The sequence below is a fragment of the Nonomuraea sp. NPDC004186 genome, assembly GCF_053603495.1.
The window spans coordinates 1-57,431 of sequence record NZ_JBSGFQ010000051.1 but is presented as its reverse complement, the minus strand read 5'-3'; the positions used below and the strand labels follow the sequence as shown (position 1 = coordinate 57,431).

The window sequence follows — 57,431 nt, the reverse complement described above, 5'->3', positions numbered from 1 at the left end:
CAACCGGGCCCACATGGGCGGCGTGGCCCCCTCTGGGTCGCCGGCCGTACAGGCCCGCTGGTTGGCGCTGTCGACGGTGGGCAGCCACACGACCTGCGCGCCGCCGCGGGCGGCGATCTCGACGGCGACGGGGTTCATGCCGCCCACGGACGCGTTCAGGGTGATCGCGCCGACCGCGCCGAACCCGGGCACCGCCGCCCGCACCACCGCGGCCCGCTCCGTCGTGGGGACGTAGTGCGACTTGAGCACGAACCCGGCCAGCCCCACCTCCGCGAAGCGCCCCGCCAGGGTGAGGTCGTCTATCCGCCTGCGCATCACATCGGGTGCCACGTGGATGTGGATGTCGTAGGCGCCCGCGACAAGCTCACGGGCTCGGGCGGAAGGCTTGGGATGGTCCGCCATACGTGGTCCCCCAATGTCGTTGGTCATCTTGGGAAACAGATTGTTTACAATATCGGCGACAACCGTCAAGGGGTTGCCACACGACACCTTGATCACATAAACCTGCTTGGATTGTCAACAATTTTGTGGCGAGAACCGCGCGACTGCACCGCGCTCGACGTCCCGCTATGACGCGGCCGCCACTTCTTGCCGACCGCAGGCCCGGATCTTGTATCCGCCAGGTAGACGCGCTGCGTATCGGATCTGTTACACCCTGTGATGGAGCTGTCCTGGAAGCCCTCCAGGCTGCACCGACACGAGGAGAAACCGTAATGAAGTCGAGCACACGCGGCATGCGCATCGCATCGATTACCGGCACCGTCGCCCTCGCCATCCTGGCTTGCGCCGCCCCCGCCACGGCGGCGGCCCCACCCGTCTCCGGCTCGGCCCGGGCCGGAGACATCTGCCTGTACAGCGGGCGGGACTACACCGGCTCGTCGTGGTGCTGGAACCCGGGGAACGGCTACGTGGACGTCCCTCCGGCCCTGCACGACAACGTGGGCTCCTTCATGGCACACGCCGACGGATGTTTCATCAACTGGATCCACGTCCCCGACCGCAAGGAGACACGCGTCGTCCGGGACGGCGACTACCGCAGGGTTTACAAGGACGACTTCGGCGGCAAGATCGACGCCGTGGCGCCCCGCTGCTGAGCCCCTGAGCCGAGCCGGACACGCGGGCCCCGGGCGCACGCGGCGCGAAGGGGCCCGCGCGCGCCGGGAATCTAAATGAGCAAAACGAAACCTCTTCCAGGTCCTTACGCGTCTCTCAGATAACCAGCCTCATCGGCTGCACAGAGGGAGGCCGTAATGGACCTTGTCCTGCTGATTCTCTCGGTGGCCCTGGCGGCGATCACCGTCACCATCGCCTTCGCGATCAAACGCGAGCACGCCGCCACCCGGGCGGCCGCGGCCGGATCCCGCGCGCGCGACCTCGATCATTACGAACTCGCCTATCTGGCGGGCGGATCCGGGAAAGTGGTCGACACGGCCATCACGCTCCTGGCCGAAAACGGGGAGCTGCGCGTGTCACGGGGGCCGCGCTTCTACACCGTCTCCAAGAGATCCGCCACGGACGAGCCTGTCGAGCGGGAGACTCTGGCCGCCGTCACGGCGAACGACGGCCCGTCAAGGTTCCTGGTGAGCCGGGCCGTGGGCGGTGGCCCGGCCATGAGAGAGCTGGAGCACCGTGTCGCCGAGCTGGGCCTGATCGTGACCGATGCCCGTCTCGCACGGCTCACGCGGCTGGCCCGCGGGCTGCGGGTGATCTCCGTCCTGGCGGTCGCCGGGGTCGTCGCAGGGGCGGTCGTGCTCGCCGCAGGCCCGACGCCGTTACCGCTGGTCACCGTACTCGTCCTGCTGGCCACCGGGATCGGCGCGGTGGGCGTGCTCGCCGGCGACAGGAAGTTCAGGCGGGGCAGGCTCACGGCCGACGGCGCGGCGGAGCTGGGCCGGGTACGCCAGGCGCACCCCGCGGGCTCGGGAAACGGACCGGTGTACGTCGCGCTGTACGGTCACTGGGCACTGCGCGACACGGACCTGAGCAGGGCGCTGGACACCTACATCCCCCGGGCCGCATCTCGACGCAGGCCGCGGTCGACGTCCGGCAGCAGCAGCGGCACCCATTCCGGTGGTTGCGGCGGATCGACCTACAGCGGGTCGAGCTGCGGCAGCGGCTCCTCGTCCTCGGGCTGCGGCAGCGGCTCCTCAGGCTGCGGTGGCGGGTCCGGCTGCGGTGGCGGCGGTTGCGGGGGCGGCGGCAGCTGACCTGCCCGACCTACTCAAGGCGTTCACCTGCCCGCCCCAACGCGACGCCACTCCCCCAGGACGACCATCCGGGCACGGTGTGGGCTCTGGCCCATCCCTCACCTGGCCCGAACCTACGACGGCAGGCCCGAAGCGAGCGATCGGGACTGGCCGCATCACCACGCATCCGGGCCCGATCACGAGGTTGACCTGCGCAACGGCCAGTCAGGCGACGCGATGCCGGACCGTGCGCAGCGCGACACCTCCGCGTTGACAGGCAAGTGACGACTTGCCTATCATCGCCGCATGGGCGACATCTTCAAGGCCCTGGCCGACCCCACCCGGCGGACCATCCTCGACGAACTGACCGAACACGACGGCCAGACCCTGTTCGAGATCTGTGTCCGCCTGACGAGCCGACATCAGCTGAGCCTGACCAGGCAGGCCGTGTCCCAGCATCTGGCGGTGCTGGAGGAGGCCGGGCTGATCACCACGCGCAAGCAGGGGCGGTACAAATTCCACCACCTCGACACCACTCCCCTGGCCGCCATCTTCGAACGGTGGCCGATCACCAGGAAAGGACAGACACCGTGAAGATCTACATCACCAGCGTGTTCGTGGACGACCAGCAGAAGGCCCTCGCCTTCTACACCGACGTGCTCGGCTTCATCAAGAAGCACGACATCCCGCTGGGCGGGGCCCGGTGGCTGACGGTCGTCTCGCCGGAGAACCCCGAGGGCACGGAGCTGCTGCTGGAACCGGACGGGCACCCCGCAGTCGGGCCGTACAAGAAGGCGCTGGTCGCCGACGGCATTCCGGCCGCCTCGTTCCAGGTCCCGGACGTGCAGGCGGAGTACGAGCGGCTGCGCGGGCTGGGGGTGACGTTCACGCAGGAGCCGCTGGCGGCGGGGCCGGTGACCATGGCGGTCTTCGACGACACCTGCGGGAACCTGATCCAGATCGTGACTCCGGCCTAGTGCTGCTTTGCCATGCCGAGCCGGCAGGGGGCGAGACGCGGATCAGGGGGTTCTGAACGCGCCGGCGTTGCGCGCGCACCAGGCGGCGAAGGTGCGGGGCTTGCGCCGAAGCAGGCGTTCCACGGTGTCGGTGCGGAAGCCGGCGGTGTCGGCGCGCATGAGGTGGAACCCCTCGATGATGGCCTCGGCCAGCGCCGGAGGGGCCCCGTTGGGGAATCGGGAGGCGACGGCCTCCTCCGCCGTGGTCACCGCCCGGATCGCGATCTCCCGGCCGGCCGCCGCCGCGAGGATCTTGACCTGCTCGGTGATGGTGAACAGCTCCTCACCGGTGAGGACGTACTCCTGGCCTTGGTGGCCGTCACCGGTCAGGGCCAGGGCCGCGACGGCGGCGATGTCGGCGGGGTCGATCGGCGCGTACCGGCCGGGGCCGACCGGATCGAGGACATAGCCCGCCTCACGGACGGTGGGCAGCCAGTCGAAGGCGTTGGTCATGAAGCCGCCGGGCCGCAGGAAGGTGGCCGGGATGCCGGACGCCCGGATGGCCTGCTCGCGTTCGTGGTGCCAGCGGCCCATGGCGGGCATGGGGTCGCCGAGCACGTTGAACGAGGACAGGTGCACGATGTGGCGCACCCCGGCGGACCGGGCGGCGGCGACGGCGTGCCGGGTGTGGTCGAGGCCGATGCCCGGGGTGAGCAGGAACAGCCGGTCCGCTCCGGCGAAGGCGGGCGGCAGCGTCGCCGGGTCGTTCAGGTCCGCCACGACCCGTTCGACCCGTTCGGGCAAGGTGGCGGCGCGGGCCGGGTCGCGGACCAGGACGCGGAACGGCACGCCGGTCCCGTCCAGCTCGCGGACGAGCTCGCGGCCGACGTTTCCGGTGGCACCGGTGACCAGTATCATGAGAACTCCTAAATCGTGTACCGGTTAATGATCGAGGGGAACGTTAACCGGTACACGATCTGCTGTCAATCGCCCCATGCCGCACTCGCGACATCACCGGAGGTCCTCGACGTGCCTGAATTCCTGGACGTGCACAGCAAGACGTCGAAGGCGCTGCGGGCGGCGGCCGAGGCGGCCGTGCGACGCCACGGGCTGCACCTGGGGCAAGATCACCTCCTCGCGGTGCTGTGGCAACAGGACGGCCGCACCCCGGGCGAGGTCGCCGCCGCGCTGAACGTCACCACCCCCAACGTGGTCAAGGCGGCCACCCGGATGACCGCGGCGGGCCTGCTCACCCGACGCCGCGACGACCGGGACAACCGCCTGGTCCGGCTGTGGCTCACCGACGCCGGACGCGCCCTTCAGGCACCCATCGAGAAGGAACGGCGGTTGCTCGAGGAAAAGGTCACCGCCGACCTCACCGAGTCCGAACGCGAACATCTCCTCAGCGCACTCAGGAAGATCCACCGATCGGCGAGCGCCCTGCTGGAGGCCCCCATCGACCACCGCGACCCGACCACCACCTGACCCTGGGCCGGCGAGGCGACGCACCGGCCGAACCGCTTACGCCTCGGCCGTAAATGCCAAAGTGGTCACCCTGAGTGGCGGCGCCTGCACATTCGGGAGAACATCGAGGGGTACCTGGAACCCCCCGTCCCGGCGAAGGAGCCTCGCATGCTGGCGAAAGTGGCCGATGGGATCGCTGACCGGTATCAAAGCCTCCAGAGGTGGGCGAGCGAGCGGTTCGCCGACAACCCCCGCGAGGCGGAGATCGCAAAGTACGCGGTCATCGTGGTGTGCGTCTCGATCGTGGCCCTCATCTCGGTCACGCTGTTGTGGCTGGTCGTCATGGTGCTGGCCGGCCTGGTCAACGGCGTGGCCCATGGCCTTGCCACCGGCCTGACGTGGGCGCTGGAACGGGTGGCCGACTGGCACCTCACCGAGGTCATCACCAAGCCGGTCCATGACTACATCACCGCCCACGCCGCCGGCCTGCCCTCCGGAGCCGAAGCGATCTGGTCGGCGTGGGCGCTGACCGGGCCGGGCCTGTGGCTGCTCTGCTGGCTGCTGCGGTCCTGGGGAGCCCGCCTGGCCTGGGTCCTGTACGGCGCCGGCACGGTCGCGATGGTCTACAGCGCCAGCCCGGCCGATGGGCAGTTGCTCGCCGCGGGCATCGCCGTCCTGTACTGGGGCGTGCTGTCGGTGTTCGCCTTCCGCGGCGTCGGCCGCCGCCGCCCGACGGTGCAGGTCCACCCGGCCCCCGACGTCAGCACCACGCTGGTGCAGCTGCGCGAGTACCTGAACGAACAGTTCGAGGACGTTCAGGCTCGCATGACCAGCATCGAGGCGGCGGCCAAGGACGAGCTCGCCGCCCGGCGGGCAGACTCATGAACCGTCGACGTGCCGACCCGAATCTAGCGTCGATCGCTCCACGAGCCGCGGTGCACGACCTCCTCCAGCGGCCTCCTGCCGCGCTTCAGCGAGGGCGAGCGCTTGTCCTGCGCCCGGTATCCCATGCTGATCACCCCGATCGGCGTGTACGCCTCCGGCACCCCGAAGGCCTCCTTGAACGCCTTCGTCCGCTCGCCCGGCGGGATCCCGAAGAAGCAGGCGCCCAGCCCCTCGTCGACGGCGGTCAGCAGCATCAGCAGCGAGGCGAACCCGGTGTCGATGTCCCAGTACGGCACCGGCCAGCGGGCCTCGTCCCTGTCCTCCCAGCCCTTGTCGCCCTCGGCGTACCGGTCGAGGTATGCCTGCTTGTGCGACAGGGCGACGATCAGCAGCGGCGCCCGCCGCAGCCCCATCCCCCACTCGGAGTCGTCGGTGGACGCCTCCCAGAACCGCTCGCGGTCGGCCGGATCCTCCAGCACCAGGAACGCCCAGCCCTGGCTGAACCCGGCGGAGGGCGCGTGCAGCGCGTTGCCGAGGATCCGGTCGACCACGGCGGCGGGCACCGCACGGTCCGGGTCGTAGTTCCGGACCATGCGGCGCCGCCGTACCACCTCTTGAAACTCCATAGGAGTCAGTATCGCTCGGCGATCCCCGTGTTGATCTCGACGAGGGCCACCATCGCGTCCGTGACGCCGATGAGGTCGGGATCGGCGAGGGTCTGCTGCGCGTGCTTGGCGGCCTCGCCGACCGTGTGCAGGTGCAGCCGCTCGATCGTGATCGTGCGGACGGCCGTCGCCGCGTTGATCCGCCTGCTGCCCACGTTGAAGTACGTGGTCAGCAGCTCGGCGCGGAGGTTGCGCGGCGGCAGCAGCGGCAGCGTGAACGCGGCCGCCACCTCGTGCTGGGACAGCTGGCCGTCGGGCGTCGAGCCGTCGATCCCGTCGAAGCGGGTGTCGGTGGCCTGGACCCTGGCCAGCAGCTCCGATGTCCGCATCGAGGGGAAGGCCAGCCAGATGCCCTGCGGGCGCGGGTCCCTGCTCGGCGCGGTCTCGGTCACGGTGCTGGTGGAGGTCGCCGTGGCCGGGGTGTAGGAGCAGCCCTTGGCGTTGCCGTAGGAGACCTGCGACTGCCCGGTCAGGACGGTCCCGCCCACCACGAGCAGGCTGGAACGGCTGCTGAAGGCCACGGTCGTGGTCGAACCGGCCGCCAGCGTGCCCAGGTTCCAGGTCAGCGTGCCGCCGTCGACCGCGTCAGGCTTGGGGCCCGCGCCCTTGTCGAGGGCCGTGCTGTAGTACACCTCGGGCGGCAGCTTGTAGGTGAGCTTGGCTCCGGTGGCGCTCGCGCCTCCGGTGTTCTTCACCGTCAGCGTGGTCGTCACGGCCTCGGCCGCGCCGGCGGTGGGCGTCGCGCTCGCCGTCAGGGTGAGCTTCGGCGCCTTGACCGTGGTCGAGGCCTTGCCGGTGTTGTCGGAAGTGTCCTCCTCCGCGCCTCCTGCCACGTTCTTGCCCACGACGGTGGCGGAGTTGGTGACCGTGGCGGCGTCGTCGGTCGCGCACGGGATCGCATAGGTGACGGTCTCGCTGCGGCTCGCCCCGGCGGCCAGGTCGGGCAGGTCGCGGGCGACGGCGGTGCCGTCGGGCAGCGTGTCGGTGAGTTTGACGGACTCCGCCCCGCCCTTGCCGACGTTGTCCACCTTGACCGTGTAGGTGAGGGTGTCGCCGGGCTCGGCCGACTCCTTGTCGACGGTCTTGGTGGTGGCCAGGTCGGGCGTGTAGAAGTCCTGGAAGCCGGCCTCGATCTTGGCCGCGGTCACGAAGTCGATCTCACGGCCGGACTCCACGCCGGCGCCGGGCTTGGAGACGTCGAGCTTCAGGTGTCCCCAGTCGTCGTAGTCGGTGAGGATCGGGTCGCGGCCCCTGTCGTCGCTGCCCGCCAGCGGCGTCGACTGGCACGTGTTGTCGGACCCCTGGATGATCGCGTCGCTGAACTGGACGTCGTCGCCCATCCTGGCGGAGTCGATCGTGTTGTTGGTGCCCGCCAGGACGCACACGTCGTCCTCGGAGTTGATGTCGGCCGCGATCGTGGGCGGGTCCTCCGTCCCGTTCACGTTCCAGTCCAGCCAGTCGACGGCCGGGTCGACCGGGCCGTACTGCTCCGGCTTGCTGGGGATCTTCCAGCGGGCGTAGTCGTCGCCGGGGCCGATGGCCTTGCTCTCGTCGAGGTGATCACGGTCGAGCCGGGGCATCCTGCCCTGGCTGTAGTCCAGGCGGCGGGGCGCCGGGTCCAGGCCCGTCGGGATTCCGGCCGGCTCGTAGGCGTAGTTCATGATGCTGAGGTAGTTGGGCTTGTAGTTGGTCCGGGTGTCGCCGCCGTGGGCGAGCCCGAGCGCGTGTCCCAGCTCGTGCATCAGCGTGCCGGCCTGGTCGCGGGCCGTACCGGAGAAGACGACGTCCGGACCGCTGCCTGGCTTCATCAGCTGGATGTCGTCGGAACCCTTCTTGACCTTGCTGTTGCAGACGTGGTCGGGGCCGACGCCGATCTGGCTGCCCTTGAGGAAGTCGTCTCCCACCACGGTGGAGTCCAGCTTGCCGTTCGGGCCCCCGTCGACGCACCACGTGCGCCACTCGCCGAGCGTGACGATGAAGTCGCGGTTGCCGCGCCTGGGGTCGCAGCACCGGCCGGAGACCATGCTGCCGGCGGTGAGGTCGTGGGCGAAGATCGTGTAGTGCGCGTACGGCGCCAGCTGCCCTGGCAGGTCGGCCGTCCTGGCGTTGGCGAAGGCGGTGTCCTTCTCCGTCATCACGGCCTGTTCCGGAATGCCCGTGCCGACGATGGGGATGAAGTCCACCCCGTCGTCCAGCGGGACGCCGCCGTAGGGGCAGGGCTGGGTGGCCGTGGCCGGGCCGTCCTCGAAGGCGCGCCTGAGCTCCTGGAGCGCGGCGTCCTTGGGCCGGTGGGAGTGCTGGGAGTCGCCGGTCATCCAGTCGATCCACACGATGACCGTCTTGCGGCAGGGGTTGGCGCCCAGCTGCTTCAGGTCGAACCTCATCGAGTCGTCGGGGTTGCGGATGCCGAAGCGCTCGATGACGTCGGGGATGCCGTCGCCGTCGATGTCGGGCAGCGGGCCGCTGGTCCGCTCGATCCTGAAGCCGATCCCCGCCCGCTTGCCGTCGTGCGCGTTGGGGAAGTTGGGGTCGCCGTCGCCCTCCACGTAGGTCTGGCCCGGCGTGAGCAGGTCGCCGGGGTCGGTCCAGGTGTCGGTGCCGATGTCGTACTGGAGCTCGAGGTCGTCGTCCTGGTTCTGCGGGCTGATGTCCAGTTTGTCGTCGCCGCCGTTGAGGCCGCCGTCCTCGTCCCAGAGGCGGATGAGGATCGGCACCTTGGTGGTGTCGTCCGGGACCTGTACGTCCTGGGTGAAGATCCACGGCGGGTCGAACGCGCTGGGATCGAAGTCGTCGTCCTCCACCGCGCTCCTGCGCTGCAGGTCGCCGTTCCCGATGCGGATCTCGGGGAAGTAGTTGCCCGTGCCGTTGTCGGGACTCTCGATCTGGTGGATCTTGTTGATCGTGAGCCGGAGCGTGACGCCCGTACTGGCCTGGGCGGCGGGTGTGCCGACCACCACCAGGCTGAGCGCGATCAGGGATAACACTGTGAGTAAGCGCATGCTGCCAGGATGAAGTGACCTCGCGGGACGCACATGAGTAAGGTCTACTCAGAACCTTGGGCGCTTCGCGGTCGTCATACCAACCATGATGAAGCTCATGATCACCGTGGCCGCCACCCTGACGCTCGCCGCCACCCCCGCCCTCGCCCAGACCAAGCCGGTTGTCGGTCCGAACGGTTTCGGCGGGCTGAAGCTCGGCATGTCGCTCAAGCAGGCCAAAGCGGCCGGGATCACCAAGAAGATCGACGGCGGCACCGACGGCTGCTCGGGCTGGGACCTGAAGAAGTATCCGACCGGCAAGGACAACGTCGGCCTGTACATCTCGCCGAAGCTGGGTGTGGCCGCCTTCTTCGCGCCCAAGGCCGCCAAGACTCCCGAAGGCGTGGCGGCCGGGACGGCCAAGTCGCAGCTGAAGAAGGTCTACCCGCACCTCAAGCAGGACACGCACGGCTTCTGGGTGACCACGGTGCCGGGCAACACGAAGGCCTACTACTCCTTCACCGTCCTGCACGGCAAGGTCACGGAGTTCGGCATGGCCCTGAAGAAGCAGGACTGCTTCAACTGAGCGGCTCTTCCGCAGGGTCACCGCACACAGCGCCGAGATCGGACACCCGGCAGGGCTGCGGTGCGGTCGTGGACGACCCAGGCGGGGGCGGCGTCGGCGGCCTACCGTGAAGGCGTGGCCGGGTCGTTGGCGGCTGGGGTGGCGTGGCAGGGGATCGAATGGTCTCCCGGGTGGGCCTCGGTGGGATGGCTGGCGGGGGTGGCCCTGTTCGGGCAGGTGCTGGGCTGGTTGCTGGTGGCGATCTGCTCGCCGCGGCTGCCCAGCTACCTGGGGGCGATCCTGCTGCTGCTCACCCCGGTGGGCGCTGTGGCGCTGGGCGCGGCGGTGCTGGGTGAGAGGCCGACCATGCCGCAATTGGCTGGTTGTGTGCTGATCCTGGCGGGTGCGTGCGTGGTCGGCATCCGTGCACCGGCGACGAACCAGACGGATGACGCGGACTCGAGCAGGGACGCGGGCCGGCGGACATGACCTGTCAATCGACATCTACGAGAAGGCCTTGGCGCGGACATCGGAGGAGCGCGAAGGCGCAGCGACAAGCTGGTCAGCGAGGCGGCGCGCGGCCATCGGCTCCTCAACGAGCAGTGCTCGATCGAGTCGAACCCGGCGTCCAGGACATGCGCGATCCCCTCCGCGCAGTGAACGTGCCCGGTGATCGGCAGGCCGTGCGCGTGGGCCTCGTCGGCCGCCGCCCTCAGCTCGGCGAGGCCGTACTGGAGCAGGTGAGAGTGCGTGCCTGGCGTCATCTCGCCGCCCGTCACCATCATCTTGATCACGTGGACGCCGCGCGCCGCCCGTTCCCGTACGGCCTCGCGCACCCCGTGCTCCCCCGCCGCCTCACCGCCCAGGAACCAGCAGTGCCCCCTGGGAGTGGTGATCGGCGGCCCGGCGGAGAGGATCTCCGGCCCGTCGAGCCCGAGGTCCAGCCCGAGCGCCAGGTAGTCCCGGTCCCCCAGGTCGCGTACGGTCGTCACCCCGGCCGCGAGGTGCTGCCGCGCGGCCTGCCGCATCCGGTCGGCGAGCCCCGGCGGTTCCAACATCGCCACGACGTCGCGGCTCGCGTCGAAGGCCAGGTGGACGTGGCAGTCGATGAGTCCGGGCAGCAGCGTGGCATCACCCAGGTCGACCGTGGCCGGCACCTCGGTGGTGATGCCGGTGATGCGGCCATCCTCGACGATCACCACCTGGTCGTGGCGCATTTCCTGGCCGTCGAAGAGACGGCGGGCGCGTAGGGCGAGCATGGCTCCACCGTCGCGCCCTCGCGCCGCGATCGCCTGAGTATGCCCTACTCAACTTCACCCGCGCCCCCAGCCCCGATGTCGACCACCCCGGATCGCGAGCGCCACCACCGCGATCCCCACGGCCGCCCTCGGCGCCGCGCCGAACGCCGCATGGTGTCATGGAGGGCCGAAGCGGAACCGTGCGACGGTCGCGCTCCGGGCCTCCACGTGAGCTAGGTGTCCGGCCCGCTCAGAAAATCTTGTTCCATGTGTTCTTGACCTTCGACCAGCCTGACTTCACTTTGTCGTACGTCTTGATCACGGTGTCGGCGGCGAGCCCGCCGATCAGGCCGCCGACATAGCCACCCGCCGCGCCGCAGGCCACCGCGATCGCCGCGCCGGGCAGGCACAATCCGACCCCCGCGCTCGCTCCGAGGGCCGCGCTGGTCGCCACAGTTCCGCCGCGGAGGGTGGCGCGGCCCAGCCGCTCCCCCTTGGTGAGGTCGGAACCCCCGTCTTCCTCGTACTGTTCGTAAGCCGTGACGCCGAATTCGAGCCCGTAGCCGACTACGCCCAGAAATTTGCCGGCCTTGCTGAGACGCCTTCCCCACTTGATCCCGCGGGCCAGGGCGCGGTTGGCATCGCCGTTGTACCAGAGGCGCGCACCGCGGTTGAGCCAGCGGTTCCGGTTGCCCAGTATCAACGCCGAACCCGTCTTCCTGATCCTGTCGTAATTGCGGAGCCCGATGATCGCCGACCGCCCTGCCCGGGAGTCGAAGCCGTCCGCCGCGGCGCCCAGGCCGAGCAGGAGCCAGCTCAGCCCGTCGAACTTGCGGGGGTCGACGCCCTCCACGGCGTTCTGGCAGAAGTTCTGGAGGGGCATGCTGAGCCCGCAGGCAGCGCCCACGGACGCCTTGGCCACGAAGTACACGCCGCGGGCCGGATTGGAGCGATGACCGCTACCGCCCTGACCGCCGTTGCCGTTACCCCCCTGATGGCCCTTACTGCTACCGCCGTGGACGCGGTCGATCCAGTCTCCGACGCTGCCCCCGCCGGGCGGGAATGGCGGGTGGAACGGCCCGTGGAAGATCTTCCCGTCCGGGTCGGTGAAGGTGACGGGGCTGTTGCCGGCGTAGGCGTAGCCGTTCATCTGCTGCGGGTCCTGCGAGTCGATGATCGGGTCGACGCTGATGAACCTGCCGGTCGCCGGGTCGTACTCGCGGGCGCCGAGATGGGTGAGGCCGGTCGGGTCGTCGGTGCCGCCGACGAAGCCGCGCTCTCCCGGCCAGGTGCCGATCGAGGTCCCGCGCCGATGGCCGAAGGGGGTGAAGCGGCGTTGCGACAGCTGCTGCGTGGCGGCGTCGATCGCGAGTTCGCCGGTGCCGTTCTGGTCGGCTGCCAGGAAGGTGACACCCTTCGGGGTGCGGACCGCGACGGCGACCGTGTCGTGGACGTAGTAGCGGGTGGCCTCGACCTTGGCCGTGACGTTGTCCAGGCGCAGCTCCATCCCCGGCAGGTACAGGGTGGCCCCGGCTGGGTCGCGGCGGATGAGCCGGTTGCCGTCGGCGTCGTAGACGTAGGAGGTGGCCTTCCCGCCCTCGGTGGTCTTGCTGAGCCGTCCTTCGACGTCCCACTCCAGGCTCTGGTCGTGGCGGCTCAGCGTGTTGCCGATGTCGTCGTAGGTGTAGGTGTCGGACCGCGCCCCGGCGCCGCCGGTCTGGGTGAGCGAGGAGAGAGCGTGCGGCCGGGGCGCCCCCGGCGCGGGGTAGGTGTAGGAGCGGACGGTGTCGGCGGCACCGCCGACACCGTGCTGGACCTCCTTCGTACGGTTGCCGGTCGGGTCGTAGGTGAACGACTGCCAGTACGGCGCCACGCCCCCGACCACGCCGGCCGCCGGCGTCCCGGCGCACGACGGCGTGCCCTGGGTCCAGGCCTCGGTCATCCGGCGCAGGTAGTCGTGGGCGAAGCACTGGGTGTCGGTGCCGTCGCGCGAGACGTCCGAGATCATGGTGATGTTCCCGGCCGGGTCGTATCCGTACGTGGCCGCGCGGTCCACCCCCGCGACCTCCTCACGGTCGGTCCTGGAGGAGTGCAGTCGCTGGGTGCCGAACTCGTAGGAGTAGGTGAGCCACGCCTTCTTGCCGCCGGTGGACAGCTCGTACTGCTCCGGTTTGCCGGTCAGGCTGTGCGTGGACCTGGTCACGTACGGGGTGAGGCCCGAGGTGGTCGTCGGCCTGCGCAGCTCGTCGTAGCCGTAGACGACGGTTTCGGCCGCGAGGCCGCCGGAGTCGGGGAAGCTCGTCGACTGCGTCGTGCCGTCCAGTTTGTAGCGGTTGTCGAACTGGTAGCTCCCGGCCAGCTTGCCCTCGGACGCGGGGATCGTCACGGTGGTGCGGATCACCCGGTCGAGGCTGTCGTAGGCGTTGACCGCGGTCGTGTACGCCTGCCCGTCGGTGTAGCGGGTGGCGCTGGACAGCTGGCCCTTGCGGACCGTGTCGTAGACCCAGGCCGTGATGACGGGCCCGTCCGCCGCGCCCTCCCGGACCTCGGTCTTCCGGCTCAGCGCGTCGTAGGTGGTGAAGACCTTCCGGTGCCGGGCGTCCTCGATCGAGGTGACCCGGTCGAGGTCGTCGTAGGTGTACTTGGTGGTTCCCTTGTCCGGGTCGTCGGTCTGGATCTCCCGCCGCCGCAGGTCGTAGTGGTGCGTCCAGGTGTTGCCGACGCCGTCCTTCACGGTCGCCCGGTCGCCCATCGGGGTGTAGGTGTAGACGGTCGCGTCATAGGCGCCCGCCGGGGTGCCGCCGCGGTACTGGCGCAGCTCGACGAGCCGGCCGCGGGCGTCGAAGACGGAGGTCGACGCCGTCGCACCCGCCGGCGGGGTCACCGAGGTCCGGTCGCCCGCATAGGCCGTCGTGGTGCGCCACTTCTCCCGGGTCTCCCCGTTCCCCACCAGGAAGCGCCGGACCGTCTCCCGGTTGCGGCCGTCGTAGTCGTGAGCCGTCTGCGACTCGACGTTGCCCTCGTAGGGGCCGAACAGGGTCGTCGAAGGAGCGCCGGTCGAGTAGTACTGGCCGTACTCGCGGGCGAGGTTGCCGCGGGAGTCGTAGAGGGTGTCGGCGATCAGCCGCCCGCCCCCGGGACCCGGGTCCTGAACCTGGCGCAGTCGCAGCCACCCGTCGTACAGCTCGTACGTCGGCGCGGTCTGGTCGCCCTCGGCGGTCAGCCGACGGGTGCCGATCGCGATGATCTGGCCGTCGGCGATCCGGTAGCTGAACTCCAGGTTGGGCGTCTGCTTGGCCTGCTTGGACCGGTCGGGCAGCCACACCGCACCGAGGCGGCCCAGGGCGTCGTACTGGAGGTCGGTGCGCTTGTCGTCGGCGTCCACCTTGGCGGTCGGCAGGCCGAAGGCCGGGTCGCGCTCCTCGCGGATGACGTGCGCCGTGGTCTCGTCACCGGGTTTCGCCGGCGGCCCGGTCACCCGCACTTCGGTGGTCAGCCCGGCGGTGTCGGTGAAGACGGTGGTGGTGACGTTGCCCGCCGCGTCCTTGGAGGTGAGGTCGCGCCCGTAGGAGTCGTACGTGGAGGTCTCCGCCGCCACGTACGTCGCCTTCGTGCCGTCGTGGGCGGCGATCTCCTCGCTCTTGGTGAGCAGGCCCTTGACCGGGGCCGCGCCGACGGCTCCGCCGTCGTAGGAGGAGCGCTCGGCCTCCAGCAGTTGCTTCGAACGGTCGGGAGTGACCGAGCAGCTCACCGAGACGGTCTCCGACCCGGAGGGGAAGTTCAGCATCCACCGCTTGTCGTCCTGGGCGTAGCTGACGCGGACGCACCGGTCGTCGGCGTTCGTGGACACGTCGCCTTCGTCGTCGGTCTGCGTGACGAGTCCGGCAGTCGGCTCATAGGTGACCGAGCTCTCCGTCTCGCGCCACTTGCCGCCGTCGAGCGCCGTCCACGTGTGGGTCTTGGCGACGTTGACGAGGTTGGAGGTGACCGTCCCCCAGCTGCGGGTACGGCTCGCCGTCTGCCGCCGCCACGGGGTGTTGACGGTCTTGACCTCCACCGCGCCGCCTGGTCCGGCGAACTCCGTCCTCTTCAGCTCGAAGCCCGCCAGGGCGTCATGGTCGACGTGCTCGCCGCCTTCGCCGTCGGAGATCTTGACGCTCTTGGCACCGCCGTCGGCGTTCAGGCGGTCGCCGTCCATGCCGCGGAGATACAGGTGCTCGGTGAGGGAGCGGGGGTCGTTCCACCCGCCTGTCGTGACCTGGACGCGCCCGTAACCTCGCCACTGCGACCAGGTCTTGTACTTCTCCTTGGTGATGCCGTCGTCGTCGTCGAAGTGCCAGGCCGCTCCCTCGGGATAGTCGTACGACGTCAGCATGTCGGGCCCGCCGCCGGTCCGGTCCGACCGGACGACCCGGGTGACGACGTACTTGTGGAACCAGTCCTGGATCGGGTCCTCGTAACCGGGGGGCGTCCACTTCACGGGGAAGCAGCGGCGGGTGTTGGTCTCCGGTTTCGGCAGCGAGCCGAGTGTGCAGTCCTTGTCGGAGTAGTTGACGTCTATCTGGCCGCCGGACTCGTCGTAGATCGCGCCGAGCCGGTACTTGACGAACGGCGCGATGTCGTCGCCCTGCTTGTCGACGCGGTTGGCCAGCTGGACGTGGTTGAACGTCACCAGCGGCAGCGTGATGGCCGTGCCGGAGGCGAGGCCGGTGTGCTTGATCGACTTCAGCAGCAGCGCGCGGTCGACGTCCGCGTCGCCCCAGTCGTGGTCGAGCGTCCACGACTCGACGTCGCGGTAGGTGCCGTCGGCCTTCTGCACCTGGGTCTTGACCTCGATGAGCCGCTTGCGCGACCAGAACGTGGGGGTGAGCGCGCCGTGGGTGCCCTTGCATTCCGTACCGGCCGCGCAGTCGAGGTCCCAGGGGACGTCGGGCCAGTTCAGCGGAGTGTTGTCGATCTTGTCCGGGGCGCACGCGGGGGCGTCGCCGAGGCAGCGCTCGGACACGCGGAAGACGACCAGTGCCGGGGCGTTGCCGGTGAGGAGGGAGTCCGCGCGGCGGCCGTACTCGATGCGGTCGAGCCAGCCTCCCCTGACGTACGGGGTGTCGTCGGCCGGCTCGAGGTTGCGGCCGTAGCGGTTGTCCTCCTGCTTGTAGAAGTAGGTGATGGCGTTGCCGCGCGGGTCCACGACGTAGTCGAGGTTCCACCGGTAGGCCTGCTGGCACCAGGACTTGGCGAACGTGTCGCCGTGGCAGGGCTCGCCGGCGTCGTCGCCGAAGACGGGCTGGGTCCAGGCCGAACCGGTCTCGGGCTTGCCGGAGCTCCAGCCGGGCAGCCGGTTGAGGCCGAAGAAGTACTGCACGCCGTCCGGGGTGGTCAGCTTCCAGTACTCGCCGTCGCCGTCGCCGTTGGCGGTGCCGGTGTCCTTCAGCCGCTCGACGCGGGTGCCGTCGTCGTTCTTCAACCGCCAAGTGCCGTCACCGGCCTGGACGAGCTCTCCGCCGTTGCCGTTCCAGCTGATGGCGGCGTTGTCGTACGCCCAGCACTGGTCGCCCGGCGGGGTGCCCCATTCGTCCTTGGGCGCGCCGTCGTCGGCGCAGGGCTTGTACCCGCGCTGGATGTAGCCGGGCCAGTAGTCGAAGCCCTCGCCCACCCAGGACGGCTGGTTGTTGGTGTTGGAGGTGCGGCCGTCCATGGCGCCGGAGGAGTAGGAGATCCCGACCTTCGGGGTCAGCTCGCCGGGCACGGGCGGCACCCGTATCGGGTAGGACCAGGAGAAGTCGCCGGACTGCTCCGACACCGACCACGTCGCCGAGGAGGAGAGCTTGGTGGCCGAGTAGTCGCCCTTGTCGCCGGAGTCGCCCGCGACCGCGGCGAGCACCGTCTGACCGCCCGCGCTCGCCGCTGCCGATGGCGAGGCCGGCGGCGAGGCGACGTCGGTGGAGAGTCTCTTGCGCTCCGTGTCGTTGTGCGAGGCCACCGGGGTCGTGGTCCGGCACTCGGGGTTCGACGGCGTGGTCAGTGCACACGAGGGCAGGCGCACCAGCCGGAGCCGGCTGCCGTAGGAGCCGCCGTACGCGCCCGCGAAGCCCGAGTAGTCGAGCTCCACCCCGACCGAGCCGTCCGCCGTCACGCCGAACACGACTCCGTCCACGCCGGCGCGCTCGCCGGCGGCGCGATCCATGACCTGGACCTTGACCTTGCTCGCGGCGGGCGCGACGCTCCTGTCCGTGCCGCGCGGCGCGCGCACCCACACCGGGAGGTCACCCGCGCGCTTCTCCTGCGCCGCGGCCGGCACCTCGGACTCGGCGGCGCCGGGCCGAGGCCATTGCGCCGCCGGCGTGGTCGCTCCGCCAGCCGCGGGATCGGGCTTGCGGGCGACGGCTTTCAGTGGCCGCCCGGCGACCACCCGCTCCGTTTTCCCGACGCCGGGCGGCTCCTTCCTGGGAGCCGCCGACGCCTGTTCGGGTACCGCTACGAGCGTGCCGGCGGCGAGCACCACCGCCGACAACGCGGCGAGGTGACGTGTGAGCCTGCCGGGGCTCTTGGACCTGCCCATCTGCATCCTCCGGACTGCTGATCACCGCGCGGCATGCTCGCCGCAGCGGCGGAGAAGAGTTCGTGAAGTGGTCGCGCCCGGGGGGCGCGTGCCGTGGTCCGGCCCGCTCAGGGGCCGGTGTCGGTGGGGAGTTCCGTGCCGCCTGCCAGCATCTGGATCTGTTCGTCGGTCGCGATCCCCTGGAAGGCCCACACGTCGTCGATCACACCCGGCCAGTACTCGCCGTACGCGCCGTCCGTCTTGGTCCGGCCGAGCTGCAGCCCCTTGCCCGCGTTGAACCCGAGCACGTTGTACCGCCACGACACGTGGTCCTCGGTCTGCTCCGGCTCGCCGTTGACGTAGAGCCTCATCTGGTCCTGGAAGGCGTCGTAGACGATCGCCACGTGGTCCCATTCCAGGCCTGACTGGAAGGCGGAGTGCTGGGCGGTGGGACGATTCGGACCGGTCACGTCCTTGTCGGGCATCTCGATCTCGTAGCCGCCCGCATTGGCCGGGTCCGTCGAGTCGGGCCGGTAGCGCAGGGTGAAGGCGCTGTTCACGGAGCCCTCCTGGCTGAAGATCGCCGAAGCCCGGCTCGGCCGACCGGCCGTGGTCACCCAGCCGACGACGGTGAAGCTGTCATCGGTGCGCACGACGGGGCCGGCGGAGGCCGCGTAATCGCCGTTGCCGTCCAGGACGAGGGCGCCGGGCGGGGTGCCCACCCAGCCCGCGGCCTGGTCGATCCGGGCATTGCCGTACAGGGTGACGTGCCGTCCCGCGCCGGCGTCGTCCGCCGCGATCGTCAGCGGTGAGCCGGAGGCCATGGCGGCGATCTCCGAGTCGCTGATGACCTGGTCGAACATCCGAACCTCGTCGATGTCCCCTGGGAAGAACGACGAGGGCGAGCCGCTGTAGGAGCCGGCGCCCATCTGCACCGGTCCGGCGGCCTTCCACGGCGTGGTGTACGCCGTCGTGGACGCGAGCTTGCCGTTGACGTACAGCTTGATCTGCTTGGCGGCGGCGTCGTAGACCCCCGCCAGGTGCGTCCACACGCCACCCTGCGGGACCGTCGTGGACTGCGCCCGGACGGTCGTGGCGCTCGCGTCGTTCCCGGTGTTCCGGTTGAAGATCCACCGGTCGTAGGAGGACGAGTAGTAGAGCTCGAACGACGGTTTCACCGAGTCGGTCTGCGTGGCGATGATCCCGGCGTGCGCCGGTTTGGTGGCCGCCAGCTTCGCCCAGGCCGTGACCGAGAAGCTCTTGCCCGTGTCCAGCACGGGCCCGGCGGTCTTGAGATAGCCGGTCGTGCCGTCGGCGCGCGCCGCGTTGCCGTACTTGCCCGCGGTGCCGAAGGTGACGCCGCCGACCTTGCCCGCCGGATGGGTTCCGGTGACCTCCTCGGCGCGGCCGGCGCCCGCCGCCTCGTCCAGCTTCCAGTACGCGGTGCTCGGGCGGACCGCCGAGGCCGAGTCGTTCAGCTTCCAGCGGGCGTTCACGATGGGGTGCTGGGTGAACAGGTCACCGATCTCCTCAGGGGTGAGGATGCGGTCGAAGATCCGCACGTCGTCGATCTCGCCGGGGAAGAAGGATGCCAGCGCCCCGTTGGAGGACCCGGCGCCGATCCGCACCGGTCCGGCGGCCTTCCACGGCGTGGTGAACGCCGTCGTGGACGCGAGCTTGCCGTTGACGTACAGCTTGATCTGCTTGGCGACCGAGTCGTACACGCCGACGAGGTGCGCCCACTCCCCTCCCTGCGGAGCGGTGGCGGACTGCGCCCGGACGGTCGTGGCGCTCGCGTCGTTCCCGGTGTTCCGGTTGAAGATCCACCGGTCGTAGGAGGACGAGTAGTAGAGCTCGAACGACGTCCGTACGGAGTCGTTCTGACTGGCGATCATGCCCGCGTGATCGGGTTTGTCCTCCGGAAGCCGTGCCCACGCCGACACCGCGAAGCTGGTGGCGGTGTCGGCCACCGGCCCGGCGGTCACCGCGTTGCCGGTGGTGCCGTTGAGCTGCATCGCCGTCTTGGAGACGCCCTGCACCCCCAGCGTCACGCCTCCCTCGACCGTGGCCGGGAACCTGCCCGTGGCATCGGCGACCTGCGTGGAGTCGACGGGGTCGTCCAGTGCCCACTCCGCCCGGGCCGAAGCTCCCGCCTTGGCCCGGTACGCGTAGTAAGCCCGCTCGCTGGCGTTGCCCGCCGCGTCGAACGCCTGAACGGTGACGAAGTTGATGCCGGCGTGGTCGGGGGCGACCTGGATCGTCACCGGCCCGCCGGGCGTGGCCGGCTTGAGCTCGATGGCCTGGGTGGCGTTCTCGTTGATCCCGAACCAGTACTTCGTCACGTCGGCGTCCGGGGCGTCCGCGGTGAAGGTCGCGTAGCGGCCGACGCCGTCGTACCAGGGGTCGTCGTCGTTATCCGGGTCGGACTCCGGATAAACGGTGGAGGTCACCGTCGGGGACGCCGGCCAGCCCTTGTCGTAGGTGAAATAGCAGGAGGTCGCGTCGCCCGCGTAGCTCCACGGACTGTACTGGTAGCCGTCCCAGGTCCGTACGGCCCAGTCGATCGTCTTCTTCTCGGGGATGGACGCGGGCAACGTGACCTGGAAGGTCGACCCGCTGGTCTTCGGCCCGATCTTGGCGGAGGTCCACCGGCGCGCGCCGTCCCAGCCGGCGGCGAACTCCGCGTACACCTTCTTGGCGTCCCCGGAGTCCGGGTCGCGCAGCACCGCCAGCAGGGTCGGGGGCACGCGCACGGCCGGAGCGGGGCTGCGGACGCACTTGCCGCCCGGTTTCATCGCCAGGTCGCTCATCTTCGGCTGGGGCGGCGGGGTGTTGTAGTTGACGCGCAGGTAGGCGTCGTCGGCGAACCTCTTCCAGCCGTACGGGTCGCTCTCGTAGCCGGCCCGCAGCCCGAACGTCGTCGTGGACCACCTGAAGGCGGCGGCGTCCTTCACGGCCTTGGTGGCGTCGAACTCCACGTCGCCGCCCGGGCAGTCGGAGGACCACCCCTTGGCCACGTCGCGGGTGTCCAGATGGTCGATCCAGTTGTCGTCGGTGGAGTTCCAGGTCGACCCGTCGACGAACGCCTTGGTGCGCCACAGTTGCACCGTGCGGCCGTCACAGGAGTAGGACCAGGTCTCCTTGGCCACGAAGTCGGCCGAGATGATGTGCTTGCCCGCGTACGCGCTGGTCGACATGCGGTAGAAGAGGCGCTTGACGTCGGACGGCGCGCACTTGGCGTCGCCCGCGCAGTGGCCGAGTCCGGCGTCCGGCTTGCCGCCGAACTTGTAGAACGAGGTGCTCGGGTAACTGCGTGACACGTACGCCCAGGCGGATGCCTTGACGGTCTTCCACACGGGGTCGATGTAGACGGGGAACGTCGTGTCGGGGGCGTTCAGCAGCCGCGCGTCCGGGGTGAGCGTGAAGCCCTGCCCGTCCACCGCCGTCCCGAGGTCGGCCACCTTCGACGTGGGCGACGGACCGTCCGCCAGGTCGTCCCCGGCGCGGGACGCCCGATCCGGCGCCGCCCCCGCGGGCTCGGTGGAGTCCCACATGATCGCCCCGGGCGCCTCGAAGACCGGGCCGCCCGCGGCCTGGTCGACGGCGCGCAGCCGTCCGTCCGCCTCCTTCCGGACGGTGAGCCCCGCACCCGCGATGCCCAGGCGCAGCGTGGCGAGCGCGCCACCGGACAGCGCCTCGCGGGTCTTGACCACCAGGGTGTGGGCGAAGCCGTCGGTGTCGGCACGCACGACCAGGTCGACGTCCTTCGACACGTCGTGGTAGACCGCCGAGTCTCCCCGCAGCTCAGGCTCGGGAAGTCCGCCCGGCCACGTCAGCTCCATGGACCGGCCGGCGCGGGACATCCGCACGAGCGGCGCGTCGCCGCCGCCGGACACCGCCAGCTCGACGGTGGACGCGCGTGGCCCGATCGATCCGTCGGCCCTGCGGACCATGGTGGTGTCGGGATCCACCCAGTGATCACCCTGGCGCACGCGGACCGGACGCAGGTGCTCGACGGCCGTGTACGAACCGTCCGGGTTCGCGAAGACCTCCCGTGACTCTCCTCGCCTGGCGAGGATCTCCGCCTCGCGGCCGGTGCGGCGGGCGAGTGCGCGGGCCTGCCCGTCGGTTCCCGCCTTGGGCTCGGGCTCGGCGGCGTGTGCCACCGGCCCCGCTCGTTGGACGTCGAAACCCGTGAGCATCGACGCGCAGACAATCCCCGCCGCCGTGGCGGCGACCAGCCTTCGGAACACCGGCACCTTCTTTCGCGCGCACGCTGCGGCACCGGCGCGACGCGCCGGGCCACCAGCACTGATGTGGGCACAAGATCAGCAAACGAGCCCACGGTACGCTCGGCCGCGCGTTCGCGAATCAGTCATCGGCGGGAGTGGATTCCGGGCCGGTTGAGTCATCTCACGGCCGCGATTGGGTATGCCGTCCCGGCGGTCCTCAGTCGGTGCGGACGATGCCGGCCAGCTCGTCGCGCGAGGACACCCCGAGCTTGGGGAACGCGCGGTAGAGGTGGGAGCCGACCGTCCGCACGCTCAGGAACAGCTGTTCGGCGATCTCCCGGTTCGTCCGGCCCTGCGCGGCCAGCCGTACGACCTGGAGCTCCTGCGGGGTGAGACCGCCGAGCCGGTCGGCGGCACGGCTGCGCGGAACGGTGACGTCACCACTGGCACGCAGCTCGCCGAGCGCCCGGGCCGCCCAGGGGGCGGCTCCGAGCCGCTGGAACCGGTCCATCGCGTCCCTGAGCAGGTGCTGTGCCTCGCCGCGCCTGCGGGCGCGCCGCAACCACTCCCCGTACGACAGCTCCGTGCGGGCCTGCGCGAAAGGGTGCTCGGCCTTGTCGTGGAGGCGCAGGGCCGCCTGGAAGAGCTGCTCGGCCTCCCGCGTGGTGCCGGTCAGGGCACGGCAGCGCAGCACGACGGCATCTGCCCAGGGTTGCCGTACGTGGGACGCCCACTCCCGAAGCCGGCCAAGGCTCTCCGCCGCGGCTGCGCCGCTGCCGGTCCTCACCGTCGCCTCGATGACGTCCTCCGCGGCCAGGACTTCCACCAGGGCGTGGTGGTGCGGTCCGCGGGACAGCCCGCGAAGGTGCTCCAGCGCGGTCTCGTGGCGGCCGAGGCCGAGGTCGAGCAGCCCGAGCGCCCACGTCCCCATGGCGGCGCTCATGCGCAGCCCCCGGGACTCGCCGAACCGCACCGCCTGCTCCGCCAGCTCCTGGCAGCGCTCCTCCTCACCGCTGAGCGCGGCGAGCATCGCGGCGATCGCGGTCAGCCGGCCGGACCCCTGGTCGCGCCCGATGTCGGCGGCCACCTGAAAGCCTTCCGAGACGTCGATGAGCGCGTCACGACACTCCCCCAGGAACAGCCGGGCCTGAGCGCGTAGCTCCAGCGCCCCGGGCAGCAGCTCTACCATGCCGCGCGTGCGGTACTCATCCACGAGCCGGCCGGCCAGTTCGGCGGAGGCCGGGCTGTCCCCCATGGCGAGCGCGAGGCAGGCGGCGCTCAGCATGTCGCTCCATTCGCCGCCGGGGGTGCGGCGTGCCTCCGCGATGGCCGTGCGGGCGGCCGCGAAGTCCTCCGGCTGCCGGCCGATGAAGAAGTCCACCACCTCCGACATGGCCGTGCCGAAGCGGAAGGCGAAGGATTCGGGGGGAGCGGACAAGCGGCGGAGCAGGCCGACCGACCGCCCGGCCACGGCTGGGCTGCCGGCGAGCAGCGCGCCCCGGATCGCCTCCACCAGCATCGCGGCGGCCTTGCCCGGATCCGTCCCGGTGATGCGTTCGGCACCGGTGATGAGCAGGTGGCCCGCCTCTTCCGGGGAGCCGCGCTGGGCCTCGGCCACGGCCCGGACACGGTCGAGCTCGGCCAGCGCCGACGGCGTTCCCATGAGATCCGCGGCGGCTTCGGCGAGGGTGACGGCGCGATCGAGCCGGCCGGACGCGACGGCCAGTGCCGCCGCCGCGCCCAGCCGGCGCGCCCGCGCCGGGATCTCGCCTGTCAGCTCGGCCGCGCGTTCGTAGGCGGCGCCGGCCGCCGCGTAGCCGTTGGCGGCGCGCGCCCGTTCCGCCGCGTCTTCGAGCTCGGCCGCGGCCTGATCGTCCGGTCCGGTGGCGGCCGCCGCCAGGTGCCACGCGCGCCGGTCGCCGTCCCGGTCGCCGATCAGCGCGGCGGCCAGTGCCCGGTGCGCCGCGATCCGGCGGCCGAACGGAGCGGCCTGCAGGGTGACGGTCCGGATGAGCGGGTGCCGGAACATCACCTTCCGGCCGTCCAGGGTGACCAGGCCGGCCGCCTGGACCGGATCCAGGTCGGCGACAGAAGCCCCGAACATGGCGGCGGCACGAAGGATCGGCTCCAGCTCGCCACTGGTGTCGGCGGAGGCGATGAGCAGGATGGCCTTGGACGGTTCGGGCAGGCGGTCGATCCTGCTCTCGAACGCCAGGCGGACACGACCGGCCGGCGGGAGCACGCCGTGCCCGATGTCGAGTGGGAACAGGCTTCCCGCGCGCTGCTCCGGCGTCAGCCGTCTCGGCAGCTCGACGAGGGCGAGCGGGTTTCCCTCGGCGTCGTCCAGGAGCCGGTCCCGCACGTGCGGCGCCAGGTCGGGCGCGTGCTCGGCGAGCAGCGCGGCGGACTCCGGCCGTGCCAGGGCACCGAGACGCAACCCGGGCATCCCCAGCGTCTGCAGGTCCCCCTCGCCGTCTCTGACGGCGAAGATCAGGGCAAGGCCCTCCGAGCCGAGCCTGCGCGCGGTGAACGTCAGCGCCTCAGCCGAGGGCCGGTCGAGCCAGTGCGCGTCGTCGATCAGGCACAGCAGGGGCCGCTCGGCGGCGAGATCGGACAGCAGGGTCAAGGTGGCGAGGCCGACCAGGAACCGGTTCTCCCCTGGCGGGTCGCCCAGTCCGAAGGCGCCGCGCAGGGCGGCCGCCTGGCGGGGCGGCAGTGCGTCGACACGGTCGAGCACCGGCTTGAGCAGGAGATGCAGGCCGGCGAAAGGCAACTCCGCCTCGGACTCGACCCCGGTGGTGCGCAGCAGCTCCATGCCGCGCGCCTGCTCGGCCGCGTACTCCGCGAGGGCCGACTTGCCGATGCCCACCTCACCTGCGATGACCAGCGCGCCGCTGCCGCCTTCCCGGAGGGCTTGGAGCAGCCGGTCGATCTCCGCCTTCTCGGCGGCTCGTCCATGTAACAAGGCACCCCTACCTCGGCCGATCACCTTCCTGGAGCACCAGTCTGCCATGGACGATCATCTCCCTGTCAGGCCGGATGTCATGCCGGATCGTCCGGAGCTCCAGGAGCCGACGATGGCTATTGGCGGGAGAGTACGCGGGTGAGGCCCGCCAGGATGGTAGTCGTGAGGATCCACCCCGCGGCGATCAGCGCGGCGGCGAGCCACTGTTGCAGGTCACGCGGGCCGAACGCGCTCTCCTGTCCGAAGGTGATGATCGGGAGGAGCAGGTCCAGGGTGTAGAGGAAGGGGCTGAAGGGAGGTGCCTCGCCGGGTTTGAAGGCCGGTGGCTGGTGGACGTCGAAAGCGACCGTGCCTATGAGGAGAAGGGCGGCGAGCCAGAGCGCGGCGCGGAACGGGCGGTAGCCGTACCCGACGGTCCAGTCCTGCAGGTAACCCCAGAGCCTCGCCCCGAGCCGCTGCCCCGTCCGGCGGCGGCGCTGTTTGGCCAGCAGCACGTCCCGAGCGGCCTCGTCGTGACCATGCCGGCGGTAGACGGCGGCCAGCTGCTCGTACGGTTGCGGCTGGTAGGCCTCCTTGGCCAGCCAGTCAAGGCGCTCCTGGACGGGCAGGGGCGCCTCCAGGCTGTCGTAGGTGAAGCCGTTCATCAGGAGTTGAGCGGGCCACCGGTCTGGAACGTCGTCGAGCAGGCCGACCCGGGTGTGGCGAAGGTCGACGGTGCGCAGCAGCAGGGTCTCCGGGCCGATCTTCAGCGAGGCCGCTTCGACGCCACGCAGGTGAAGGTCGCCGTCGAGAGTGGTCTCGGCGAAGCACAGCGTGGAGGCGATCCGGGAGTTCCTGATCGAGAGGGCTCCGGTGGCCGTGAAGCCCTCGCAGCAGTCGACGCCACCGCCCGCGGTCACTTCCCACAGGGACAGAGCGCGCCCGCCGGGATTGCTGAGGGCGGCGCCGTGAAACTCCACGGTGCCCTCGACCTTGGCGTTGATGAGCACGATCTCGCCTTCGGCGCTGAAGCCCTCGCTGCAGCTGAGCCTGCCGGTGACCCCCAGCCGCCGCAGTGAGAGCGCCGTCGCGCCCGGGTTGGAGAGCCTCCCGCCGTCGACGTTGAGCGATCCGCGGACCTGCGTCGAGTCCAGGAAGACCGCTCCGGTCGCCACGAAGCCGGGTGTGGCCCGCAGTCCGCCGCCGAGCTCCATCAGCGGTGCGTTCAGCGCGCGTCCGCCCGGATTGGCCAGCGTCGCTTGGCGGAAGAAGAGCTGCCCGGCCACCTGGGCTCCGCGCAGGAGGACTTCGCCTTCGGCGGCGAAGCCCTCATCGAAGTGCAGCCTGCCCTCGACGGTGAGCCTCTCCGCGTTCAGGGCGACGCCGCCGGGGTTGGACAGCCGGGCTCCGCCGAACTCGCATCGGCGCCCCACCCGGGCATCCTGCACGCTCAGCTCGCCGTACGAGAGGAAGCCGTGCCGACCCGACAATCCGCCGTCGACGACGATCCCCTCGGCGGTGAGGCCGCGGCCGCCCGGCCGCCCGACCCGCGCGCCGTCGAGCGTCATCGTCCCGCCGATCCTGGCGCCCGCGAGGCGCATCTCACCGTCGATGACGGCGTTCGCGCACAGCAGGTCCCGGTTGACGGTCAGGCCGTCGGCGTGGACGGCCGGATCCGCGTGGATCGCCGTGTCGCTGAGATCCATCGTCCCGGACACGTGCGCTCCACCGAGCCGGATCGGGCCGTCCATCAGGCACCCCTCCAGGCGCAGGCCCCCACCGATCACGGCATCCGCGGCCCGCAGTCCGGGTAACCGGGAAGCCGCGAGGTCGACCAGGCCGGTGCGGGCTCCGGTGAGGACGGGCGCCTCCTCGAACTCGCAGCCGGTCAGGATCAGAGGGTGCTGCACCTCGGCGTCGGACAGGTCCAGCCGGCCGGTGATCCGGGCTCCGGACAGTCGCAGGCCGGGCGTCTGTCCCGGCAGGCGTTCCTGGGCGCCGAGCAGCAGCTTCGCGATGACCGCGGCCCGGACGGGGTCGCCGGGAAGCTCTACCGGACGCGCTACGGGAAACGCCTCCCAGAGGACGAGTTCCGGCTCGGAGAGATCATCGGTGATCACAGGGGCACTCCCGGAACGTCGTACGCGTCGGTAAGGAGATGCTCCAAGGTCATCACCGACTTCGCAACAGCGAAGACCTCTGCCGAGCCGGTCACTCTGCCCGGCTGATCCGGTGCCGGGGGCGGGTCACCAGCTGCCGGTGGCGCCGCCTCCGCCGCCGCTGCCGCCGCCGAAACCGCCGAAGCCGCCATCGCTGTCGGCCGCGGCGGGTCCCGCGATCGCGAGCATGGCGCAGGCGGCCAGCGCCACCGCGCCCACGACGATGCGCCGCAGTCGCCGGATGCCGGTCTTGCCGTTGTCGTTCATCGGTCCTCCTCGGTCGTGTCGGTTCCGGCGCCCATTGTGGGCAAGATCGGCCCCTGGGTGAATGGCCGCGGACCCGTAAATCCGGCGCCTCAGTGGTTTCACGTATCCCGCGGGCGACGGGGGCAGGCGGCTCACGGCGTTCACCGGATGCCGCGGCGGCCGGGTGCCGTCTCATCCTGCTGACAGCCAACGGCCAGGGGCCCGCCGAAGCGCGTGGTCCCCGCGAGCAGCGAGGATGCCACCTTTGTCACACATCGCCGCGACGCCGGAACAACGTACAGACATGGAACCGGCACCGCACTGGTGGGCCGGGGCGCTCACGCTCGCCGAGCGGCTGGCGCTCACCACCCGGCCCGCTCCCCGCGAGAGCGACCTGGCCGAGCGGCGGCTCGCGCGCTGGCGGGCCGCCCACCGCATGGACGAGGACGGCCGGTTCGAGGCCAGGCTCGCCGACCTCGGCATCGACGCCGACGTGCTGCTCGCGCTGCTGGCCGAGCCGCCCGAGGAGCTGGCGGCGCGCGCACCCCGGCCCGCCTGGGCCGGCACCGTCGAAGCCGCGCTCGCGGCGGCCTCCCTGGGCGGCGGCGTCCAGGCCGCGCCGCCGGAGCTCGACGAGGCGACGTTCACGTGGGACGCGGGGTTCGCGCGGATCGTCGCCCCGTTCGTCCGGGACGCCGTCGACCGGATGGTGTCCGGTGCGCCGGACGGGCTCGGGAAGGTGGCGGCTCTGCGGCGCGGGTTCGCGGACCAGCTCGGCAGGCAGCTCGTCTCGCTCGCCTCGCGCGTGCTCGTCCTGGAGCTGAACGTGGCCCGGGTACGCGGCGAGCTGCACGGGGACAGCGCCGAGGAGCGTTTCCGGTCCTTCACGGCGCGGCTGGCCGGCCGGGAGGGGCTGGCGGGGCTGCTGTCCGAGTACGTCGTGCTGGCACGGCTGATGGCCCAATGCGCCGACCACGCCGTGGAGAACTACCTGGAGCTGCTGCGGCGGCTGGCCGCCGACCGGTCCGCGATCGTGGCGGAGCTGTTCGGCGGGACCGAGCCGGGACGGCTGGCCGAGGTGGTCATGGGCGTGGGCGACGGGCACCGGGGCGGGCGGTCGGTCGGGCTGCTGCGGTTCGAGAGCGGGGCGCGGGTGGTCTACAAGCCGCGGTCGCTGGCCGTGCACGCACACTTCAACCGGGCGCTCGGCTGGCTCGACGACCGGATGCCCGGCCTCGGCCTGCGCGTGCTGACCGTGCTGGAACGGCCGGGCCACGGCTGGGTGGAGTACGCCGAGCACGGGCCCTGCGCGGACGAGGCCGGCGTACGTGCCTTCTACCGGCGGCAGGGCGCCCTGCTGGCCCTGCTGTACGCGCTCGACGGCGTGGACTTCCACTTCGAGAACCTCATCGCCGCCGGTGACCAGCCGGTGCTGGTCGACCTGGAGGCGCTGTTCCACCCGGCGATCCCCAGGGGCGGCGCCCGCGGGCGTACCGACGACGACCCGGCCGAACGGGCGCTGGACACCTCGGTAGCCCGGGTGGGGCTGCTGCCGGCCGTCGTGTGGAGCAAGGACGGCGGCGCCCTCGACATGGGAGGCATGGGCGGGGACGCGGGCAGCACGCTGCCGTTCGAGTCGGCCGGCTGGTCCGCCGCGGGGACCGACGAGATGCGGCTGATCCGGGAGCGGGCGGCCTTCCCCGGCAGCAGCAACCGACCGGGCGTCGGTGACGCCGTCGCCGATCCGGCCGACCACGTCGAGGACTTCCTGTCGGGTTTCACCTGCGCGTACGAGGTCATCGCCGCCCACCGCGACGACCTGCTCTCGCCCGGCGGCGTCCTGGCGGCCTTCCAGGGAGACGAGATCCGCGTGGTGATGCGGCCCACGCAGCTGTACGGCACCCTGCTGCTGGAATCGACCCACCCGGATGTCATGCGTGACGCCCTGGACCGCGACCACGTGCTCGACGCGCTGTGGGCCGCCTGCGCCGACGACCCGGTCCGCCGCCGGCTGGTCCCCGCCGAGATCGCCGACGTCTGGAACGGCGACATCCCCCTGTTCGCCGGCCGCCCCGGCACGCCCGACCTGTGGACCAGCCGGGACGAGCCGCTGGCCGGCGCGCTCACGGGCGTGCCCTCCTCGGACGCCGCCGCCAAGATCCGCGCCATGGGCCCCCGGGATCTGGCCGAGCAGCAGTGGATCATCCGCGCCACCCTGGCCAGCCGCCGCGACCGCGACCGCGTCTGGACCCCCACCGCCCCTGCGGCTCCCGCCGCCCCCACCCCGTCGGCGGACGGGCTCGCGGACCGGCTCGTGGCCATGGCCACGGCGCTCGGGGACGAGCTCGCCGAACGCGCCCATCGCGACGCCTCCGCCGCCAACTGGCTCGGCATGGAACTCGTGGGCGAGACCCGCTGGACGGTCGGCACGCTCAAGAGCGACCTGTACGGCGGCACCCCCGGCGTCGCCCTCTTCCTCGGCCAGCTCGCCAGGATCACCGGCGAGACCCGCCACGCCGACCTCGCCATGCGGGCCCTGGCCTGGGTCCCCGGCTTCGTGGACGGCATCGCCGGGAATGCCACGGCGTTCCCGTGCGGGCCCTTCAACAGCGCCGTCGGGCTGGCGTACGCGCTGACGCACCTGGCCCGCGACCTCGACGCGCCCGACCTGCTCGACCACGTCGAACCCCTGCTCGCCGCGACGACCGGCGCCGCCGCCACGGACGAGGGACTCGACGTCGTGGGCGGCGCGGCCGGCTGCCTGGCCGCGATGCTCGCCGTCCACGAGGCGACCGGGCTGCCGAACGCGCTGGACGTGGCCCGCGCCTGCGCCGACCGGCTCGTCGAGACGGCGCGACCGCAGGACGGCGGGGTGGCGTGGCACGGTCACATCCCCGCCTCGGCGCCCTTGACCGGGTTCTCCCACGGGGCCGCGGGGATCGGCTGGGCGCTGCTCCGCTTCGCCGCCCGGACCGGCGAGGCACGGTACGCGGAGACCGGCCTGGCCGCCTTCGCCTATGAGCGTTCCCGCTTCGACGCCCGCATCGGCAACTGGCCCGACTTCCGGGACCTGCCCGACGCCTCGGCGAACCCCTCCGGCCTGCCCCCGTCCATGCAGGGGTGGTGCCACGGCGCGCCCGGCATCGGCCTGGCCCGCGCCGACCTCCTCCGCCGTCCCGGCCTGAACGCCGAAGCGGCCGATGACCTCGCCGCCGACCTGGACGTGGCACTGCGCTCGTACCTGAGCAGCCCGCCCGGCATCGTCGGCCACAGCCTGTGCCACGGCGAGGCCGGGAACCTGGAGCTCCTCACCCAAGCCGTCGCCGCGGGCAGGCACGACCTGGCGGACACCCTGCGCCTGCGGGCCGGTGTCCTGCTCGCCCAGCTCGCCGACGGCCCGCTCTGCGGCACCCCGGGCGGCGTGACGACGCCGGGTCTGATGTCCGGTCTGGCGGGGATCGGGCACGGTCTCCTGCGGCTGGCCGCCCCCGCCGAGGTGCCGTCCGTCCTGGTCCTGGCCCCGCCGGCCGCCTGAAGCGCCACGTACCCGCGAAAGAAAGGGGCTGCCGTGATGCGGCGCCGCGTCCCCGTCCGCCTGCAACTGACCACGAGCGAGTGCGGGGCCGCCGTCCTGGCCATGCTGCTGAGCCACCACGGCAGGCACGCCTCGGTCGCCGAGTGCCGTGACCTGCTGGGCCCGGGCAGGGACGGCGTGTCCGTCGCCCGGCTGGTCGCGGCGGCCCGCGAGTACGGGCTGACGGCCACGGCGGAACGGGTGGCGGATCCGCTCGGCGAGCCGCCGCGGGCGCCGTTCATCGCCTACTTCTCCGCCCACCACTTCGTCGTCGTCGAGGGGCTGGGCAGGGGCGGCGTGCGGATCGTCGACCCGGGCAACGGCCGCCGCACCATGCCGCGAGAGGAGTTCGCGCGGCGTTACGGCGGCGTGGTGATCGAGTGCGCGCCCGGTCCCGGGTTCGTCAGGAGGCGCGCGTCGCCGTGGCGGTCGACGCCGGCCCGCTACCTGCGCGACTTCGCGGCGGTGCCGGGCGGCCGGCGTCGCCTGGCCGGGGTGCTGGCGTTGGCGGCGGCCATCCAGCTGCTGGCGCTGGCGCTGCCGCTCGCCACCAAGTCCGTGGTGGACGAGCTGGTCCCCGCTGGGCGCGGCGACCTGCTGCCGGTGCTCGGCTGGGCGGTGTTCGGCACGGCGGCGCTCCACGGCACGCTCACCTTCCTGCGCGCCCGCCTCCTGCTCGCCCTCCGGGCCCGCGCCGACGAGCGGCTGACCGGCCGTTTCGTCGGCCACCTGCTGCGGCTGCCGATCGGGTTCTTCCTCCAGCGCAGCCGGGGCGACCTGCTCCTGCGCGTCGGCAGCATCGCCACCACCAGGGAGGCGGTCACGCAGCAGAGCGTCACGCTCGCGCTCGACATGCTCCTGCTGTCCGCGTACGGGATCGCGCTCGTCCTCCTCGTCCCCTGGTACGCGCTCATGGTCGGCGTGCTGGCGGCCGGGCAGGCGGGGCTGATGGTGGCCTCGTACCGGCGGCTGCGGCCCCTGTCCCAGGCCGAGCTGGGCGCCCGCGCGGGCGAGCAGGGGTATCTCGTCGAGACGTTGCAGGCGATGCTGCCGCTCAAGGCCAACGGCGTGGAGTCGCGGGCACAGGCGCGCTGGCGGGAGCTGTTCGGGACGTACCAGACGGCCATGCTGCGGCGGGGGCGCGCCAGCTCCTGGTTCGAGGCGGTGCAGGGAGCGGTGGCCGTGTTCGCGCCGCTCGCGCTGCTGTGGTGCGGCGCGTGGCTGGTGCTCGGCGGGCGCATGTCGCTGGGCACCATGCTGGCGGTGAACGCCCTGGCGATGTCGGTGCTGGCGCCGTTGCAGGCGTTCGTGGGAGCGGTGCAGCTGTACTCCATGCTGCGCGGCCAGTTCGAGCGCATCTACGACGTGCTCGACGCCGCCCCCGAGCCGAACGGCGCCCGGCTGCTGCCCGCCGGGCGGCCGGTCGCGATCCGGGCCGAGGGCGTCGCCTTCCGGTACGCGCCCGACTCGCCGCCCGTGCTGCGGGAGATGTCGTTCGAGGTGCCCGCGGGGGCGAAGCTCGGCGTCGTCGGGCGTACCGGGTCGGGCAAGAGCACGCTCGCCCTGCTGGTGCTCGGGCTGCTACGGCCGGAGACGGGCGAGGTCCGGCACGACGGCGTACCCGTCCAGGAGCTGGACGTGGCGGCGCTGCGGCGCGAATGCGGCGCGGTGCTGCAGGAGCTGTCGCTGTTCAACGGCTCGATCCGCGACAACATCACGCTCGGCAGCCCCGACGCCACGGACGACGACGTGGTGACCGCCGCGCTCGTCGCCGGGCTGCACCACGACGTCGAACGCCTGCCCATGGGCTACGACACCAACGTCGGCGAGGGCGGCGCCGCGCTCTCGGCCGGGCAACGGCAGCGGGTCGCGCTCGCCAGAGCCATCGTGCACCGGCCGCGCCTGCTCATCCTCGACGAGGCCACCAGCCACCTCGACCCCCAGACCGAACGCCGGGTCGACGCCGCCCTGTCGGAGCTGCGGGTCACCCGGATCGTCGTCTCGCACCGGCTGAGCGCGATCCGCGACGCCCACGAAGTCCTCGTCATCGATCAGGGCCGCATCGTCGGCCGCGGAACCCACGAAAGGCTGGTGAGCAGCCCAGGACCCTACCGCGACCTGTTCGGCGCTCCGCCGGTGCCCGATCCGCTGAGCGCCTGAAATCACCCATCTTCATGAAAGGAGACAGAAATGTCGGCCGACGACCAGATCAGATCCTGGAAAACCCCCGAGCTCCGCGGGCACGACGAAGCCCACCCCGCGGGTGAGATCGACCTGGGCGCCCTGAGCGGCGGCGAGAAGCCCGTGCCCGACTTCGGCGACTACACCGACTTCTTCAGCTGCTGGCAGACCTGCGACCGCACCATGTGGGTCGGGACCTGCCACTACTCCAGCCTCGGCTGCTGCTGACCACGAGCAAAGGAGAACACACCATGACGAACGACGACCTCATCCGTTCCTGGAAGGACCCCATCAACCGGGCCGCGTACGGGGCCGGCCTGCCGCACCCCGCCGGCGACCTCGACCTGGAGACGGCGCGGCTGGCGGGCGGCGTGGAGCAGGAGCCGGCGAACGGCACCCAGCACCTGGCCACCATCGGCTGCTGCGGCGGCTACACCTCCGAGGTGCGCTGCGCGTTCAGCGCGCTGTACCCCTGGATCTGCACGCCCTATATCTACGTCTGACAGACTGATGACCGGCCGCGCAGCCGCGGCCGGTCACTCGGCGAGCCGGTGCGCCAGGGCGGCCCGGGTCTTCACCCCGAGCTTCCTGAACACGCTGGCCAGATGCGTCTCCACCGTCCTGGGGCTGAGGAACAGGCGCTCGCCGATCTCCCGGTTCGTCATGCCGTACGCGACCAGCTCGGCGATCTCCCGCTCCCGCTCCGACAACGAGCTCCCGGCGCCGGGCCGGTGGGCCAGGCCGGCGGCCATCCGGCGCTGCTCGACGCCCACCTGGGCCGCCAGCCACGGCGCGCCGCACGACAGGAACAGCTCCTTCGCCTGCCCGAGCTGCTGCTTGGCGGCCCGCGAGTCGTCGTCGCGGCGCAGCACACCGGCCAGCAGCATCCGGCCGAGCGCCTCCCCGATGGGCAGCCCGGCAGCCGCGAACCGGTCCACGGCCTCGCGCGCCGCCTCCTCCGCCTCGTCCTGCCGGCCCTGCGCGAGCGCGAGGACGGCACGGGCCCGCGCCAGGAAACCCGCCTGCACGGGAGGGGCGCCGAGCTCCACGACGCGGGCGGCTCGCTCGTACCACTCCCTGCCCGCCGTCAGATCGCCCCGGGTGACCTCCACCTCCGAGCGCAGCGCGTAACTGCCGACCACGCCCGGGCCGAGACCGGCCGGGTCGGCGGGCACCCGCGACGCCAGCAGCCGCCCGCACGCCTCCGTCTCGCCGACCGAGAACAGCACCTCCGACACCGCCTGGTCCGAGATGGTCCGCCACCAGGCCGAGCGCAGCACCTGCCCCCGCCGCGCCGGCTCGATCAGCGGCATCGCCGCGTCCGGGCCGTTCAGCCACAGCAGCGGGCGCGACTTCGTGACGTGGACGAACGCCAGCATCTCCGCGCTGCCCAGATGGCGCGCGATCTCCTCGGCCTCCTCGGCGTCGCCCAGCGCCCGGTCGACGTCCCCCAGCCGGGCGTGGACGGTGGCGCGGGCGGCGTACAGCAGGGGCACCACGTGGCTGCGCCCGTGGTCACGGGCCACCCGCAGCCCGCGGGCCAGGTGCCGCAGCGCGTCGGCGTTGCGGTCGGCCAGGAACTCGCCCCACGCCAGCGCGGCCACGAGCCCGAGATCGTCGCACAGCTCGCGGTCGGTCAGCCCGTTCACCAGCACGTCCGCCCGGTCGAGATACCGGTACGCCGCCCCGAAGTCGCACCGGTAGAGCGCCGCGACCGCCAGCAGCGTCACGGCCGTGGCCGGCAACCCTCGCCGGGTACGCGGTCCTGCCAGCCCGAGCGCGAGCGAGGCGTTCCCCCGCCCCTCGTCCCAGCGCCCGTCCAGCAGGTCGTTGGCCGCCAGCTCCACCAGCAGCGCGCACCGCCCGCCGGAGTCGCCACCCGGAGCCTGGTCCAGGTGGCCCAGCTCGGCGGTCAGGATCGCCCGGGCCTCCTCGAAGCGGCCCAGCGAGCGCTCCATCATGGACATCAGCTCCACCGCCTGGTCGCGGTGGTCGCCGCCCGCCTGCATGACCTCGCGCAGCAGCGTACGGCTCTCCGCCAGCTGCCCGGACACGCCCAGCGCCGCCGCCAGTGACAGCAGCAGGCCGGCGCGCCGCCCGCCGGGCGCGTCGTCCGGCAGGGCCCGCAGGGCGGCGCGGAACCAGCGCGCCGCCGTCGCCGGGGCGGTCGCGGCCACCGCGTCCGCCCCCTCGGCCAGCAGCGCGGCCCCGACCGCGTCGCCGATCACGATCGCGTGCTCCATGTGCACCGCGCACCGCACGGCCGGCGCGCCGTGCGCGCGCAGGTACTCGGCCGCGCGCCGGTGCGCCGCCATCCGCCACGCGGGCCCCGCCATCCGGTACGCCGCCGCCCGCACCAGCGGATGCCGGAAGCCCAGGGTCCGCGGGCCGGAGGACAGGACGTTCCGGTGTACGAGGTCGTCCAGGGCGGGCACCACCGTGGCCAGGTCCAGCTCCGACACCGCCGCCACCAGCGTCGCGTCCAGCTCGTCGCCCACCACCGCCGCGGCCCGCGCCACCAGCCCCTGCACCTGGTCGAGGCCCGACAGCTCGGCGGCGATCAGCCGGTCCAGGGCGTTCGCCGCGACGGGGCTCGCGGCCTCGGCGGGGTCGTCGCCGTCCGGCAGCGCGGCCAGGATCTCCAGGAACAGCGGGTTGCCGCCGCTGCGCTCGTACAGGCGGCGCCGGCGGGGCGCGGACATCTCCTCACCCAGCAGCGCGTCCGCGTCGCCCGCCGACAGCGGGCCGAGGGGCAGCGCCACCACGGAGGCCGCGGCCAGCGAGCGGGTCAGCCCGGCCGGCAGCCCGCCGGTGCGCGCCGCAAGCAGGACGATCACGCGCCGGTCCGGCGGATGCCGGATGAAGTAGTCGAGGGCCTCGATGGAGGCGTCGTCGGCCCACTGCACGTCGTCCAGCAGCACGACCAGTCCGTCCCGCTCCGAGATGCGCTCCACGAGGCGGTGCGACGCCCGGAACAACCGGTGCCGGTTCAGCGCCGCCAGCCCGCGGGCCACTCCCCCGGCATCCGCGCCGGCCTCGGCGGACAGCAGCGCGCGGATCTGCTCCAGATCGGCGGCCAACTGGAGGTGGCGATCGCCGTCGGCCAGCGCGTCGAACAGGATCCCGAACGGCGCGCTGCGCTCGAACTCGGTGGCCCGCCCCGCCATCGCCGGCAAGCCCCGCTCCCGCGCCAGCTCGGCGACCGCCGTCAGCAGCCGGCTCTTGCCGATCCCCGGGTCCCCTGTCATCAGCACGAACGTCGTCCCGTGCGGCTTGTCCAGCAGCCGCACCAGGTGATCGAGCTCGGCGGACCGACCCGTCAACGGGCGCCGGGTCACCAGCACGTCATAACCTCCCCGCCAGGAAGATCGTCGATCCCACCCCCATCTCTATCCCACTCAGCCGTTCCGTCCAAGGATTACGTGGTTTCCCCGATGTTTCCGCTTCCGGAACATGACGGATGCCGCGAGCGTCGCCGCCCGACGCATCGTGCTCTCATGAGCGACGACGACCTCACCCGACTCTGGAAAGATCCCTACCACCGCGACGCCGGCGTACCCCATCCCGCGGGCGAGATCATGATCCCCGAGCACGGCGGCACCCAGGAGATGCCGACGCTGGGGACCACGTTCATCATCTGCACCCTGCCCGGCTGCAACCCCACGGTGTTCTTCGGCTGCACCTACTGATCGCATAACCTATAACGCTCACCAGCGGAGCATCCTAGGGGGCATTCATCGACAAGAGTGGCTGACGGTGTACGTTATAACCGTCAGCCACGAGACAGGACGGCAATGGGCGAATCAGCGGCCGAGCTCTACACGACGAAAGCGGACTACGCCTACCTGCGGGTCAAGGAGCTGATCCTGTCCGGCCGGCTGGCCCCCGGCTCCGTCATCGCCCAGGCCCAGCTGGCCCGCGACATCGGCATCAGCACCACTCCCCTGCGCGAGGCCCTGCGCCGGCTCAAGAGCGAGGGGCTGGTCGAGCTGGACGCCCACCGCGACGCCCGCGTCGCGCCCCTGGCCGCCGAGGAGGCCCGCGACCTGCTGGAGCTGCGCCGCTCCCTCGACCCCCTCGCGGTCGCGCTGGCCGCCGAACGCCGTACCAAGGCCGACATCGCCGCCATGCGCGCCGCCCACGAGGGCCTCGAACCCCTGCCCGGCAACCCCGCCTACGAGCAGCTCGTCGCGCACCGCAGGTTCCACGCCGCCCTCTACTCCGCCTCCCACAACGACCTGCTCATCCAGACCCTCGACAGCCTGTGGGACAAGGCCGACCGCTACCGCCGCCTCGCGCTGGAGGTCGAACGCGGCCAGGCCGCCCGCGACCGCAAGGCCGCCGAGCACGAGGCCCTGCTGGAGTACGTCATCGCGGGCGACGTGGAGTCGGCCGCCGGCGTGATGCGCGAGCACATCGACACCAGCCTCGGCGCCCAGGCCGCCTGGCGGCTGCGCAAGCACCAGAACCCCGTGGGCCAGGACGAGGTAGATGCCTGACGCCTGGCATCGGCACGCGGTCCTGCTCGCCCACTCCACCGGCACCCAGGTGATCACCTTCGTGCTGCGGCCCACCATGTCGTACCGCGCGATCGAGCTCGACGTGCCCACGGCCTGGCTCGGCCTGCTCGGCGCCAGCTTCGCCATCGCGCCGCTGCTGCTGGCCCTGCCCGCCGGCCACGCCGCCGACCGGTACGGCGAGCGCCGCATGGCCGTGGCGGGCGCGCTCCTGCTCACCGCCTCCGCCGTCGCGTTCACCGCGTTCGGCCACACCGTCCCCGGCCTGGTCGCGGCCGGGGTCCTGCTCGGCACCGGCCACCTGGGCAGCGTCATCGCCCAGCAGGCCCTGGTCGCCAACACCACCGAGCACGGCCGCCACGACACCGCCTTCGGCCACTACACCTTCGCCGCGTCCCTCGGCCAGGCCGCCGGCCCGCTCATGATCAGCCTGCTCGGCGGCGACGGCTCCATCCCCGACACCGGCCGCATCTTCGCCTGGTCCTGCGGCCTCGGCGTGCTCCTCCTCGCGCTCTCCGCGCTGCTCCCGCGGAGCGGCGCGGCCGCGCGGACCCGGGCCGAGAGCGGGGACCTGCGCTCGCTGCTGCGCCTGCCCGGCCTCGCGCACGCCCTGGTGACCAGCTGCGTGGTGCTGTCCGCGATCGACATCACGCTGGCGTACCTGCCCGCGCTCGGCACCGAGCACGGCCTGACCGCGAGCGCCGTGGGCCTGCTGCTGACCGTACGCGGCGTCGCGTCCATGGCCTCGCGCTTCTTCCTCGGCCACCTCGCCCGCCTGGTCGGCCGGCGCAGGCTGCTGGTCGGCAGCACCCTCGCGGCGGCGGTCGCCATGCTGCTCACGCCCGTGTCCATGCCGCTGTGGGCGCTGGCCGCGCTGCTGCTGGTCGCGGGGTTCGGGCTGGGGGTGGGGCAGCCGCTGACCATGTCGTGGCTGGCCGAGTCCGCCCCCGCCGGGATGCGCGGCCGGGCCATGTCCCTGCGCCTGGTCGGCAACCGTACCGGCCAGCTGATCATCCCCGGCGCGGCCGGGGTCGTGGCCGCCGGGCTCGGGGCCGGCGGCGTGCTCCTCGTCACCGCGCTCAGCCTCGGCTGGGCCGGCGTGGCCGCCCGGCAGCTTCCCGTCGATCCATAGGAAGGTTCCACCATGACCGTTGTCACCGCAGACCTGTACGACGAGCGCGGCGACCAGCTCGACTCCTGCGACCTGCAGCTGCGCCAGTACGGCGGCCGGCGCGCCTTCAGCGGCCCTGTCGTCACCGTCCGGTGCCACGAGGACAACGTCCTGCTCAAGTCCGTCCTGTCCGAGCCCGGCGAGGGCCGGGTCCTGGTGGTGGACGGCGGGGGCTCCCTGCACACCGCCGTCATGGGCGACGTCATCGCCGGCATGGCGGTGGCCAACGGCTGGGCCGGCGTCGTCATCAACGGCGCGGTACGCGACGTCGCCGCCCTGCGCGAGCTCGACCTGGGCGTCAAGGCCCTCGGCTCCAACCCCCGCAAGAGCGCCAAGGTGGGCGGCGGCGAGCGCGACGTCCCCGTCACCTTCGGCGGCGCCACCTTCCGTCCCGGCGCCGAGCTGTTCAGCGACGACGACGGGATCCTCGTCACGCTCCGCTGATCGCTCGGCCGGCGGCCGCGTGAAACGGCGATCGAACGGTCGGAGAGATCTTGCGCCGGCCGCCCGCCATGGCCGAGCCTTTCCCCCATGACCCTGGACGCGGACACGGCGGCCGCCATCGACGAGTGGTTCGGCCGCGAGCACCGCCGCGGGAGACGTTCGTGAGCAAGGTGGCCACGCACCGGTGCGTTCCTCCTGGCGTCCACGGTGGGGACGTCCGGCCGTGGCGGTGCTCCGGCTGCGGCGAGCTGTGGGAGCCGCTCCCCCCGCCGCCACGCCCCGAGCGTGACCCTGAGGCCCCGAACCGCAGATCCGGCATAGCGGCCGGCACCTCGATGGGAGCGCTGTGCCTGGCGGCCATAGCGCTCTCGAAGCTCCTCACCGTCGCGTTGTGCGCCGCCGCCGTACTGGGGCTCTTCTGGTCGTACCGGTGGGAACGCCGCGGGTGAGGCCAGGTCAGGGGCCCTCGACGGGCAAGAGGGGGCCGGTGAGGGGCTCGTCGCGGTCGCAGGTCAGCTCGCCGTCGCGTACCCGCAGCCGGGCGGCCTGGACCGACGAGCGGCGGCCACCGCCCGGGTGGGTGAAGTAGAAGATCACGGCCTCCTCCTCCCCCGTCACCACGACGTCCGCGTGGTGGCCGAGCCCGTCGTCGTCCGGGCGCGTGCCCGGCTGGTCGAGGATGAGGCCCCGCGGCTCCCAGACGTCGAGGTCGTCCGAGACCAGCACGCGCTGGCCGTGCCACTCGTCGACGATCATCCAGTGGCGGCCCCCGAGCGTGAACACGTTGGCCCCCTCGTGCGCGGAGATCGTCACGGCGGGTCCGCGGACCTGCCAGTGGTGCAGGTCGGAGCTGTCGGCGGCCCAGGTGTGCGAGCCGTCGGCCTCGTCCTTGTACCAGAGCCGGTGGCCGCCCCCGGGCAGCGCGGCCACGCAGGCGTCGATCACGTACGGGGAGGACAGGCCGAGGGTGGACCGGAACGTCCACCGTACGAGGTCGGGGCTGGTGTAGTGGCGGATGTGGCGCTCGTGCCCCGGCCACGCCTCGGGGACGCCGCGGATGACGCTGACGTACATGTGGTACGTCTCGCCGTCGTCGACGATCTCCGGCGCCCAGTACGTGTGCCGCCCCCATTCGGTGTCGAGACCCTCGATCGTCCCCCGGTAGAGCCAGGTCGCGCCGCCGTCCGCCGAGGACGCGACGCCGAGGTCGGTGCCGTGCACCCAGCTCACGTCCCCCCGGTCAGGGGCGCTCGCGCGGCGGCTGGTGTAGACGAGCCACCAGGCGCGCTCGGCCCGGTTCCAGATCAGGGTAGGGTCGGTGGCGCCGTCGTGCATGGGGTCGCGGTAAAGCGGCCGGGAGCTCATCTGGTCCCTTCGACGTGCGGTAGATCGTCCGCAAACGATACCGGCACGCGAAAAGGGCACCCCTGGTCAGGGGCGCCCTTTGGGGGAAGGCCGGCTCAGTTCGCGGGGAGCTTCACCGAGACCGGCCGGACGACCGGGCTGGCGTCCTTCTCGGCCCAGGCGCCGGTGGAGTAGGCGACCGGGAAGTTCTTCTTGCCGACGCCGCCGCCCCACTTGGTCACGACGTAGTCGATCTTGATGTGGCCCGCGCCGGCGACGCCGTCCACGGCCAGGGTGTCGGGGTTGAACGTGCCGCCGGTCAGCTCGGCGAACGTCTTGGCGTCGAGGTCGAGCATCACACCGCTGTTGGAGGGGTTGCCGGGACCGCGGTCACCGACGAAGAACGGGAGCTTCTTGCCCTTGTAGATGACGTAACCCTCGGTCATGAGCGGCCAGCTCGGGCTGGCGGCCAGACCCTTCTGCATGGGCTTGCCGGCGGCGGGCAGACCGGTGTCGCCCGCGCGGCCGGAGGAGTCGTCCCAGAAGTAGGACGCGGTGGTCGAGCCCTGGAGCACGGCCGTCTGGGTGATCGTGCTGCCGGCCTCGGCGTCAGCGTGCGCCGCGGGCGAGCCGACGGCCATGGCGGTCAGCACGGAGGCGGTGAGCATGGCGATAGAGTGCAGGCGAGCAGACATGGGTAGGCGCAGTCCTTTGTGAGGCGACAGGGCAATACGCTCTTCACTCACGTAGCCGGGCATGACGCCGTAAGAGCGGCACGTGGAGCGTGAATCCAACCAGAGGGAGTCCGGTCGAGTGGTGCCTTCCACGTTGGTAAGGCCCAGGTCACTCGCCGGTAACGACTACCAAGCTACCGTCCGAAACGGACAAAGGCAAACATAACCCCATGAAACGGATATAGATCTACGTTCGGGGTAAAGGCTTAAGTCAAAAGCCCCGGCGGGCAGGGGACCGCCGGGGCATACGCCGGGATTACGAGCGGGCGCGCCGGATCACCGCCGCCCCCAGCGGGGCCAGCTCGACCGGACCCGACACCGCCTGCCCGGTGAGCAGGTCGATCCCCTCCCCCTCGAACGGGACGGACGCGCTCAGCTCGCCGCTGTGGTTGAGCAGGAACACGTACTCGTACTCCTCGCCCCCCCGCACGGCGCACTCCACGTGGGCGGGCGCCTGCGGGAACGGCGACCGGACACCCGCCGCCGCCACGGCCGCGAGCAGTTCGGCGTCGAAGGCGGCCTGCTCCAGGAGGGTCGCGAAGTACACCACGCGCCCCGCGCCGAAGCGGTTCTCCACCACGGCGGCCCGGCCGGCCAGCAGCCCGTCACCGTAGGTGGCCAGGGCCGTGCCGGTCTCCAGGCGCAGGTCGTCGCGCCACCACGTCGAGGTCGCCCGCCGCCCGTCGGCGAACTCCACGGAGAAGACCTCGTGCGGCCGCGCCGGCCAGTACTCGTCCACCTTGGCCCCGATGAGCCGCCGGAACGCGCCCGGGTAGCCGTCGGGCCGCACCCGGTTGCACTCGTCGACCACGCCGGAGAAGAACGACATGACGACCGTCCCGCCGTTCTCGGCGAACTCGGTGATCCGCCGCACGCCCTCGTCGCCGATCAGGTACGCGTTCGGCACCACCAGCACCTTGTACCCGTCCAGCGACGACGACGCGGACACGACGTCCACCGGGTGGTTGTTCGACCACAGCGGCGTGTAGTGCCGCATGACCGTGTCCGGGTAGCTGAGGTCCTGGCGCGGCAGCCCCGCGGTCTCCTCCAGCCCCCACCAGCCGTCCCAGTCGAACAGGATCGCGACCTCGGCCCGCGACGTCGCCCCCGCCACCGGAGCGAGCAGCTTCATCTCCCGTCCCAGGTCCACGATCTCCCTGAACGTGCGCGAGTCCGGCCCGGAGTGCGGCAGCATCGCCGAGTGGAAGCGCTCCTGCCCGCCGCGACTGGCCCGCCACTGGAAGAACATCACCGAGTCCGCCGCCCGCGACACCGCCTGCAGCGAGCCGAGCCGCATCCGGCCGGGCTCCTTGACGATGTTGAGCTGCCACTGGCTGACCGCGCTGGCCGCCTGCTCCATGAGCAGCCACGGCTGACCGCCCTTGAGCGAGCGGAACAGGTCGTACTGGAAGGCCGCCGACACGTGCGAGTCGGCGTCGGCGGGGTTGGGATAGATGTCGAGCGCGACCGCGTCCTCCTCGGGCGCCCACTTCCAGTAGTCGGCGTGCTTGAAGAAGCGCATGAAGTTCGTCAGGACCGGGATGTCGTCGCGGAAGGAGCGGACGATGTCCCGTTCGGCGATGTAGCACTCGAGGAGGGCGTCGGAGGTGAAGCGCTTGAAGTCTAGCCGTCGGGCGGGGTTCATCCAGGTGCGCGGGATGTGCGGCACCTCGACCTGGTCCCAGTCGGTGTAGTGCTGGCTCCAGAAGCGGGTGTACCACGCCTCGTTCAGGGTCTCCAGGTCGCCGTAGCGGCGCTGCAGCCAGCGGCGGAAGTTGACCGAGGCGGCCTCGTTGTACGCCGTGGGCCCGTACTCGTTGGAGATGTGCCACATCGCCAGCGCCGGGTGGAAGGAGTAGCGCTCGGCGAGCTTGGTGGTGATGTTGGCCGCGTACTCACGGTAGATGGGTGACGACGGATCGTAGTGCAGCCGGTTGCCGAACCCGAACCGCTCGCCGTCGGCCATCACCGGGAACACCTCGGGGTGCAGGTGGGTGAGCCAGACGGGCGGGGCCGCCGTCGGGGTGGCCAGGTTGACGCTGATGCCGTTCTCGTGGAGGAGGTCCATGATCTCGTCCAGCCAGCCGAACTCGTACTTGCCGGGCTCCGGCTCCAGGGACGCCCACGCGAAGACGCCGAGGGAGACGATGTTGACGCCGGCCTCACGCATGAGCCGGACGTCCTCCCGCCACACGGCTGGGTCCCATTGCTCCGGGTTGTAGTCGCCGCCGTAGGCGAAGCCCCCGATGCGGTTCCTGAAAGCATCCAAGCGAGACATTTCACTGCTCCTGTAGGGATGGGGGGATCCTCGACGCGATCCCGGCGGCCGCGCGCCCGCGCCCGACGGCCCGGTTCATACGCCCCTCGCCATCAGAAAGTTTCTGGCACACTTTCCGAAAGATTACCGTGACATTGCCGAAGGGTTACGGTAGGCTCGGGCCCGCAGCGATGTCAACCGCGCCGATCGGGTAGCAGTCTGCTCCAGGTCAGCGGGCAACCTGTGGGTTTGAGGTTTTTCCGAAAGTTGCAACTCGGAGGTCCTGTGGCTCGAGCAACGCTGGCGGACGTCGCCGCCGCTGCCGGAGTGTCCGTGCCGACGGTCTCCAAGGTCCTGAGCGGGAAGAAGCACGTCTCCACCGCCACCAGAGACAAGGTGCTCGAAGCGGTCAGGGCCTTCGGATACGAGGCCCCGCGCCCGCCGAGCACTCCCCGGGCCGGTCTCGTCGACCTGCTCATAGACGGGCTCGGCTCCCCGTGGGCCCAGGTGCTCATCAGGGGCGCGGAGCAGGCGGCCGCGCGGTGGGGGTTCTCGCTCGTGGTGACCTCGTCCGCGCGGGCCGACTTCGACCTGCGGCGCTGGATCGGGATCGTGCGCAAGCGCAGCACCGACGGCATCGTGCTGGTGCTGTCGCGGGCCAACCAGGAGGAGATCTCGGCCATCGAGGAGCTCCTGCACGTGCCCCTGGTGCTGCTCGACCCGGTGGGCAAGCGCGATCCGCGCGTCTCCGCCGTCGGCGCGACCAACTGGTCGGGCGGCGTCATGGCCACGACCCACCTGCTGGAGCTGGGGCACACCAGGATCGGCTTCATCGGCGGGCCGCTCGACACGCAGTGCACGCTCGACCGGTACGAGGGTTACCTGGCGGCGCACCGTACGTTCGGGATCGACCCCGACCCCGGGCTGACCCGTTACGGCGACTTCCTGATCTCCGGCGGCAGGGAGTTCGGGGCCGAGCTCCTCGACCGCCCCGACCGGCCCACCGCCATCTTCGCCGGCTCCGACATGCAGGCGGCCGGCGTCTACCAGGCGGCCACCGAGCGCGGGATCCGGGTGCCGGGCCAGCTGTCCGTGGTCGGCTTCGACGACTCCACGTGGTGCGAGATGATGTCGCCGCCGCTCACCACGGTCCGCCAGCCGCTCGACGACATGGCCAACGAGGCGGTCCGCCTCATCTCGGAGGAGCTGACTCATCCGAGGGGGCCGGTCGGGACGCGCATAGAGCTCGCCACCAGCCTCGTCGTCCGCTGCAGCACCGCCGCTCCCGCCTCGTGATCATCACCAGGGAGCTGCGCGTGGCCGCGTACGCGATCTGCGTCGACGACGGCCGGATCCTCCTCGCGCGCTGGGTCGGCCCCTCCGGCGAGCGGCACTGGACGCTCCCCGGCGGCGGTATCGAGCACGCCGAGGACCCGGTGGACGCCGCGATCCGCGAGGTGGAGGAGGAGACCGGCTACACGGTGGCGATCGAGACCCTGCTGGGCATGAGCACCCTGCACTGCCGCTACCCCCGGGGCGAGGGCCGCGAGGCGGACTTCCACGGCCTGCGCATCGTCTACGAGGGCCGCATCACCGGCGGCACCCTGCGCCACGAGGTCGGCGGCAGCACGGACCGGGCCGCGTGGGTGCCTCTCGACGAGGTGGCCGGCCTCGAACGGGCCGAGGTGGTGGACATCGGCCTGGAGCTCCACCGCGTACGGCCCGGCAACGGCCGGGTGGACTAACCGGCGAAGGCGAGGGCGCCGCAGAACAAGAGGAACAGCGCCACGCCCAGGCCGCGCTGCCGCCAGGAGGCGCCCGGCGCGGTCACCAGGGCGGCGAACGGGTACGCGAGCACGGTGCTCAGCACGCCGAACAGGCCCACGGGGCTGACGCTGAGCTCCCAGAGCGGCACCAGGAACAGCGGGGCCACGAGCGCGACGGGCCACGCCGGCCGGACGCGCAGGAGGCCGAGCAGCGGCCAGGCCACCACCGGCACCAGCCAGCGCCCCACTTCCCACGCCTCGACGAACGGCGCGATGCACCCGAAGTGCCCGCATCGAGAGGTGTCCGCCAGCACGGCGCCGAGCAGCGCCCATCCGAAATGGAGGAACGGCAGGATCGCGCCGACCACCCCGGCGAAGACCACCCGCTCGGGCAGCCGCTGAGCCACGGACGGCATGCCCGGCTTCGATAAGTCCATGCCGACAGCCTCTCATGCGACCGTGCGGACGCCCGTGCGTCACTCAGCGGCGAGCCAGGCCTCCACCTCCGCCCGCAGCCGCGCCTTGACGGGCTCCGGCGCGAACGACGCGTCGATCGAGGCCCGGGCCAGGTCCGCCAGGTCCGCGTCACCGTAGCCGAACACGTCCCGCAGCCGGGCGTACTCGTCGGCCAGGGCCGTCTCCCCGTCGGTGTTGATCGTGACCGCCAGCCCGGCCTCCCTCAGCCGGGGCAGCGGGTGCTCGGGCAGGGAGGGGACGAACCCGAGCAGGACGTTGGAAGTGGGGCAGACCTCCAGCGGGATCCCGCGCTCGCGCACCTCGGCCACCAGCTCGGCGTCGTCCAGCACCCGGATGCCGTGCCCGAGGCGCTCGGCGTGCCCCAGGGAGAGCGCCTCGCGGATGCTGGCGGCCCCGGCGGCCTCGCCCGCGTGGTGCACCAGGCGCAGCCCCGCGTCCCTGGCCACGTCGAGCACCTCCGCGAACGGCGCCAGCGGGTAGCTCTCGTCGCCGGCCAGCCCCATGCCGATCACCCGGTCGTGCCGGCCGGCCAGCTTGAACGTGCGCCACAGCCGCTCCACCGGCCGCCGCCTGGAGTGGTCGAGCAGCACGTTGTACGCGATCCCGTAGCGGGAGGAGCCCTCCTCCAGCCCTTCGAGCACCGCCTCCAGCGGCATCTCCGGGTCACCCACCCGCTCCCCGTGGGAGGCGGCGGTGAAGGTCACCTCGACGTAGCGGGTGCCCTGGGCGGCCTCGTCCTCGCAGAACTCCACCGCGATCCGCCGGAAATGCTCGGGGGTGCGCAGCAGGTCGCGCACCCGCGCCCGCTCGTCGCCGAACTCCCTGAAGCTCGCGAACAGCTCGCTGCGCTCGGGCGTCCCGCCCAGGTCGCGCACCGTCGCGGGCCGGACGGTGCTCTCCAGGTGAACATGCAGGTGGGCCTTGGGCAACGCACGTACGTCTCTCACTCCCCTCACCCTAAAGGAGGGCTCAGAACGTATGCAGCCGGATATTCGCGGCGTACGTTCGGGGAATGACCCTTGTGCTGGTTCACGGCATCCCTGAGACCGCCGCCGTCTGGGACCCCCTCCGCGCGGCCCTGAGCCGCCAGGACGTGCGGGCGCTCCGGATGCCCGGCTTCGGCTGCCCCCGGCCGGACGGGTTCTCCGCCACGAAGGAGGAGTACGTGGCGTGGCTGGCCGGCGAGCTGGAGGCGATGGCGGGCGACGAGATCGACCTGGTCGGCCACGACTGGGGCGGCGGCCTGGTGGTGCGCCTGATCAGCACCCGCCCCGACCTCGTCCGCACGTGGGCCACGGACGCCGCCGGGCTCGGCCACCCCGCCTTCGAGTGGCACGACCTGGCCAGGCTCTGGCAGACGCCCGGGGCCGGCGAGGAGTTCTTCGAGCAGTTGCTGGCCACGCCCCTGGAGGAGCGGGCCAAGGGGTTCGAGGGCTTCGGCGTGCCGTTCGAGCACGCCCTGGAGATCGCGGCCGGCGTCGACCAGGTCATGGCCGGCAGCATCCTGGCCCTCTACCGGTCGGCCGTGCGGGTGGGTGAGGAGTGGTCGCCCGCGTTCGCGGACATCCCCGCACCCGGGCTGGTGATCGTTCCCGAGGGCGACGCGTTCCTGGCGCGGAGCGTGGCGGAGGAGAGCGCGGCGCGGGCGGGAGCCACCGTGGCCGTGCTGCCGGGGCTCGGCCACTGGTGGCTGCTCCAGGATCCGGCGACCGGCGCGGCCAGGCTGGAGGAGTTCTGGGAGTCGGCCCGCTAACCCTTGGTGATGCGGATCTTCGACTGCTTGTGCGGGCCGCGCTCCCAGTCGTCCATGAACGTGGCCCGCAGCCCGTACTCGGCGGCCAGCGCCACCAGCGTCTCGGTGCGGTAGTAGAAGTCCTCCCGCAGCACCTGGTGCTCCTTGCCCTCGGTGCGGTCGAAGGTGAAGTCGAACCAGGCGGCCGGCTTCATCACCCGCCCCACGTGGGCGAAGCACTCCTCGATGACGTGCAGCGGCGAGTGCGAGAACACGCTGTGCGCGTGGACGACGTCGAAGTGCTCGCCGGGCAGGAAGGCGAAGCGCAGGTCGCGGACGGGCGTGAGGTAGGGCAGCTTGTGGTTGAGCCCGTGCCCGACGATCGTGTGCTGGGCCGCCATGAGGATGTCGGGCGAGATGTCGATGCCGTAGTAGTTTCCGGCGTGCAGGTAGTCGATGAACAGCCGCCCGGCGCGCAGGTTGCCGCACCCGATCTCCAGCATCCGGTAGTCCGGCTTGAGCCCGTGCTCCACCAGGTAGTCGAACTGCATGCGCCCCAGCGCCAGCCACCGTCTGTGCGTGTGCGAGCCGACCGCGCCCTCGGGGTCCCGCGCGGTGTCGGACTTCATGACGGCCCGGTAGTAGGCGACGTGATCACGCGTGCGCAGCCGGAACCAGGTGTCGCGGGCCAGCCGCCGCAGGTGGGGGGCGATCCGGTCCGGGTTCTTGACGGCGTAGGCGAGTTGGTGGACGAGGCTCGATCGGGCGCGTTTCACGCCTGGGAATCTAGGACAGCCCGCCTGCCCCCACAGGTCCGTGGCGACAGTCTTGGGTCTTCGTTTGCGCAGCCTTTCAGTCGCGGGTCAGCTCAGGTAGTCGCGCAGCGCCAGGGATCGGGAGGGGTGGCGGAGCTTGGACATCGTCTTGGCCTCGATCTGCCGGATGCGCTCGCGGGTGACGCCGTAGATGCGGCCGATCTCGTCGAGGGTCATCGGCTTGCCGTCGTTGAGGCCGTAGCGCATGCTGATCACGCCTGCCTCGCGCTCGGAGAGCTGGTCGAGCAGCGCGTGCAGCTGCTGCTGGAGCAGCGTGAACGAGACCGCGTCGGCCGGGGAGACCGCCTCGGTGTCCTCGATGAGGTCGCCGAACTCGCTGTCGCCCTCCTCGCCCAGCGGCGTGCTCAGGGAGATCGGCTCGCGGCCGTATCCCTGGACCTCGACGACGCGATCGACCTCGAGCTCGCACTCCTTGGCCAGCTCCTCGGGGGTGGGCTCGCGACCGAGGTCGGTCTGCAGGCGGCGCTCCGTCCGCGCGACCTTGTTGATCAGCTCGACCATGTGCACGGGGATGCGGATCGTCCGGGCCTGGTCGGCCATGGCCCGGGTGATGGCCTGCTTGATCCACCACGTCGCGTACGTGGAGAACTTGTAGCCCAGCCGGTAGTCGAACTTCTCGATCGTCCGGATCAGGCCCAGGTTGCCCTCCTGGATCAGGTCGAGGAAGAGCATGCCGCGGCCGGTGTAGCGCTTGGCGATGGAGACGACCAGCCGCAGGTTGGCCTCCAGCATGCGGCGCCTGGCGATCTCGCCGTCCCGGGCGATCCACTCCAGATCGGTGCGCAGGTCGGCGGGCATGCACGGCTCGGTCTCGAGCCGCTCCTGCGCGAACAGCCCGGCCTCGATGCGCTTGGCCAGGTCGATCTCCTGCTCAGCGGTGAGCAGCGGCACGCGGCCGATCTCCTTCAGATAAGCCTTGACCGAGTCGGCGCCGACGGCCGCGCCACCGTCGGCGACGTTGTCGTCGAGTTCGAGAACCTCTGCTGCTTCGGACAAAACACACTCCTCGCTCGCTTTGGACGCACGACGCTGAAACGTGGTGACCTATGACGTAGGGGCTGAAACCATCGGCACCTCGGGTCTGAGGGAACGGCGAAGTCGGGAGACCTGGCAGGCCGCCTCCTTCCAAGCTACCCAACTGTGCCCGCGAGTGGCCCCAGCCGGCCGCCGTCCGGCGGGCGTGTCAGCGCGTCAGTGACTCCACGTACGTGGCGGCCTCCGTCAGCAGGCCGCGCCAGACCTCCTCGTCCGGCGTGCGCAGGGACACCCACTCCCGCATCCGCCGGGCCGCCATGATCATCTCGTCGGCCGCGCCCTCGTCCACCAGCTCGGCCGCCCGTGCGGCGGGGAGCTTGAGCACGACCCGCTGCTCCTTGGAGAAGAACGCGAACACCTTTCCGTTGACCTTGAGGCCCTCGGAGTGGAACATGCGCCCCAGGCTCACCTCTGGACGGACGAGCTGCTCGGTGACCAGGTCGTCGTAGAGCTCCCGGGCGGTGGACATGCGATGCTCCCTTCCTCGGCGTTCCCAAGGTGCCAGACGCCACCGACAGTTCCGCCGGCACTTGGCTAGTGCGGCAGGGTCGCTTCCGCGTGGAGCAGCTCGTCGAGGGCCGCACGCAGGTCGGCGGCCAGTTCCCAGGCGTCCGGCACCATCTCTCTGTCGGTGACGATCCCGATGTCGAGGGAGCCGTCGTAGGAGAAGGCGGTGATGTTCACGCCGCCGCTCACATCCGTGATCACCGACACCGGGTAGTGGGTCAGCAGCCGGGCCCCGCACACGTACAGGGGGAACTGGGGTCCGGGCACGTTCGAGACGCCCACGTTGATCGGCGGCGCGGTCTGGCCGACGAGCGAGAAGGCCGAGCGGGCGGCCAGCCCCATGAGCGCGGCCGGCATCGACTCGCTGAACTCGCGCAGCCAGCGCGCGGGCGCCAGCGAGAAGCGGTCCTTGATCCGCTGCATGGCGTGCCGCACGTGGTGCAGCCGGGCGACGGGGTCCTCGACATGCACGGCCAGCGGCGCCGTCATGATCGCCACCTGGTTGCCGGGGCCCTCCACCCCGGCCGCGCGCAGCGAGAACGGCACCCCCGCCACCAGCGGCTGGTGCGGGACGCCGCCGTGCGCGGCCAGCCACGTGCGCAGCGCGCCCGCGCACACGGCCATGACCACGTCGTTGACGGTGACCCCGAACGCCTTGCGCACCCGTTTGATCTCCTCCAGCGGCAGCGACACGAACGCGAAGCGCCGGTGTCCCGACACGGGGCCGCTGAACGGCGTCCTCGGCGCGGGCAGCGCCGGCAGCTCGGGCGCCTGCCCGGCCCCGGCCAGCCGCCGGGCGAGCGAGGAGACGACCTGGCTGCCCGGGATCCAGGACACGACGGGGATCTCGTCCAGGTGCGGCATGGCCCGGGCGGCGAAACGCAGGGCGAGCGCGGGGTTGCCGGCCAGCCTCGCCAGCCCGCGCGCCACCATCTCCGGGGCCCCGGGAGGCGGGGCGTCCCGTGAGGGCTCCTCGGCGGGCGGCGGCGCGGGCGTCGGGCTGATGTCCAGGAGCGCGGCCAGGACGTCGGCGCCGCCGACCCCGTCCACGGCCGCGTGGTGGATCTTGGTGTAGAGGCCCATCCGCCCGCCGTACAGCCCGTGGATCAGGTAGATCTCCCACAGCGGCCGGCCGCGGTCCAGCCGGCGGGCGTGCAGCCGCGAGACCTGGTCGGCGAGCTGCCGGTCGTCGCCCGGTGGTGGCAGGCCGATCTCGCGCACGTGGTAGTCGAGGTCGAGATCGTCCTCCTGCATCCAGTACGGGTGGTCCAGCCCGAACGGCACGGGGGCCAGCTTGCGCCGCAGCGCGGGCACGTACGGCAGCCGCCGCTCGAGCAGGGCCTGGAGGTCGGCGCGGTTGAGGTCGCCGTCGAGGATGGCCAGGCCGGCGATGTTGGCGATGTTCGTCGCGGTCTCGAAATGGAGGAACTGCGCGTCCAGGGCGGTCAACTGGGCCATAGGTGACACCTCCGCCCTGAACCAATCAGACTCCGCCGGTCACTTCAAGAGTCGGTCACTTCAAGGGACGGGACCGCGTCGGGCTCGGCGAATGCCAGCAGCCGCAGCCCCTCCTCCTCCAGCACGTCGAGAGAGGTCGAGGTGAACGGGCTGATGAGCAGCGTGGCCTTCTTCGCGGTGCGCTTGATCTGCCACGTCCCGGCCGCGAAGCCGTCCACCAGGTAGACCGCCTTCACCCGGAGGTTCTTGGTGGCGACCCGGCCCTTGAACTCGTCGGCCAGCACCCGGGTGCGGTCCGCGTGGCCCAGGACCAGCGTGTCGAAGTCGGGCAGGAACCGTACGGGGGCGGGCACGTCACCCCCGGGCCGCGGGGCGCCGGGCAGGTCGTACAGCTCCCTTCCCGTGAAGTCCGTGAGCCTTTCCAGCTCCATGCCGGACATGACGCGCTTGAGGCCGCCCAGCCCCGACCAGGTCTGCACGTCGGCGGGGGTCGCCGGGCCGAACGCGGCCAGGTAGCGCTCGATCAGCGCCTCCACGCCGGCGGGCTCCAGGGCGATGCCGGGCAGCGCGAACGCGGACTCGCGCGAGAAGCTCCACCGGTCCTCCGTCGGCACCATGATCAACGGGGTGAGCATGCGCACGGCGTATCCGAGCGCCCGGTCGTACCCGCCGGGGAACTCCTCCTGCAGCCTGGGCCGCAGCTCGTTGAAGGTCATCGGCCCCGCGGCCAGCAGCCGGTCGGCGGCGGCCACGACCGCGTCGAAATCGACGTCGTCGAAGCGGCGCGCGGCGGCGGCCAGCACGGGCCGCACCACCGGACGGAACGCGGCGAAGTCCGCCGCGGTCACCAGGTGCAGCGTGGCCCGCCACATGGTGGCCCGCACCAGCGTGCGGGCGTGCAGCGCGGCGTGCAGGTCGTCCCGCGCGAACCCCGCCAGCCGGGACCACACCCCCAGGTACGGCGGCCGCGGCTCCTGCGCCTGCAGGCCGACCAGCCGGTGCACGACGTCGGCCACGTCACCCTCGTGCCGGTCGAGAAGGTGCTGGCGGGCCAGAGTGGCCCGGTTGAGGTCTCTGAGGGTGAGCATCTACCTATCATGCTCGATCCGACATTCCCCATCGAATCGGTACGTTCCTCCTACCCTGCGCTGGCCGACGGCTTCGCCTACCTCGACGGCGCGGCCGGCACCCAGACCCCGCGGCCGGTGATAGACGCCATCTCCGCCGCCTACCGGGCCGGGATCGGCAACGTCGGCGGCGCCTTCCCCGCCAGCGACCGCTCCGGCGCCATCGTGGCGGCCTGCCGCGCCGCCGTGGCCGACCTGGTCGGCGGCCATCCGGACGGCGTGGTGCTCGGCCCGAACATGACCACGCTGACCTACCGCCTGGCCAGGGCCATAGCGGGGCCGGGCGACGAGGTCGTGCTCTCCAGGCTCGACCATGACGCGAACGTCCGGCCCTGGACCCAGATCGGCGCCACCGTACGCTGGGCCGAGGTGGACCCGGTCACCGGGGAACTGCCGGTGGAGCAGTACGCGGACCTGATCGGCGAACGCACCCGGCTGGTCGCGGTGACGGCGGCCAGCAACATTCTCGGCACCCGTCCCGACGTGGCCGCCATCGCCGAGCTGGCGCACCGGGCGGGCGCGCTCATGTACGTGGACGGCGTGCACGCCACCCCGCACGGCCCCGTGGACATGCGCGCCCTGGGCGCCGACTTCTACGCCACGAGCGCGTACAAGTGGTCGGGCCCGCACATCGGCGCGGTCGTGGCCGACCCGGCGCTGCTGGAGACGCTGCGGCCGGACAAGCTGGCCTCCTCCTCCGACACGGTGCCGGAGCGGTTCGAGACGGGGACGGCGGCCTTCGCCGACCTGGCCGGGGTGACGGCGGCCGTGGACCACCTGGCCGCCCTGGTCCCGGGCACGGGCACCCGCCGCGAGCGCCTGCTGGCCTCGATGAGCGCGGCGGAGGAGCACGAGCTGGCGCTGTTCGCGGTGCTGATCGAGGGGCTGGAGACGATGGCGCACGTCACGGCGTACGGCAAACCCGCCAGGCGCACCGCCACCGCCTACTTCAACGTGGCCGGGCACACCCCGCGCCAGGTGGCCGAGCACCTGGCCGGACTGGGCGTGAACGTCTGGAACGGCCACAACTACGCCTGGGAGCTGACCGGCGCGCTCGGCATCCGCGACTCGGGCGGGGCCGTGCGGGCGGGCCTGGTCCACTACAACGACCGTTCCGACGTGGACCGCCTGCTCGACGGGGTGGCCCGCCTGGGCTGAAAAAGGGGTGGACCCCACCCCGCGGGCGCGGGTGGGGTCCAGCTCAGTGGCCGGGATCGCTAGCAGCTGTGGTAGCCCGAGTTGTAGCCGTCAGCGAAGCCCCTCTGGTAGGCGCCGCCACCGGAGTACTTCAGGCTGTAGGGCTCCTTCTTCATGCAGGCACTGCGGCCGTCGGTGTAACCGGCCGAGCGGCCCATGTTGTACTGCTGCTTCTTGGCCTTCCTCTTCTCGGGTGGCTTGCTCGCGACGTGGGTGCTCGTCTGCGCGCTCGTCGCGGAGGTCTGCGCGAGGGCCTGGGCCGATGGGGTGGCGAGGGGTCCGAGTGTGACAGCGGTGAGAAGCGCTGGACCAGCCAGAATCAGGCTTTTCTTGATGCGCATTCCGGTCTCCCTTCTGTCACCACCCAGCGTGGAGGGGGTCGTGTCACCGCGCCGTGATGTCGGCGTGACCGGAGCGTGACCGGGATCGCTCAGCGGCCGCGCAAGCTGGCGACCAGCTCCCGCAATCTGGCGGTCGGCTCGATGCCGAGCTCGGCCCGCAGGCCCTCCGCGTAGAGCCGGAAATGGCGGATCGCCTCGGCCTGGTTGCCCTCCGCGAGATGGGCCTCGATGAGCGCGGCGCAGGCGCTCTCCCGCAGCGGGTCCGCATGCGCGGCCACGCTCGCGGCCGTCACGGCCTCGGCGAACCGCCGCTGCCTGACGAAGATCGCCGACAGGGCCTCCAGGGCGTGCAGCCGCAGCTGGTGCCATTCGTCCGCGGCGGCCAGCACCCATTCCTCGTACCAGCCGGGCAGCAGGCCGTTGGCCAGCGCATCGACGGACCCCGCGCAGACGGTGGCCTCCTCGGCCCGGACGGTGGGGTCGATGAGGCGCTGCGCCAGCGCCCGGGCGTCGTCGAAGTCCACGCCGGTGTCCGGGGCCAGCCCGATCTCGGTCGTCCCGACGTGCAGCAGCGCCCGCCCGACCTCGTCGAGGCGTTTCAGCGCGGAGCGCAGGTTGGCGTGCGCGCGCCGCTCCGGCGCGTCGGGCCAGAGGGTGGTCGCCATCACGTTCCTGTGCACCGTCCTGCGGCTGATGGCGATGTACGCGAGCAGCCGCTCGGAGCCGCTGGAGACGGCGAGCTGCTCGTCGCCGGCCAGCAGCCGGAAACCGCCCAGAAGCGCGAGACGGATAGGTCGCTCCACCATGCCCCCGGTCCTCTCCTGGTGCGAGATCAGTCCGGGGAGCCGCTGCGTAGATACCCGCTGGCGGGGCCGGGACACCGGAATGAACGGCGGCCTTCGTGCGCTTGCACGGACGCAGTCGTTCAGAAAGAAGGCTTGTCCCATGACCACGCAGGCCGTCGCGGCCCGGCTCATCGTGCAGGCGCTGGAGGCGGAAGGCGTCGAGTACGTCTTCGGCATCCCCGGCGAGGAGAACATCCACTTCGTCGACGCGCTCCAGGACTCCTCCATCCGCTACGTCCTCGTACGGCACGAGCAGGGCGCGGCGTTCATGGCCGAGATCTACGGCAGGCTGACCGGCAGGGCGGGGGTGGCCTCAGCCACGCTCGGCCCCGGCGCGATCAACCTGCAGCTCGGCGTGGCCGACGCCACCACCAACAGCACCCCGGTGGTGGCGATCAGCGCACAAGTCGGGCTCGACCGCATCTACAAGGAGTCGCACCAGGTGGTGGACCTGGTGTCGCTGTTCAGGCCGATCACCAAGTGGTCGGAGCTCGCGCCGTCGCCGCAGGCGCTGCCCGAGATGATCCGCAAGGCGTTCAAGACCGCCCAGACCGAGCGTCCCGGCGCCGTCTACCTCGCCATCCCCGAGGACGTCGAGTCGGCGCCGGTGCCCGACGACCTGCGCCCGCTCCCCGTCAACGTGGTACGCACCCAGGACCCCTCCCCCGCGCAGATCGCCCGCGCGGCCGACGTGCTGGCCACCGCGCGCCGGCCGATCGTGCTGGCCGGGCACGGGGCCACGCGCGCCAGGGCCTCCCAGGCGCTGATCCGCTTCTCGGAGCGGCTCGGGCTGCCGGTGGCGACCACGTTCAACGGCAAGGGCGTCTTCCCCGACGACCACCGGCACGCGCTGGGGGCGGTGGGGTTCATGCGGCACGACTACGTGAACTTCGGGTTCGACGAGGCGGACGTGCTGATCAGCGTGGGGTACGAGCTGCAGGAGTTCGACCCCGTCAAGATCAACCCGCATCGCGACAAGAAGATCATCCACATTCACCAGTTCCCCGCCGAGGTGGACGACCACTATCCGGTGGCGGTCGGCGTCCAGGGGGACATCTCGCGGTCGCTCCACGCGCTCGCGGACGCCGTGCACCGGCGCTTCGAGATCAACGGCACCGGCGAGAAGATCCGCCGCATGGTGCGGGAGGAGCTGGAGCAGGGGCGTTCGGAGGACGGGTTCCCGCTCTCACCGCGCCGGATCGTGGCCGACGTCCGCGCGGCGATGGGACGCGAGGACATCGTGCTGGCGGACACGGGGGCGGTGAAGATGTGGATGGCCCGCATGTATCCGACGTACGAGCCGAACACGATGCTGGTCTCCAACGGGCTGTCGTCCATGGGCTTCTCGGTGCCGGGGGCGCTGGCGGCCAAGCTGGCCTTCCCCCGCCGCCGGGTGCTCGCGGCGACGGGTGACGGGGCGTTCCTGATGAACTCGCAGGAGCTGGAGACCGCCGTGCGGGAGCGGATCCCGTTCGTGGTGCTGGTGTGGGAGGACGGCGCGTACGGGCTGATCGAGTGGAAGATGGACCTGGAGCTGGGGCGCGACTCCAACGTCACGTTCGGCAACCCCGATTTCGTCAAGTACGCGGAGAGCTTCGGGGCGCGCGGCTACCGGATCACCCACGCGGACGAGCTACTGCCGACGCTGCGCAAGGCGCTGGCGGACGACGTGGTGTCGGTGATCGCGGTGCCGGTCGACTACTCGGCGAACCTGGAGCTGACCGACAAGCTCGGCGAGCTCACCGGCCCCTTCTGAGCGGGCTTCACCCGCCCCTTCCGAGCGGGCCTCACCAGCTCGGCACGACAGCGGCTTCACAGGCTCAGCACGACGATGCCCACGCCGAGCAGGAGGTCGAGAACCATGCAGAACTCCGCCATCGACCGCGCCACGACCTGCTTGGCCCGCCACACGAGCAGGTCCTGCACACCGTGGGCGATCAGCGCCCCCGCGACCAGGAAGCCGCCGGCCTGGGGCGACAGCGTCAGCGCCAGCAGTGCCGCCCCGCCGCAGACCAGCATGGCCGGGACCTGCGCGGCCGTCAGCAACGGCTGGCGCAACAGCCCGCCCACCAGGCCGAGGACGATGAGGGAGACCGCGCCGCCGATCAGGGCGGGCCAGCCGTCGATCCCGAGCTGGTCCAGCACTACCCACGCCACGGTGCTGATGACGAACAGGGCCCAGACGGTGCCGGGCTTGCCGAGGACCGCCGTACCGAGGTAGATGAGCGCTGCCAGGAAGACGACGAACCCCAGGCCGCGGCCGTCCTCGAAGTCCAGGAGGGTGAGGACGGCGAAGCCCAGCCCGAGCAGGGTGGGCCAGCGGCGCGCGACGGCCGGGAGCGCGCGGGGAGGTTCGGAGGTCCGTGTCATGAGCCGAGTGTCGCCGGTGCGGTGGTGGGGGGTACAGGACTCGGGCGCTCCAGGTCCGAAATCTTGGTGAGCCGGTCCCCATCCGTGACTCCTCCGCTCCCTGAAGGGAGCGGCTTCTCGCTAAGCCGCTTGCGCAGCCTCGCGAAGGGCAAGCCCTGCCCTCAAGATGTTGATCGCCGCGTTCACGTCGGCGTGCGCGGAAAACCCGCACCCCGTACATCGGAAGACGGCTTGGGTGACACGGTTCTCCTTCGCGCAGTGCCCGCAGCGCGAGCAGGCACGGGAGGTGTTGGCGGGGTTCACGGCGATCAGCTCTCGACCGGCGCTTTCAGCCTTGTGCGACAGGATCGTCAGGAACGCGGACCAACCCGCGTCGAGAATGCTCTTGTTCAGCCCGGATTTAGCCGACTGGCCGTTAGCCAGGTAGCCGCCTTCGCCGTCCGGTTTCGGCGCGGCACGCCG

Annotated in this window: 45 protein-coding genes and 2 pseudogenes (1 of these 47 running past the window's edge); 22 read left to right on the top strand and 25 right to left on the bottom strand. The window is 71.6% G+C overall.

Features of this window, described 5'->3' with window-relative positions; genetic code table 11:
- Positions 1-402 carry the 5' portion of a DUF6282 family protein gene (locus ACWEPL_RS34870; protein ID WP_452438712.1) on the bottom strand. Its footprint begins 519 nt before the window's first position, so only the first 402 of its 921 coding nucleotides appear in the window; its start codon is at positions 400-402; its stop codon lies beyond the left edge, outside the window.
- Between the two features lie 311 nt (positions 403-713).
- On the opposite strand from ACWEPL_RS34870, the gene ACWEPL_RS34865 reads away from it, so the two are divergent.
- From ACWEPL_RS34865 to ACWEPL_RS34850, 4 genes are all read left to right on the top strand, one after another.
- Positions 714-1,094: a peptidase inhibitor family I36 protein gene (locus tag ACWEPL_RS34865; RefSeq protein ID WP_355202498.1), complete on the top strand. Its 381-nt coding sequence runs from the start codon at positions 714-716 to the stop codon at positions 1,092-1,094.
- A gap of 156 nt (positions 1,095-1,250) precedes the next feature.
- Positions 1,251-2,207 (top strand): TIGR04222 domain-containing membrane protein, encoded by a 957-nt coding sequence (locus ACWEPL_RS34860; RefSeq protein WP_452438711.1) that lies wholly within the window; start codon positions 1,251-1,253, stop codon positions 2,205-2,207.
- 285 nt (positions 2,208-2,492) lie between these two features.
- Positions 2,493-2,780 (top strand): ArsR/SmtB family transcription factor, encoded by a 288-nt coding sequence (locus ACWEPL_RS34855; RefSeq protein WP_363969448.1) that lies wholly within the window; start codon positions 2,493-2,495, stop codon positions 2,778-2,780.
- On the top strand, positions 2,777-3,163 hold the full coding sequence (locus ACWEPL_RS34850) for a VOC family protein (protein WP_363969450.1): 387 nt from the start codon (positions 2,777-2,779) through the stop codon (positions 3,161-3,163). The genes ACWEPL_RS34855 and ACWEPL_RS34850 overlap by 4 nt, the downstream gene beginning before the upstream one ends.
- A gap of 42 nt (positions 3,164-3,205) precedes the next feature.
- Here the strand turns inward: ACWEPL_RS34850 and ACWEPL_RS34845 are convergent, their stop codons facing one another.
- Positions 3,206-4,060, bottom strand: a complete 855-nt coding sequence (locus ACWEPL_RS34845) for an NAD(P)H-binding protein (RefSeq protein WP_452438710.1) — start codon at positions 4,058-4,060, stop codon at positions 3,206-3,208.
- Positions 4,061-4,171: 111 nt separating this feature from the next.
- On the opposite strand from ACWEPL_RS34845, the gene ACWEPL_RS34840 reads away from it, so the two are divergent.
- Both ACWEPL_RS34840 and ACWEPL_RS34835 read left to right on the top strand, forming a co-directional pair.
- On the top strand, positions 4,172-4,627 hold the full coding sequence (locus tag ACWEPL_RS34840; RefSeq protein ID WP_452438709.1) for a MarR family winged helix-turn-helix transcriptional regulator: 456 nt from the start codon (positions 4,172-4,174) through the stop codon (positions 4,625-4,627).
- Positions 4,628-4,774: 147 nt separating this feature from the next.
- A complete protein-coding gene (locus tag ACWEPL_RS34835; RefSeq protein WP_452438708.1) occupies positions 4,775-5,491 on the top strand; it encodes a hypothetical protein in 717 nt (238 codons plus the stop codon).
- 23 nt (positions 5,492-5,514) lie between these two features.
- Here the strand turns inward: ACWEPL_RS34835 and ACWEPL_RS34830 are convergent, their stop codons facing one another.
- Positions 5,515-6,117 (bottom strand): nitroreductase family protein, encoded by a 603-nt coding sequence (locus ACWEPL_RS34830; protein ID WP_363969458.1) that lies wholly within the window; start codon positions 6,115-6,117, stop codon positions 5,515-5,517.
- A gap of 5 nt (positions 6,118-6,122) precedes the next feature.
- Positions 6,123-9,155: a CARDB domain-containing protein gene (locus ACWEPL_RS34825; protein WP_452438707.1), complete on the bottom strand. Its 3,033-nt coding sequence runs from the start codon at positions 9,153-9,155 to the stop codon at positions 6,123-6,125.
- An 85-nt stretch (positions 9,156-9,240) separates the two neighbouring features.
- Between ACWEPL_RS34825 and ACWEPL_RS34820 the strand changes: the two genes are divergently transcribed.
- Both ACWEPL_RS34820 and ACWEPL_RS34815 read left to right on the top strand, forming a co-directional pair.
- The gene (locus ACWEPL_RS34820) at positions 9,241-9,720 is read left to right on the top strand and encodes a hypothetical protein (RefSeq protein ID WP_397373531.1); all 480 of its coding nucleotides are present in this window, start codon (positions 9,241-9,243) and stop codon (positions 9,718-9,720) included.
- A 60-nt stretch (positions 9,721-9,780) separates the two neighbouring features.
- Positions 9,781-10,056, top strand: a pseudogene (locus ACWEPL_RS34815) (hypothetical protein); the annotation flags it as partial.
- Here the strand turns inward: ACWEPL_RS34815 and ACWEPL_RS34810 are convergent.
- The 6 genes from ACWEPL_RS34810 to ACWEPL_RS34785 form a co-directional block, all read right to left on the bottom strand.
- Entirely contained in the window at positions 9,984-10,916 is a 933-nt protein-coding gene (locus ACWEPL_RS34810; protein ID WP_452438726.1) for an amidohydrolase family protein, read from the bottom strand. The pseudogene ACWEPL_RS34815 and the gene ACWEPL_RS34810 sit on opposite strands and share 73 nt — an antisense overlap.
- A 271-nt stretch (positions 10,917-11,187) precedes the next feature.
- Positions 11,188-17,496: an RHS repeat-associated core domain-containing protein gene (locus ACWEPL_RS34805; protein ID WP_452438706.1), complete on the bottom strand. Its 6,309-nt coding sequence runs from the start codon at positions 17,494-17,496 to the stop codon at positions 11,188-11,190.
- A 107-nt stretch (positions 17,497-17,603) separates the two neighbouring features.
- The gene (locus ACWEPL_RS34800; RefSeq protein WP_452438705.1) at positions 17,604-21,728 is read right to left on the bottom strand and encodes a LamG-like jellyroll fold domain-containing protein; all 4,125 of its coding nucleotides are present in this window, start codon (positions 21,726-21,728) and stop codon (positions 17,604-17,606) included.
- A 196-nt stretch (positions 21,729-21,924) separates the two neighbouring features.
- Positions 21,925-24,672, bottom strand: coding sequence for an AAA family ATPase (locus ACWEPL_RS34795; RefSeq protein WP_452438704.1), 2,748 nt, complete (start codon positions 24,670-24,672; stop codon positions 21,925-21,927).
- Positions 24,673-24,788: 116 nt separating this feature from the next.
- Positions 24,789-26,771: a hypothetical protein gene (locus ACWEPL_RS34790; protein ID WP_452438703.1), complete on the bottom strand. Its 1,983-nt coding sequence runs from the start codon at positions 26,769-26,771 to the stop codon at positions 24,789-24,791.
- 126 nt (positions 26,772-26,897) lie between these two features.
- The gene (locus ACWEPL_RS34785) at positions 26,898-27,077 is read right to left on the bottom strand and encodes a hypothetical protein (protein WP_363969476.1); all 180 of its coding nucleotides are present in this window, start codon (positions 27,075-27,077) and stop codon (positions 26,898-26,900) included.
- Positions 27,078-27,360: 283 nt separating this feature from the next.
- Between ACWEPL_RS34785 and ACWEPL_RS34780 the strand changes: the two genes are divergently transcribed.
- From ACWEPL_RS34780 to ACWEPL_RS34765, 4 genes are read left to right on the top strand one after another with little or no spacing between them, the layout of a single operon-like run.
- A complete protein-coding gene (locus ACWEPL_RS34780; protein WP_452438702.1) occupies positions 27,361-30,591 on the top strand; it encodes a type 2 lanthipeptide synthetase LanM family protein in 3,231 nt (1,076 codons plus the stop codon).
- A 36-nt stretch (positions 30,592-30,627) separates the two neighbouring features.
- On the top strand, positions 30,628-32,790 hold the full coding sequence (locus ACWEPL_RS34775; protein ID WP_452438701.1) for a peptidase domain-containing ABC transporter: 2,163 nt from the start codon (positions 30,628-30,630) through the stop codon (positions 32,788-32,790).
- A gap of 30 nt (positions 32,791-32,820) precedes the next feature.
- On the top strand, positions 32,821-33,039 hold the full coding sequence (locus tag ACWEPL_RS34770; RefSeq protein WP_452438700.1) for a hypothetical protein: 219 nt from the start codon (positions 32,821-32,823) through the stop codon (positions 33,037-33,039).
- A 23-nt stretch (positions 33,040-33,062) separates the two neighbouring features.
- A complete protein-coding gene (locus ACWEPL_RS34765) occupies positions 33,063-33,314 on the top strand; it encodes a hypothetical protein (RefSeq protein WP_364256001.1) in 252 nt (83 codons plus the stop codon).
- A gap of 33 nt (positions 33,315-33,347) precedes the next feature.
- On the opposite strand, the gene ACWEPL_RS34760 is transcribed toward ACWEPL_RS34765, so the two are convergent.
- Complete coding sequence (locus ACWEPL_RS34760) at positions 33,348-36,155, bottom strand: ATP-binding protein (protein WP_452438699.1); 2,808 nt, start codon at positions 36,153-36,155, stop codon at positions 33,348-33,350.
- A gap of 153 nt (positions 36,156-36,308) precedes the next feature.
- Between ACWEPL_RS34760 and ACWEPL_RS34755 the strand changes: the two genes are divergently transcribed.
- From ACWEPL_RS34755 to ACWEPL_RS34735, 5 genes are all read left to right on the top strand, one after another.
- Positions 36,309-36,500, top strand: a complete 192-nt coding sequence (locus ACWEPL_RS34755; protein WP_397373543.1) for a hypothetical protein — start codon at positions 36,309-36,311, stop codon at positions 36,498-36,500.
- A 105-nt stretch (positions 36,501-36,605) separates the two neighbouring features.
- On the top strand, positions 36,606-37,310 hold the full coding sequence (locus ACWEPL_RS34750) for a GntR family transcriptional regulator (RefSeq protein WP_350732103.1): 705 nt from the start codon (positions 36,606-36,608) through the stop codon (positions 37,308-37,310).
- The gene (locus ACWEPL_RS34745) at positions 37,303-38,460 is read left to right on the top strand and encodes an MFS transporter (protein WP_452438698.1); all 1,158 of its coding nucleotides are present in this window, start codon (positions 37,303-37,305) and stop codon (positions 38,458-38,460) included. The genes ACWEPL_RS34750 and ACWEPL_RS34745 overlap by 8 nt, the downstream gene beginning before the upstream one ends.
- 12 nt (positions 38,461-38,472) lie before the next feature.
- Positions 38,473-38,943, top strand: a complete 471-nt coding sequence (gene rraA, locus ACWEPL_RS34740; protein ID WP_355202547.1) for a ribonuclease E activity regulator RraA — start codon at positions 38,473-38,475, stop codon at positions 38,941-38,943.
- Positions 38,944-39,104: 161 nt separating this feature from the next.
- Positions 39,105-39,392 carry a hypothetical protein gene (locus ACWEPL_RS34735; protein ID WP_452438697.1) on the top strand — a complete coding sequence of 96 codons (288 nt, stop codon included), beginning with the start codon at positions 39,105-39,107 and terminating at the stop codon, positions 39,390-39,392.
- Positions 39,393-39,399: 7 nt separating this feature from the next.
- Here ACWEPL_RS34735 and ACWEPL_RS34730 read toward each other — a convergent pair whose 3' ends face one another.
- The 3 genes from ACWEPL_RS34730 to ACWEPL_RS34720 all read right to left on the bottom strand — a co-directional run bounded on the left by ACWEPL_RS34730 (position 39,400) and on the right by ACWEPL_RS34720 (position 43,299).
- Positions 39,400-40,308 carry a hypothetical protein gene (locus ACWEPL_RS34730; RefSeq protein WP_452438696.1) on the bottom strand — a complete coding sequence of 303 codons (909 nt, stop codon included), beginning with the start codon at positions 40,306-40,308 and terminating at the stop codon, positions 39,400-39,402.
- Positions 40,309-40,403: 95 nt separating this feature from the next.
- Entirely contained in the window at positions 40,404-40,955 is a 552-nt protein-coding gene (locus ACWEPL_RS34725) for a hypothetical protein (protein WP_350732095.1), read from the bottom strand.
- Between the two features lie 322 nt (positions 40,956-41,277).
- Positions 41,278-43,299, bottom strand: a complete 2,022-nt coding sequence (locus ACWEPL_RS34720; RefSeq protein WP_452438695.1) for a beta-galactosidase — start codon at positions 43,297-43,299, stop codon at positions 41,278-41,280.
- 264 nt (positions 43,300-43,563) lie between these two features.
- Between ACWEPL_RS34720 and ACWEPL_RS34715 the strand changes: the two genes are divergently transcribed.
- The gene (locus tag ACWEPL_RS34715; protein WP_363969501.1) at positions 43,564-44,574 is read left to right on the top strand and encodes a LacI family DNA-binding transcriptional regulator; all 1,011 of its coding nucleotides are present in this window, start codon (positions 43,564-43,566) and stop codon (positions 44,572-44,574) included.
- The gene (locus ACWEPL_RS34710; protein WP_363969503.1) at positions 44,571-45,023 is read left to right on the top strand and encodes an NUDIX hydrolase; all 453 of its coding nucleotides are present in this window, start codon (positions 44,571-44,573) and stop codon (positions 45,021-45,023) included. The genes ACWEPL_RS34715 and ACWEPL_RS34710 overlap by 4 nt, the downstream gene beginning before the upstream one ends.
- Here ACWEPL_RS34710 and ACWEPL_RS34705 read toward each other — a convergent pair.
- Together ACWEPL_RS34705 and add are read right to left on the bottom strand one after the other, a co-directional pair.
- Positions 45,020-45,481, bottom strand: coding sequence for a hypothetical protein (locus ACWEPL_RS34705; protein WP_363969505.1), 462 nt, complete (start codon positions 45,479-45,481; stop codon positions 45,020-45,022). The genes ACWEPL_RS34710 and ACWEPL_RS34705 overlap by 4 nt on opposite strands.
- 39 nt (positions 45,482-45,520) lie before the next feature.
- A complete protein-coding gene (gene add, locus ACWEPL_RS34700; protein WP_363969507.1) occupies positions 45,521-46,468 on the bottom strand; it encodes an adenosine deaminase in 948 nt (315 codons plus the stop codon).
- Positions 46,469-46,533: 65 nt separating this feature from the next.
- On the opposite strand from add, the gene ACWEPL_RS34695 reads away from it, so the two are divergent.
- On the top strand, positions 46,534-47,274 hold the full coding sequence (locus ACWEPL_RS34695) for an alpha/beta fold hydrolase (RefSeq protein ID WP_452438694.1): 741 nt from the start codon (positions 46,534-46,536) through the stop codon (positions 47,272-47,274).
- Here ACWEPL_RS34695 and ACWEPL_RS34690 read toward each other — a convergent pair.
- The 5 genes and pseudogenes from ACWEPL_RS34690 to ACWEPL_RS34670 form a co-directional block, all read right to left on the bottom strand.
- Entirely contained in the window at positions 47,271-48,029 is a 759-nt protein-coding gene (locus ACWEPL_RS34690; RefSeq protein WP_363969511.1) for a class I SAM-dependent methyltransferase, read from the bottom strand. The two genes, ACWEPL_RS34695 and ACWEPL_RS34690, sit on opposite strands and share 4 nt — an antisense overlap.
- A gap of 87 nt (positions 48,030-48,116) precedes the next feature.
- Positions 48,117-49,097: pseudogene (locus tag ACWEPL_RS34685) on the bottom strand (RNA polymerase sigma factor); the annotation flags it as partial.
- A gap of 175 nt (positions 49,098-49,272) precedes the next feature.
- On the bottom strand, positions 49,273-49,593 hold the full coding sequence (locus ACWEPL_RS34680) for an MmcQ/YjbR family DNA-binding protein (protein WP_350732081.1): 321 nt from the start codon (positions 49,591-49,593) through the stop codon (positions 49,273-49,275).
- 65 nt (positions 49,594-49,658) lie between these two features.
- On the bottom strand, positions 49,659-51,089 hold the full coding sequence (locus ACWEPL_RS34675; protein WP_363969515.1) for a WS/DGAT/MGAT family O-acyltransferase: 1,431 nt from the start codon (positions 51,087-51,089) through the stop codon (positions 49,659-49,661).
- A gap of 44 nt (positions 51,090-51,133) precedes the next feature.
- Complete coding sequence (locus ACWEPL_RS34670) at positions 51,134-52,177, bottom strand: winged helix DNA-binding domain-containing protein (RefSeq protein WP_452438693.1); 1,044 nt, start codon at positions 52,175-52,177, stop codon at positions 51,134-51,136.
- Positions 52,178-52,186: 9 nt separating this feature from the next.
- On the opposite strand from ACWEPL_RS34670, the gene ACWEPL_RS34665 reads away from it, so the two are divergent.
- Positions 52,187-53,374, top strand: a complete 1,188-nt coding sequence (locus ACWEPL_RS34665) for a cysteine desulfurase-like protein (protein ID WP_452438692.1) — start codon at positions 52,187-52,189, stop codon at positions 53,372-53,374.
- Between the two features lie 59 nt (positions 53,375-53,433).
- Here the strand turns inward: ACWEPL_RS34665 and ACWEPL_RS34660 are convergent, their stop codons facing one another.
- On the bottom strand, positions 53,434-53,754 hold the full coding sequence (locus ACWEPL_RS34660) for a hypothetical protein (RefSeq protein ID WP_363969521.1): 321 nt from the start codon (positions 53,752-53,754) through the stop codon (positions 53,434-53,436).
- Positions 53,755-53,843: 89 nt separating this feature from the next.
- Positions 53,844-54,560: an AfsR/SARP family transcriptional regulator gene (locus ACWEPL_RS34655; protein WP_363969523.1), complete on the bottom strand. Its 717-nt coding sequence runs from the start codon at positions 54,558-54,560 to the stop codon at positions 53,844-53,846.
- A 139-nt stretch (positions 54,561-54,699) separates the two neighbouring features.
- Between ACWEPL_RS34655 and ACWEPL_RS34650 the strand changes: the two genes are divergently transcribed.
- Complete coding sequence (locus ACWEPL_RS34650; RefSeq protein WP_350732073.1) at positions 54,700-56,355, top strand: acetolactate synthase large subunit; 1,656 nt, start codon at positions 54,700-54,702, stop codon at positions 56,353-56,355.
- 56 nt (positions 56,356-56,411) lie between these two features.
- Here ACWEPL_RS34650 and ACWEPL_RS34645 read toward each other — a convergent pair whose 3' ends face one another.
- Complete coding sequence (locus ACWEPL_RS34645; protein ID WP_452438691.1) at positions 56,412-56,969, bottom strand: hypothetical protein; 558 nt, start codon at positions 56,967-56,969, stop codon at positions 56,412-56,414.
- A gap of 120 nt (positions 56,970-57,089) precedes the next feature.
- A partial coding sequence (locus ACWEPL_RS34640) for an RNA-guided endonuclease InsQ/TnpB family protein (RefSeq protein WP_452438690.1) occupies positions 57,090-57,431 on the bottom strand: 342 nt, incomplete at its 5' end.

Excerpts from the sequence above, each read along its gene's own strand:
- ACWEPL_RS34785 (WP_363969476.1), bottom strand. The coding sequence starts at position 27,077 with ATGAACGACAACGGCAAGACCGGCATCCGGCGACTGCGGCGCATCGTC.
- ACWEPL_RS34775 (WP_452438701.1), top strand. The coding sequence starts at position 30,628 with ATGCGGCGCCGCGTCCCCGTCCGCCTGCAACTGACCACGAGCGAGTGC.
- rraA (WP_355202547.1), top strand. The coding sequence starts at position 38,473 with ATGACCGTTGTCACCGCAGACCTGTACGACGAGCGCGGCGACCAGCTC.
- ACWEPL_RS34650 (WP_350732073.1), top strand. The coding sequence starts at position 54,700 with ATGACCACGCAGGCCGTCGCGGCCCGGCTCATCGTGCAGGCGCTGGAG.
- ACWEPL_RS34780 (WP_452438702.1), top strand. The coding sequence starts at position 27,361 with ATGGAACCGGCACCGCACTGGTGGGCCGGGGCGCTCACGCTCGCCGAG.
- ACWEPL_RS34695 (WP_452438694.1), top strand. The coding sequence starts at position 46,534 with ATGACCCTTGTGCTGGTTCACGGCATCCCTGAGACCGCCGCCGTCTGG.
- ACWEPL_RS34680 (WP_350732081.1), bottom strand. The coding sequence starts at position 49,593 with ATGTCCACCGCCCGGGAGCTCTACGACGACCTGGTCACCGAGCAGCTC.
- ACWEPL_RS34820 (WP_397373531.1), top strand. The coding sequence starts at position 9,241 with ATGATGAAGCTCATGATCACCGTGGCCGCCACCCTGACGCTCGCCGCC.
- ACWEPL_RS34810 (WP_452438726.1), bottom strand. The coding sequence starts at position 10,916 with ATGCGCCACGACCAGGTGGTGATCGTCGAGGATGGCCGCATCACCGGC.
- ACWEPL_RS34720 (WP_452438695.1), bottom strand. The coding sequence starts at position 43,299 with ATGTCTCGCTTGGATGCTTTCAGGAACCGCATCGGGGGCTTCGCCTAC.
- ACWEPL_RS34750 (WP_350732103.1), top strand. The coding sequence starts at position 36,606 with ATGGGCGAATCAGCGGCCGAGCTCTACACGACGAAAGCGGACTACGCC.
- ACWEPL_RS34855 (WP_363969448.1), top strand. The coding sequence starts at position 2,493 with ATGGGCGACATCTTCAAGGCCCTGGCCGACCCCACCCGGCGGACCATC.
- ACWEPL_RS34835 (WP_452438708.1), top strand. The coding sequence starts at position 4,775 with ATGCTGGCGAAAGTGGCCGATGGGATCGCTGACCGGTATCAAAGCCTC.
- ACWEPL_RS34745 (WP_452438698.1), top strand. The coding sequence starts at position 37,303 with ATGCCTGACGCCTGGCATCGGCACGCGGTCCTGCTCGCCCACTCCACC.
- ACWEPL_RS34730 (WP_452438696.1), bottom strand. The coding sequence starts at position 40,308 with ATGAGCTCCCGGCCGCTTTACCGCGACCCCATGCACGACGGCGCCACC.
- ACWEPL_RS34675 (WP_363969515.1), bottom strand. The coding sequence starts at position 51,089 with ATGGCCCAGTTGACCGCCCTGGACGCGCAGTTCCTCCATTTCGAGACC.
- ACWEPL_RS34725 (WP_350732095.1), bottom strand. The coding sequence starts at position 40,955 with ATGCTCACCGCCTCCGTGCTGACCGCCATGGCCGTCGGCTCGCCCGCG.
- ACWEPL_RS34755 (WP_397373543.1), top strand. The coding sequence starts at position 36,309 with ATGAGCGACGACGACCTCACCCGACTCTGGAAAGATCCCTACCACCGC.
- ACWEPL_RS34845 (WP_452438710.1), bottom strand. The coding sequence starts at position 4,060 with ATGATACTGGTCACCGGTGCCACCGGAAACGTCGGCCGCGAGCTCGTC.
- ACWEPL_RS34770 (WP_452438700.1), top strand. The coding sequence starts at position 32,821 with ATGTCGGCCGACGACCAGATCAGATCCTGGAAAACCCCCGAGCTCCGC.
- ACWEPL_RS34660 (WP_363969521.1), bottom strand. The coding sequence starts at position 53,754 with ATGCGCATCAAGAAAAGCCTGATTCTGGCTGGTCCAGCGCTTCTCACC.
- ACWEPL_RS34830 (WP_363969458.1), bottom strand. The coding sequence starts at position 6,117 with ATGGAGTTTCAAGAGGTGGTACGGCGGCGCCGCATGGTCCGGAACTAC.
- ACWEPL_RS34665 (WP_452438692.1), top strand. The coding sequence starts at position 52,187 with ATGCTCGATCCGACATTCCCCATCGAATCGGTACGTTCCTCCTACCCT.
- ACWEPL_RS34860 (WP_452438711.1), top strand. The coding sequence starts at position 1,251 with ATGGACCTTGTCCTGCTGATTCTCTCGGTGGCCCTGGCGGCGATCACC.
- ACWEPL_RS34865 (WP_355202498.1), top strand. The coding sequence starts at position 714 with ATGAAGTCGAGCACACGCGGCATGCGCATCGCATCGATTACCGGCACC.
- ACWEPL_RS34705 (WP_363969505.1), bottom strand. The coding sequence starts at position 45,481 with ATGGACTTATCGAAGCCGGGCATGCCGTCCGTGGCTCAGCGGCTGCCC.
- ACWEPL_RS34765 (WP_364256001.1), top strand. The coding sequence starts at position 33,063 with ATGACGAACGACGACCTCATCCGTTCCTGGAAGGACCCCATCAACCGG.
- ACWEPL_RS34655 (WP_363969523.1), bottom strand. The coding sequence starts at position 54,560 with ATGGTGGAGCGACCTATCCGTCTCGCGCTTCTGGGCGGTTTCCGGCTG.
- ACWEPL_RS34645 (WP_452438691.1), bottom strand. The coding sequence starts at position 56,969 with ATGACACGGACCTCCGAACCTCCCCGCGCGCTCCCGGCCGTCGCGCGC.
- ACWEPL_RS34670 (WP_452438693.1), bottom strand. The coding sequence starts at position 52,177 with ATGCTCACCCTCAGAGACCTCAACCGGGCCACTCTGGCCCGCCAGCAC.
- ACWEPL_RS34805 (WP_452438706.1), bottom strand. The coding sequence starts at position 17,496 with ATGGGCAGGTCCAAGAGCCCCGGCAGGCTCACACGTCACCTCGCCGCG.
- ACWEPL_RS34825 (WP_452438707.1), bottom strand. The coding sequence starts at position 9,155 with ATGCGCTTACTCACAGTGTTATCCCTGATCGCGCTCAGCCTGGTGGTG.